This is a genomic window from uncultured Umboniibacter sp., from assembly GCF_947497555.1.
Taxonomy (GTDB): domain Bacteria; phylum Pseudomonadota; class Gammaproteobacteria; order Pseudomonadales; family DSM-25080; genus Umboniibacter.
This window is the reverse complement of the sequence record NZ_CANMGY010000007.1, coordinates 1-57,671: the sequence shown is the minus strand read 5'-3', so window position 1 is coordinate 57,671 and position 57,671 is coordinate 1. Positions and strand designations below refer to the sequence as shown.

Annotated in this window: 56 protein-coding genes (1 of these 56 running past the window's edge); 14 read left to right on the top strand and 42 right to left on the bottom strand. The window is 48.5% G+C overall.

All coding sequences use genetic code 11. The features are described from left to right. The 4 genes in view from rsxC to Q0698_RS09265 are tightly spaced (each overlapping or abutting the next) and all read left to right on the top strand, a layout consistent with a single transcriptional unit that may run on beyond the window. Positions 1 to 451, top strand: the end of a protein-coding gene (gene rsxC / locus Q0698_RS09280) for an electron transport complex subunit RsxC (protein ID WP_298636057.1). 1,916 nt of this gene lie to the left of the window's left edge; only the last 451 of its 2,367 coding nucleotides appear in the window; its start codon lies off the left edge, out of view; its stop codon occupies positions 449 to 451. Next, entirely contained in the window at positions 438 to 1,481 is a 1,044-nt protein-coding gene (locus Q0698_RS09275) for an RnfABCDGE type electron transport complex subunit D (RefSeq protein ID WP_298636055.1), read from the top strand. The genes rsxC and Q0698_RS09275 overlap by 14 nt, the downstream gene beginning before the upstream one ends. Then, on the top strand, positions 1,478 to 2,107 hold the full coding sequence (gene rsxG, locus Q0698_RS09270) for an electron transport complex subunit RsxG (protein ID WP_298636054.1): 630 nt from the start codon (positions 1,478 to 1,480) through the stop codon (positions 2,105 to 2,107). The genes Q0698_RS09275 and rsxG overlap by 4 nt, the downstream gene beginning before the upstream one ends. After that, a complete protein-coding gene (locus Q0698_RS09265; protein ID WP_298636052.1) occupies positions 2,100 to 2,813 on the top strand; it encodes an electron transport complex subunit E in 714 nt (237 codons plus the stop codon). The genes rsxG and Q0698_RS09265 overlap by 8 nt, the downstream gene beginning before the upstream one ends. 172 nt (positions 2,814 to 2,985) lie before the next feature. Here Q0698_RS09265 and Q0698_RS09260 read toward each other — a convergent pair whose 3' ends face one another. The 11 genes from Q0698_RS09260 to Q0698_RS09210 all read right to left on the bottom strand — a co-directional run bounded on the left by Q0698_RS09260 (position 2,986) and on the right by Q0698_RS09210 (position 13,566). Further along, the gene (locus Q0698_RS09260) at positions 2,986 to 3,600 is read right to left on the bottom strand and encodes a Yip1 family protein (protein WP_298636050.1); all 615 of its coding nucleotides are present in this window, start codon (positions 3,598 to 3,600) and stop codon (positions 2,986 to 2,988) included. Positions 3,601 to 3,731: 131 nt separating this feature from the next. Beyond that, complete coding sequence (locus Q0698_RS09255) at positions 3,732 to 4,427, bottom strand: sulfite exporter TauE/SafE family protein (protein WP_298636048.1); 696 nt, start codon at positions 4,425 to 4,427, stop codon at positions 3,732 to 3,734. Further along, positions 4,420 to 4,584 carry a cbb3-type cytochrome oxidase assembly protein CcoS gene (gene ccoS / locus Q0698_RS09250; RefSeq protein WP_298636046.1) on the bottom strand — a complete coding sequence of 55 codons (165 nt, stop codon included), beginning with the start codon at positions 4,582 to 4,584 and terminating at the stop codon, positions 4,420 to 4,422. The genes Q0698_RS09255 and ccoS overlap by 8 nt, the downstream gene beginning before the upstream one ends. Then, positions 4,585 to 6,945 (bottom strand): heavy metal translocating P-type ATPase, encoded by a 2,361-nt coding sequence (locus Q0698_RS09245; RefSeq protein ID WP_298636042.1) that lies wholly within the window; start codon positions 6,943 to 6,945, stop codon positions 4,585 to 4,587. Continuing rightward, entirely contained in the window at positions 6,935 to 7,468 is a 534-nt protein-coding gene (locus tag Q0698_RS09240) for a FixH family protein (RefSeq protein WP_298636040.1), read from the bottom strand. The genes Q0698_RS09245 and Q0698_RS09240 overlap by 11 nt, the downstream gene beginning before the upstream one ends. Then, positions 7,468 to 8,871: a cytochrome c oxidase accessory protein CcoG gene (ccoG, locus tag Q0698_RS09235; RefSeq protein ID WP_298636038.1), complete on the bottom strand. Its 1,404-nt coding sequence runs from the start codon at positions 8,869 to 8,871 to the stop codon at positions 7,468 to 7,470. The genes Q0698_RS09240 and ccoG overlap by 1 nt, the downstream gene beginning before the upstream one ends. 82 nt (positions 8,872 to 8,953) lie before the next feature. After that, on the bottom strand, positions 8,954 to 9,847 hold the full coding sequence (gene ccoP, locus Q0698_RS09230) for a cytochrome-c oxidase, cbb3-type subunit III (protein WP_366140318.1): 894 nt from the start codon (positions 9,845 to 9,847) through the stop codon (positions 8,954 to 8,956). Further along, complete coding sequence (locus tag Q0698_RS09225) at positions 9,844 to 10,008, bottom strand: cbb3-type cytochrome c oxidase subunit 3 (protein ID WP_298636034.1); 165 nt, start codon at positions 10,006 to 10,008, stop codon at positions 9,844 to 9,846. The genes ccoP and Q0698_RS09225 overlap by 4 nt, the downstream gene beginning before the upstream one ends. A 3-nt stretch (positions 10,009 to 10,011) precedes the next feature. After that, a complete protein-coding gene (gene ccoO / locus Q0698_RS09220) occupies positions 10,012 to 10,620 on the bottom strand; it encodes a cytochrome-c oxidase, cbb3-type subunit II (protein WP_121876546.1) in 609 nt (202 codons plus the stop codon). A 12-nt stretch (positions 10,621 to 10,632) separates the two neighbouring features. Beyond that, entirely contained in the window at positions 10,633 to 12,078 is a 1,446-nt protein-coding gene (gene ccoN / locus Q0698_RS09215; protein ID WP_298636030.1) for a cytochrome-c oxidase, cbb3-type subunit I, read from the bottom strand. A gap of 270 nt (positions 12,079 to 12,348) precedes the next feature. Beyond that, positions 12,349 to 13,566 carry an argininosuccinate synthase gene (locus tag Q0698_RS09210; protein ID WP_298636028.1) on the bottom strand — a complete coding sequence of 406 codons (1,218 nt, stop codon included), beginning with the start codon at positions 13,564 to 13,566 and terminating at the stop codon, positions 12,349 to 12,351. Between the two features lie 202 nt (positions 13,567 to 13,768). Between Q0698_RS09210 and pyrC the strand changes: the two genes are divergently transcribed. Both pyrC and rnt read left to right on the top strand, forming a co-directional pair. Continuing rightward, positions 13,769 to 14,797, top strand: coding sequence for a dihydroorotase (gene pyrC / locus Q0698_RS09205; protein WP_298636025.1), 1,029 nt, complete (start codon positions 13,769 to 13,771; stop codon positions 14,795 to 14,797). Continuing rightward, positions 14,798 to 15,436, top strand: a complete 639-nt coding sequence (gene rnt, locus Q0698_RS09200; protein ID WP_298636023.1) for a ribonuclease T — start codon at positions 14,798 to 14,800, stop codon at positions 15,434 to 15,436. On the opposite strand, the gene Q0698_RS09195 is transcribed toward rnt, so the two are convergent. From Q0698_RS09195 to grxD, 3 genes are all read right to left on the bottom strand, one after another. Continuing rightward, positions 15,433 to 16,374: a LysR family transcriptional regulator gene (locus tag Q0698_RS09195; RefSeq protein ID WP_298636019.1), complete on the bottom strand. Its 942-nt coding sequence runs from the start codon at positions 16,372 to 16,374 to the stop codon at positions 15,433 to 15,435. The genes rnt and Q0698_RS09195 overlap by 4 nt on opposite strands. A gap of 103 nt (positions 16,375 to 16,477) precedes the next feature. After that, positions 16,478 to 17,080, bottom strand: coding sequence for a peroxiredoxin (locus Q0698_RS09190; protein ID WP_298636015.1), 603 nt, complete (start codon positions 17,078 to 17,080; stop codon positions 16,478 to 16,480). Between the two features lie 149 nt (positions 17,081 to 17,229). Continuing rightward, positions 17,230 to 17,547: a Grx4 family monothiol glutaredoxin gene (grxD, locus tag Q0698_RS09185; RefSeq protein WP_298636013.1), complete on the bottom strand. Its 318-nt coding sequence runs from the start codon at positions 17,545 to 17,547 to the stop codon at positions 17,230 to 17,232. Positions 17,548 to 17,627: 80 nt separating this feature from the next. Here grxD and Q0698_RS09180 point away from each other — a divergent pair, with 80 nt between their 5' ends. The 3 genes from Q0698_RS09180 (at position 17,628) to csrA (ending at position 20,096) form a co-directional block, all read left to right on the top strand. Next, complete coding sequence (locus Q0698_RS09180; RefSeq protein WP_298636011.1) at positions 17,628 to 18,812, top strand: acetylornithine/succinylornithine family transaminase; 1,185 nt, start codon at positions 17,628 to 17,630, stop codon at positions 18,810 to 18,812. A gap of 4 nt (positions 18,813 to 18,816) precedes the next feature. Then, positions 18,817 to 19,806, top strand: a complete 990-nt coding sequence (locus Q0698_RS09175; protein WP_298636009.1) for an ABC transporter ATP-binding protein — start codon at positions 18,817 to 18,819, stop codon at positions 19,804 to 19,806. A gap of 92 nt (positions 19,807 to 19,898) precedes the next feature. Continuing rightward, entirely contained in the window at positions 19,899 to 20,096 is a 198-nt protein-coding gene (gene csrA, locus Q0698_RS09170) for a carbon storage regulator CsrA (protein ID WP_298636006.1), read from the top strand. A 43-nt stretch (positions 20,097 to 20,139) separates the two neighbouring features. Here csrA and Q0698_RS09165 read toward each other — a convergent pair whose 3' ends face one another. The 3 genes from Q0698_RS09165 to Q0698_RS09155 form a co-directional block, all read right to left on the bottom strand. Then, positions 20,140 to 20,484, bottom strand: coding sequence for a 4a-hydroxytetrahydrobiopterin dehydratase (locus Q0698_RS09165; RefSeq protein ID WP_298636277.1), 345 nt, complete (start codon positions 20,482 to 20,484; stop codon positions 20,140 to 20,142). An 86-nt stretch (positions 20,485 to 20,570) separates the two neighbouring features. After that, entirely contained in the window at positions 20,571 to 22,088 is a 1,518-nt protein-coding gene (locus tag Q0698_RS09160; RefSeq protein ID WP_298636005.1) for a fumarate hydratase, read from the bottom strand. 52 nt (positions 22,089 to 22,140) lie between these two features. Beyond that, complete coding sequence (locus Q0698_RS09155; protein WP_298636003.1) at positions 22,141 to 22,902, bottom strand: hypothetical protein; 762 nt, start codon at positions 22,900 to 22,902, stop codon at positions 22,141 to 22,143. Between the two features lie 289 nt (positions 22,903 to 23,191). Here Q0698_RS09155 and Q0698_RS09150 point away from each other — a divergent pair, with 289 nt between their 5' ends. Continuing rightward, positions 23,192 to 23,770 carry a Fe-Mn family superoxide dismutase gene (locus tag Q0698_RS09150; RefSeq protein WP_298636000.1) on the top strand — a complete coding sequence of 193 codons (579 nt, stop codon included), beginning with the start codon at positions 23,192 to 23,194 and terminating at the stop codon, positions 23,768 to 23,770. 129 nt (positions 23,771 to 23,899) lie between these two features. Here Q0698_RS09150 and purL read toward each other — a convergent pair whose 3' ends face one another. After that, positions 23,900 to 27,733, bottom strand: coding sequence for a phosphoribosylformylglycinamidine synthase (purL, locus tag Q0698_RS09145; RefSeq protein WP_298635997.1), 3,834 nt, complete (start codon positions 27,731 to 27,733; stop codon positions 23,900 to 23,902). 265 nt (positions 27,734 to 27,998) lie between these two features. Here purL and Q0698_RS09140 point away from each other — a divergent pair, with 265 nt between their 5' ends. After that, positions 27,999 to 29,459 carry a transglycosylase SLT domain-containing protein gene (locus tag Q0698_RS09140; RefSeq protein ID WP_298635995.1) on the top strand — a complete coding sequence of 487 codons (1,461 nt, stop codon included), beginning with the start codon at positions 27,999 to 28,001 and terminating at the stop codon, positions 29,457 to 29,459. Between the two features lie 63 nt (positions 29,460 to 29,522). Continuing rightward, a complete protein-coding gene (locus Q0698_RS09135) occupies positions 29,523 to 30,782 on the top strand; it encodes an HlyC/CorC family transporter (RefSeq protein WP_298635993.1) in 1,260 nt (419 codons plus the stop codon). A gap of 16 nt (positions 30,783 to 30,798) precedes the next feature. On the opposite strand, the gene Q0698_RS09130 is transcribed toward Q0698_RS09135, so the two are convergent. From Q0698_RS09130 to Q0698_RS09120, 3 genes are read right to left on the bottom strand one after another with little or no spacing between them, the layout of a single operon-like run. Then, entirely contained in the window at positions 30,799 to 30,975 is a 177-nt protein-coding gene (locus tag Q0698_RS09130; protein WP_298635992.1) for a DUF1289 domain-containing protein, read from the bottom strand. Beyond that, on the bottom strand, positions 30,972 to 31,496 hold the full coding sequence (locus Q0698_RS09125) for a gamma carbonic anhydrase family protein (protein ID WP_298635990.1): 525 nt from the start codon (positions 31,494 to 31,496) through the stop codon (positions 30,972 to 30,974). The genes Q0698_RS09130 and Q0698_RS09125 overlap by 4 nt, the downstream gene beginning before the upstream one ends. Further along, the gene (locus tag Q0698_RS09120; RefSeq protein WP_298635988.1) at positions 31,497 to 32,081 is read right to left on the bottom strand and encodes a CoA pyrophosphatase; all 585 of its coding nucleotides are present in this window, start codon (positions 32,079 to 32,081) and stop codon (positions 31,497 to 31,499) included. A gap of 81 nt (positions 32,082 to 32,162) precedes the next feature. Here Q0698_RS09120 and Q0698_RS09115 point away from each other — a divergent pair, with 81 nt between their 5' ends. After that, on the top strand, positions 32,163 to 32,705 hold the full coding sequence (locus Q0698_RS09115) for an NUDIX hydrolase (RefSeq protein WP_298635986.1): 543 nt from the start codon (positions 32,163 to 32,165) through the stop codon (positions 32,703 to 32,705). Further along, positions 32,705 to 33,124 carry a YchJ family metal-binding protein gene (locus tag Q0698_RS09110; RefSeq protein ID WP_298635984.1) on the top strand — a complete coding sequence of 140 codons (420 nt, stop codon included), beginning with the start codon at positions 32,705 to 32,707 and terminating at the stop codon, positions 33,122 to 33,124. The genes Q0698_RS09115 and Q0698_RS09110 overlap by 1 nt, the downstream gene beginning before the upstream one ends. Here the strand turns inward: Q0698_RS09110 and Q0698_RS09105 are convergent. From Q0698_RS09105 to Q0698_RS09005, 21 genes are all read right to left on the bottom strand, one after another. Then, positions 33,121 to 33,462, bottom strand: coding sequence for a stress response translation initiation inhibitor YciH (locus tag Q0698_RS09105; RefSeq protein WP_298635982.1), 342 nt, complete (start codon positions 33,460 to 33,462; stop codon positions 33,121 to 33,123). The genes Q0698_RS09110 and Q0698_RS09105 overlap by 4 nt on opposite strands. Beyond that, a complete protein-coding gene (mutT, locus tag Q0698_RS09100) occupies positions 33,443 to 33,871 on the bottom strand; it encodes an 8-oxo-dGTP diphosphatase MutT (protein ID WP_298635979.1) in 429 nt (142 codons plus the stop codon). Before mutT ends, Q0698_RS09105 begins: the two co-directional genes overlap by 20 nt. A 2-nt stretch (positions 33,872 to 33,873) precedes the next feature. Next, entirely contained in the window at positions 33,874 to 35,088 is a 1,215-nt protein-coding gene (gene argJ, locus Q0698_RS09095; protein WP_298635977.1) for a bifunctional glutamate N-acetyltransferase/amino-acid acetyltransferase ArgJ, read from the bottom strand. A 41-nt stretch (positions 35,089 to 35,129) separates the two neighbouring features. Continuing rightward, positions 35,130 to 37,814 carry a preprotein translocase subunit SecA gene (gene secA, locus Q0698_RS09090; RefSeq protein WP_298635975.1) on the bottom strand — a complete coding sequence of 895 codons (2,685 nt, stop codon included), beginning with the start codon at positions 37,812 to 37,814 and terminating at the stop codon, positions 35,130 to 35,132. A gap of 65 nt (positions 37,815 to 37,879) precedes the next feature. Then, the gene (locus tag Q0698_RS09085; RefSeq protein WP_298635973.1) at positions 37,880 to 38,824 is read right to left on the bottom strand and encodes a M23 family metallopeptidase; all 945 of its coding nucleotides are present in this window, start codon (positions 38,822 to 38,824) and stop codon (positions 37,880 to 37,882) included. A 153-nt stretch (positions 38,825 to 38,977) separates the two neighbouring features. After that, positions 38,978 to 39,892, bottom strand: a complete 915-nt coding sequence (lpxC, locus tag Q0698_RS09080; RefSeq protein ID WP_298635971.1) for a UDP-3-O-acyl-N-acetylglucosamine deacetylase — start codon at positions 39,890 to 39,892, stop codon at positions 38,978 to 38,980. A gap of 109 nt (positions 39,893 to 40,001) precedes the next feature. Continuing rightward, positions 40,002 to 41,276, bottom strand: coding sequence for a cell division protein FtsZ (ftsZ, locus tag Q0698_RS09075; RefSeq protein ID WP_298635968.1), 1,275 nt, complete (start codon positions 41,274 to 41,276; stop codon positions 40,002 to 40,004). A 36-nt stretch (positions 41,277 to 41,312) separates the two neighbouring features. Next, positions 41,313 to 42,542 carry a cell division protein FtsA gene (gene ftsA / locus Q0698_RS09070; RefSeq protein WP_121876574.1) on the bottom strand — a complete coding sequence of 410 codons (1,230 nt, stop codon included), beginning with the start codon at positions 42,540 to 42,542 and terminating at the stop codon, positions 41,313 to 41,315. 34 nt (positions 42,543 to 42,576) lie between these two features. Then, the gene (locus Q0698_RS09065; protein WP_298635964.1) at positions 42,577 to 43,278 is read right to left on the bottom strand and encodes a cell division protein FtsQ/DivIB; all 702 of its coding nucleotides are present in this window, start codon (positions 43,276 to 43,278) and stop codon (positions 42,577 to 42,579) included. Further along, on the bottom strand, positions 43,278 to 44,195 hold the full coding sequence (locus Q0698_RS09060) for a D-alanine--D-alanine ligase (RefSeq protein ID WP_298635962.1): 918 nt from the start codon (positions 44,193 to 44,195) through the stop codon (positions 43,278 to 43,280). Before Q0698_RS09060 ends, Q0698_RS09065 begins: the two co-directional genes overlap by 1 nt. Further along, positions 44,192 to 45,580 (bottom strand): UDP-N-acetylmuramate--L-alanine ligase, encoded by a 1,389-nt coding sequence (gene murC, locus Q0698_RS09055; RefSeq protein ID WP_298635960.1) that lies wholly within the window; start codon positions 45,578 to 45,580, stop codon positions 44,192 to 44,194. Before murC ends, Q0698_RS09060 begins: the two co-directional genes overlap by 4 nt. A 14-nt stretch (positions 45,581 to 45,594) precedes the next feature. Beyond that, positions 45,595 to 46,665 carry an undecaprenyldiphospho-muramoylpentapeptide beta-N-acetylglucosaminyltransferase gene (gene murG / locus Q0698_RS09050; RefSeq protein WP_298635957.1) on the bottom strand — a complete coding sequence of 357 codons (1,071 nt, stop codon included), beginning with the start codon at positions 46,663 to 46,665 and terminating at the stop codon, positions 45,595 to 45,597. Next, a complete protein-coding gene (ftsW, locus tag Q0698_RS09045; RefSeq protein ID WP_298635954.1) occupies positions 46,662 to 47,840 on the bottom strand; it encodes a putative lipid II flippase FtsW in 1,179 nt (392 codons plus the stop codon). The genes murG and ftsW overlap by 4 nt, the downstream gene beginning before the upstream one ends. Beyond that, positions 47,824 to 49,221, bottom strand: coding sequence for a UDP-N-acetylmuramoyl-L-alanine--D-glutamate ligase (murD, locus tag Q0698_RS09040; RefSeq protein ID WP_298635951.1), 1,398 nt, complete (start codon positions 49,219 to 49,221; stop codon positions 47,824 to 47,826). The genes ftsW and murD overlap by 17 nt, the downstream gene beginning before the upstream one ends. Beyond that, positions 49,164 to 50,246 (bottom strand): phospho-N-acetylmuramoyl-pentapeptide-transferase, encoded by a 1,083-nt coding sequence (gene mraY / locus Q0698_RS09035; protein WP_298635949.1) that lies wholly within the window; start codon positions 50,244 to 50,246, stop codon positions 49,164 to 49,166. The genes murD and mraY overlap by 58 nt, the downstream gene beginning before the upstream one ends. Positions 50,247 to 50,249: 3 nt before the next feature. Then, a complete protein-coding gene (gene murF, locus Q0698_RS09030; RefSeq protein WP_298635947.1) occupies positions 50,250 to 51,608 on the bottom strand; it encodes a UDP-N-acetylmuramoyl-tripeptide--D-alanyl-D-alanine ligase in 1,359 nt (452 codons plus the stop codon). After that, complete coding sequence (locus Q0698_RS09025) at positions 51,605 to 53,038, bottom strand: UDP-N-acetylmuramoyl-L-alanyl-D-glutamate--2,6-diaminopimelate ligase (protein ID WP_298635944.1); 1,434 nt, start codon at positions 53,036 to 53,038, stop codon at positions 51,605 to 51,607. Before Q0698_RS09025 ends, murF begins: the two co-directional genes overlap by 4 nt. Before the next feature lie 8 nt (positions 53,039 to 53,046). Continuing rightward, complete coding sequence (locus Q0698_RS09020) at positions 53,047 to 54,801, bottom strand: penicillin-binding protein 2 (protein ID WP_298635942.1); 1,755 nt, start codon at positions 54,799 to 54,801, stop codon at positions 53,047 to 53,049. After that, positions 54,798 to 55,064, bottom strand: coding sequence for a cell division protein FtsL (gene ftsL / locus Q0698_RS09015; protein ID WP_298635939.1), 267 nt, complete (start codon positions 55,062 to 55,064; stop codon positions 54,798 to 54,800). The genes Q0698_RS09020 and ftsL overlap by 4 nt, the downstream gene beginning before the upstream one ends. Continuing rightward, positions 55,061 to 55,990 (bottom strand): 16S rRNA (cytosine(1402)-N(4))-methyltransferase RsmH, encoded by a 930-nt coding sequence (gene rsmH / locus Q0698_RS09010; RefSeq protein WP_298635936.1) that lies wholly within the window; start codon positions 55,988 to 55,990, stop codon positions 55,061 to 55,063. The genes ftsL and rsmH overlap by 4 nt, the downstream gene beginning before the upstream one ends. Positions 55,991 to 56,142: 152 nt before the next feature. After that, entirely contained in the window at positions 56,143 to 57,288 is a 1,146-nt protein-coding gene (locus Q0698_RS09005) for a hypothetical protein (protein WP_298635934.1), read from the bottom strand. Between the last annotated feature and the right edge of the window lie 383 nt (positions 57,289 to 57,671).

The following is a 57,671-nucleotide window of genomic DNA, read 5'->3' as shown; positions in this document are numbered from 1 at the left end:
AGCACGAGCCGAAAAGAGTCTCGATGAACGGCAGCGCGAAGCCCTGAAACGTATAGATGACAATATCACTCGTTGCCAACAGCAACTTGTGGACAACGATGATCAGCAGCTTCGCGATAAGCTTCAACTTCGCATTAGCAAGTTAGAGGCTAAGCGCGCAGAAACACAGAGCAGTGAAGTGTTTACGCCATCAGTACAAGAAGCCAGCACGGACAAGGCACTTCAAGCCATTGAGCGTGCTAAACAGGTTGCTGCCGCCCAAGCACAGCTGTCGCCCGAAGAAAAGCTTCAGCAACAGTACCTTGGCTTACAGGCAAGACTGGAAAAGGCCAAGGCACGCCTCAGTAAGGCTGAAGCCGAGGATAGCGAGCATATCGATGCGTTCCGAACTGCCGTCAATAAAATTGCAGCCAAGCTATCAGAATGGACCCGTGATCATGACGCAAACTAGCCCCCACCTACAGTCGTCATTATCGACGGCACAACTCATGCGGCTGGTGATTTTTGCCTGTATTCCGGCAACGGTCGCGATGACGATGCTTTACGGTGTTGGCACACTCATTAATCTCGCGCTAGCCGCCGCAGGTGCTGTAGTCGCCGAAGCTGTAATCCTAGCATTGAGAGGCCGCAAGGTACGAAGCGCACTACTCGATAGTTCGGCATTGCTGACTGCAGTATTGTTGGCGTTAGCGATTCCTCCCTACGCGGCTTGGTGGCTGCCATTTGTTGGCGCGATAATTGCCATTGTATTTGCCAAACAACTTTTTGGCGGCTTAGGAATGAATCCGTTTAATCCAGCAATGGTCGCGTATGTGGTGCTATTGATTTCTTTTCCACTCGCCATGTCAAGCTGGCCGGAAGCACAACAACTTTCGGCGCCTATTCCTAATGAGGTGGCAGTGGCTGCCATATTCGGAGGTGAGTCGATAGACGGTTATACCGCGGCCACCCCACTCGACATTGTCAGAAATCTTCAAGGGCAGACCTATACCGAAGCCGTTGCAGCCAACCAAGAGTTAGCGAAGGGCAAAGTTGCCGGTTACGCGAGCGAGATTATCAACGTAGCATTTCTGATTGGCGGCCTCTACTTACTGAAGCGTCGCTTGTTTAGCTGGCACGCACCGGTGGCAATGCTACTCGCTCTGGGAATTATGTCACTACTGTTTTGGACCGGAGATGGCTCGGATAGCCGTGGTTCACCGCTATTTCACTGGTTCAGTGGCGCTACCATGATGGGCGCATTCTTTATTATTACGGATCCGGTAAGTGGTGCAACGAGTAATCGTGGCCGCTTAATATTTGGCGCCTTGGTAGGGGTAATGATCTATTTAATTCGCGCCTTTGGTAACTACCCGGATGGCGTCGCCTTCGCGGTATTAATAGCCAATCTCGCGGCGCCGTTTATTGATTACTATACGGTGCCCCGTTCATACGGACGCGAAAATGCTATCTCGGTGATTGCCAAGGATTCGGATCAATGAAAACGTCACGCTCAATCTTCGACGCGGTCGCGAGATTGCTTACCTTCGGTATCGCAACGGCACTGTTACTCGGCGGAACCTATTCGTTCACCAAGGATAAAATCGCGACGCAACAGGAACTGGCCGCGCAGCGCCTTTACGGCCAGCTTATTGCTGCTGATAGCTACACCAATAATTTGAATGAAACCGCGATTGAGATGCCCGAATTTTTAGCGAGCGTCACTCATAATGAATCACCGGTTTTGCTCGCAACGAAGGACAATGAGCTCGTTGCCGCCCTAATCCCGAGTGACGCCTTAGATGGGTATTCTGGCCGAATTAAGCTGTTAATCGCTATTAATAAAGGGGGTCACCTTCTCGCAGTCCGAGTTTTGGCACATAGGGAAACTCCCGGGCTAGGCGATGCCATTGAAGTAAGTAAGAGTGATTGGATCTTTAGCTTCGATGACCTCGCCTATTCGCTTGAGGATAGAGATAGCTGGGATGTTGCCAAGTACGGTGGGAACTTCGATCAGTTCACCGGAGCCACCGTTACCCCTCGTGCTGTGGTTCGTCAAGTTGAACGGACATTAAATGCCATCGCAACAGAGGCTAATTGGCTAGAGGAGCTACAGAATTATGAGTAAGCCCGCATTGAGCGATATTAGCCTTGATGGCCTTTGGCGAAATAACCCAGCGCTAGTGCAGCTACTGGGTCTCTGCCCGCTTCTCGCAGTAACAGGCTCCGTGGTCAACGCGTTAGGACTTGGTCTCGCCACACTGTTTGTATTATGTGGATCCAATATTGCGGTAAGTCTATTTCGCCGCCAAGCAACCGAAGCCATCCGTTTACCGGCATTCGTTATGATTATCGCTAGTTTCACCACCTGCATTCAGCTGTTAATGCAAGCCTACACCTATGAACTTTATGAGATTCTTGGCATCTTCATTCCATTGATTGTGACTAACTGCGCTATCCTCGGCAGAGCGGATGCCTTTGCAAGTAAGCACGGTGTGGTGCGAAGCGCGGTCGATGGATTAGCTATGGGCATCGGCTTTCTGATCGTTTTGGTCATTCTAGGCGGCCTAAGAGAACTTTTAGCCTATGGGACCCTTTTCCATAATATGCATCTACTGCTGGGCGACATAGCACTAAACTCAACGGTCAATGTCTTCCCTGAAAGTTACCCCGGTTTCCTACTTGCAGCCCTACCCCCGGGCGCATTCATCATTACTGGATTACTGATCGCTACCAAGAACTTTATCGATCTGCGCTTAAACGCACGTCGATTTGCGAATACCACCACTGAAAAAGGCAGTAAGCGGGTTCGTACAACCGGTGTTATTCATTAACCAGAAAGCGCTCATAATTATTCGGACCTAAGCTTGGCTAATGCTAACGTGTATTATGAGTGACGTCACCAACGCCCTATCAGTTCCGAATGTCAACACCAAACGTCAGACACAAAAAAGCCCAGTAGTCACTGGGCTTTTTTTAGATACGTTGTAAATCAATCAGTAGCGATTAACGAATACTCAGACGTTGGAAGTCAGGCATTGCGAACATATCCCAGAGGATAACGGTTGCACCCATAGTAGCGACCACAGCTACTAATCCTACTGCTACGATAGCCGTTGCATACATAAAGCCGCGATCCTCATCGATGCGAAGAACCCGCGGGATACCCAAATATAGAAGGTAGACGGTGTGTGCCGCAGCAAAGGTTGCAGCAAGCAGTGCAATCCAAATTACTGGATAAATAGCAACTACACCAAGGATAAACAATGGTGTGGCAGAGAACGCTGCAATCATTACGCCTTTTGAGATGATAGTGGTGGCGCCATAGGTTTTTGACATCCAATGAATCATATAACCCACACCTACCACTGCTGCGACGAGCGCTGCATAGTAAAGTACGCCGATTTGTAGCGCGCTATCAACGGTCATCAGAAAGAGATCACCACCACGCGTAATCTGCCAACCCGTTTGGGTGACGCCGTAGACGAACGCAATGGGTGGAAGCATAGCGAGCAAAATCACATAGGGAAGACAACGCTTTAAGGCATTCTCATCCAGATTAGCAATCTTGTTCCAAGTAGATTCTGGGTTGGTATAGAAACCCCAAATATAAGCAAACATAAAACACCTCGACTTCTTATTTTTATATAGGTATTGCTGATGTGCATACCCAATATAAATCTAAGAAATCAAGGATACAACCTTTTTTTGGTTGATTTCCAATCGATGTGTTTAGTTTTCAATCAAAATGACTAGTGATGCTGATGGTGATGTGAATTGTCAATCGGATCGACCGTTAATCTGGCCATCTGCTGAAAGGCATTGAAGGTTCCAAAAAGAATAAGTAGGACACCCAAAACGCTCCGCACCACGGGGCTTTTAAACCAACTACCTAAGCCACCCAGAAGCGCGACACCTAGCATTGCCGGAAAGGTTCCCAACCCGAAGGCGAGCATAGTCAACGCGCCTGTTAATGGTGAGGCACTTGCAGTAGACCAGGCCAGTGCGGTGTACACCATGCCACAGGGTAATAATCCCCAGATTGCGCCAGCAACGAGGCTACCGCGATGGTTACGGATTGGTAGGAATTTACTTGCTATCGGGCGTAGAGGTTGCCAAATCGCCTTGGCGCCAAGTCTTTCTAGCCAACCTAAAACTTGCTTGAAGCCAAGTAAATAGACGCCCATTGCAACAAGCAGCGCGGCGGCGATGAAACGTAAGACAATTCCGGTCTCGGCGCTGAAGGCAATTAATTCACCTAAAAACCCAACGAGAAAGCCTAGCAATAGATAGCAAGCTAATCGGCCTAGATTATAACTTAGCGCCAGCAAACGATTAGCTTGATTACCGCCCACTGTCACGGCCATCGCGATGCCGCCACACATTGACAAACAGTGAGTGGAGCCAGCTAAACCGAAAATAAAGGCAGCAAGAATTGCCTCAATCATCACGCTTGCTTTCCTCTAGGTCGTCATCAAATAGAATTCGTCCGCCTTCCCGCTCTAGATCGTCGAACTGGCCTGAGCGGACAGCCCAAAACAGCAACGCTATAATGAGTGCAAAGATGACCAGTGCGATGGGTATTAACAGGTACAGACTTTCCATTTATCTACTCAACTTCAAAGCATTTAACACCACAATCAAACTCGACAGGCTCATGCCAATGGCTGCCGCCCACGGTGGGACAAAGCCCATCACTGCAAGCGGTAATGCTACCAGATTATAGAGCAACGCCCAGCCTAGGTTCTGTTTAATGGTCAGATTTAGACGCTTCGCACTCTTAAATAGATTTGCCAAGCCAACGCCTTGGTCTGCGTTCAATACGACATCGGCATGACAGCGAGCTAGCGCAGCGCCGGAACTCATCGCCACCGATACATCCGCGCCACCTATCACTGGGACATCATTCAACCCATCGCCTACCATCAAGACCCTTCGCCCCTGCCCTCGGTAGCGTTGTAGTAAACGGTACTTATCCTCGGGTTTTTGTGCCGCATAGAAGAAGTCAATGCCCGCTGCTTTCGCGACACTCGCCACGGTATCTTGATGATCACCAGAAACTAGTACAACTTCCATACCCTGCGCCTTGAGCGCCGCTATCTCATTAAAAATGTCCTCGCGAAGCGTATCAGCAATGACAAACTTGGCGATTAATGTTCCGTTGACACTCATCGCGACCACCGCTTCGGGCTGCGCCTGAGGATCACAAAAGCCAGGCTGGCCAATGCGCCACTCCTGGTCGTCAATCACAGCCTTCACACCTTCTCCCACGACGACCTCTAGGCCAGTTGGGATAATAGTAGTATCGCGACCGTTAAACGCTGACGCAATGGGATGCGAGGATTCACGCTCTAATGCCGAAGCAATATCCAACACCCTGTCCACGGAGTACGATGTGTTTAAAATCTCGTGAGACTCTACCCTTAACTCGCCCGTCGTTAACGTTCCCGTTTTATCCAAGAAGAGCGTATCAACACGATCAATGACCTGTAGAGAGCGAGCTTGAGTAACCAGTATCCCCTGCTTCTTGAACCCTAAGATTGACGACGTTATCGCTACAGGAGTGGCCAAACTCAGAGCACAGGGACAGGTCACAACCAATACTGAGAGCGCAATCCAGAATGCATCCTGGGGTGCGCTAGCGGACCAATACCAATAGCTACCGGCAGCAATAACGAGCACACTCGCAACGAAAGCCCCAGCGATCCTATCTACAAGCTGGGTAATAGGTGGCTTATCATTTGCCGCGGCACCAAGTAGCTCATTGATCTTGGCCGCTTGAGATTGTTCGGTAGGCGTATCCATGCGATAGCAAAAACTTTCGCCGGTGTTAATAGTCCCCGCAAAAATTCGGTCACCCGTGAGCTTCTTTAGCGCAAGGTGTTCACCCGTGAGCAATGACTCATCCAGGTATGCAGTATCAGATTCCAACACCCCATCCGCTGGCGCGGTTTCGCCCTTAAGAACCTGGATGAGATCGCCTTGGCGAATCGCCATCGATGGCACCCACTGGAATCCGCCATCAACAAAGCGTAATGCTGAACTGGGCAGCCAGGCCGCCAAGGAAAAGAGTGTTTGTCGCTCACGATGCTGCGCTCGGTGTTCCAAATACCTTCCCGAGAGAAGGAAGAATACGAACATCACCACCGAGTCGAAATACACTTCACCGGAATTGCTGATGGTGGCCACGATACTGGAACCCCACGCTAAGCTAATGGCAATAGCGACAGGCACCTCCATAGTTAGGGATCGACCTTTAAGCGCCCGGAATGCGCCGCTAAAAAACGGCTCTGCGGAATAGAATACTACGGGTATTGAGATCGCTAAACTAAACCAGCGCATGAGCGATCGGTGCGATTCGTCAATACCACTCATTTCCCCGGCATATAGCGCTACCGCGAACATCATCACTTGAAGAAAAGCGATACCTGCAAGCCCGACCTTAAACAGCAACGAACGAAGTTCTGTAGCGAAGTGTTCCGCCGCATTTTCCTCATTCCAAGGTCGAACTCGATAGCCCAGTGCGCTCAGCGCCTGCAAAATCGTACTGAGCTTGGCGCGACTAGGGTCCCAACTAAAACGCAGGCGATGGCTTGCGGTCACAACCTGCGGCTCAATGGCGCCCGGTGTTTGCTCTAGGCGTTTTTCTATAAGCCAGGCACACGCTGAACACGTAATCCCTTCGACTAACAGGTCTACGCGATAGGATCCGGTCTCGAGTTGGCGACAAAAATCCTTTTGGAACGCTGAGTCATCGAAAATTTCCCAATCGAAACGATGTTCGTCTGGGCGAATGGCAGGTTCGTCGCGATGCTTGTAATAGGCGCCGAAACCATCACTTAGAATCATCTCAGCAACCGCTTGGCACCCAGCACAACAGACGGGATGGGACGAGCTATCGAAGCTCACGAAAAGGTTAGTGCCTTTGGGAACAGGCTCGTTACAGTGAAAGCAACTAGTTGTCATTTGCCTCGAGCCGCACAGTATTTCTGACGGAAAGGTCTAACTCGCCGTTCAGCAGCCAGGAGGTGCGAGAAAGTGGCTCAATTTGAATGTACCAACGGTGAGATAAATCACCTTCGCCAAGTCCTTCAAAATGCAAATTACCGTCTGCACGCTGGAGAATAAACTGTTGATCGAGATCCTCGGATACAGGGTGAATCAAACGCAGGATCACGGTGTCTTCGAGCTCTGAGAGCTTATTGAAATCGATGGAGACCTCCACCACCTCACCTGCTTGTTCAAAGGCTACCGCAGCCTTTAGATCTAGCTCCTGCGCACGATCTTGCTTGGCTATACGTTCGTTGATGGCAAGACCCTGTTTGTAGTAGTCACTCGCTACCACGTCGTCGGCGCCACTAATCGAACGACCGACAAAGATTAGCGCAAATACCACATCAACGAGCAATATCCCCAAAACAAAGAGTGCCCAAGGCTGTTTAAACCAACGGGTATCTTCAGGAATGTCGTCTACCTTAGAATCTTTCATTACCGTACCTGTGGCGCCATAAAGCGCGTCTCTATGATCTTCACTAAGCTAGGGTCATCGATTGCTCTGACTTCAACCTCGATGTCGTAGCGAAGACGATTGATATCAGCTGGATCAACAGTAATCAGAATGATACCTTCTTTTACTTCTCCGCCTTCAACCTCAATTGAGGTGTCACCAGATAAGACAAACTGCTCATTACCGATTATACGTAATTCATAGCGGTGCGTATCACTCAACATGTTGACGATTTTCACCCGATACGGATTCTCGATAAAGCCGGAGTTGTTGATCCGGTGCATGACGTTTCGATCGCGTTCGATATCCGCTTCCATCGGAACTCGCTGCACTAACGTGGTTACCAGAGCGCCTGTCATCAGCAGAATAAAGAATACATAACCAATTAATCGCGGACGAATGAACTTAGTTTTACCGCCCGCAATATTGTTCTCGGTGGTAAAGCTAATCAGCCCTCGCTCATAGCCCATCTTATCCATGATCGAATCACAGGCATCGACGCATAAACCACAGTTGATACATTCGTACTGTAAACCGTCACGGATATCGATATCTACCGGGCAAACCTGAACACACCAGGTGCAGTCAATACAGTCTCCAAGCCCTTGCTCCTTATAATCGACCTTCGGCTTACGTGGCCCACGATTTTCACCGCGTTTCTCGTCATAGGTAACCACTAAGGTATTGGCGTCATACATCACCGACTGAAAACGGGCGTAAGGACACATGTACTTACACACCTGCTCACGGAGAAAACCGGCGTTGGCATAGGTAGCAATCAAAAAGAACATGACCCAGAACACCGCAGAGGGTGCTGCGCTAAAGGTGAAAAGATCTACCACAAGCTCACGAATAGGGGTGAAATAGCCCACGAAGGTTAAACCAGTAAGGAAGCCGACCAATATCCACGAGCCATGCTTGGCGCCTTTTCTGGTAATTTTCTCCACATTCCAAGGCGTCTTATCGAGCTTCATCCGCTTACCGCGATCTCCCTCTGTCTTGTACTCAAGCCACATGAAGATCTGGGTCCAGACGGTCTGCGGACAGGTAAAGCCGCACCAAACGCGCCCAAAAACATTGGTCACAGCGAAAAGAGTGAAAGCTGAAATAATGAGAAGGAATGCCAGCAAGATACCATCCTGCGGATAAAACGTTACCCAAAAAATGTGAAACTTACGCTCTGGCAGATCAAACAAAACAGACTGACGTTCCATTAAGTTCAACCACGGGGTGAGGAAATAGGCTAATAAGAGAGGCCAAACAAATAAACGGCGAAGCTTGAGAAACTTACCATTCGATAAGTGACGGTTGTACACCTTATCGTGATCACCCGCCAGGTCAACGTAGAGAGTCTCTTCATTCTTGGCTGGAATACGTTCGCCCATAATAGTTCACCTCTAAATCATTCACACAATAAAAAGCGGTAGCCTTGGCCACCGCTTTTGCACAGAGCCAACGAAGCGCTAGCTAGTCGTTAGATAGCCCGTAAACGTAGGCAGCAAGAAGGTGGATTTGCTCCTCACTAAGACTATGGCCAAACTTAGGCATTACACCGTTACGCCCGCTACGGAGCGTATGCTTAATCATACCCTCTGAACCACCGTACAACCAGATATCATCAGTTAGATTCGGTGCACCTAACATCTGATTACCCTTTGCATCAGCGTTATGACATGCGGCACAGAACATTCCAAACTTCTGCTCACCCGCCGCTACTGCAGCGTCGTTCGTCGAGCGATCTGTAAAGGCGAGAAGGTACTGAGTCACTTCATCAATACCGTCTTCACCTAGCGCCGCGCTCCAAGCCGGCATCGCTGCAACGCGACCGTAGTTAAGTGTAGCGACGATATCATCCGGCTCACCGCCGTATAACCAGTCATTATCCGTAAGATTTGGGAAGCCGAAGTTACCTCTTGCATCTGAACCGTGACAAACAGAACAGTTATTGGCAAATAAGCGACTACCGGTTTGTTGAGCACGCTCATTATCAACTAACTCTTCAACTGAATACTGCATGTATTCCGCTAACACTGCACCATAACGCTCGTCGGCCGCCTGTTGACGCTCTTCGAGCTGGCCAACCTGCGTCCACCCAAATACACCTTTGTAATTACCCATTCCGGGGTAAACAATGAGATAGGCAATACCGAAGATAAATGTGGCAACGAACAGGCCAAACCACCAGCGTGGCATCTCGTTTTCAAGTTCGTAAATGCCGTCAAACTCATGCCCAGTAGTCGGGTCATCAGGATCTTGATTAATCCGTGGGGTCTTGCGATTGGCGAATAAGATCCAAGCTTGGATGACCAAGAAGACACTCGTCAGAATAATGATCCACCAACTCCAAAAACTATCCATCATTTCTTCCCTTCTTCATTCTCTGGTAACTCATCGGCGAACGGTAGGTTCGCCGCCTCGTCAAAGTCACGTTTGCGATTCTTGCTAAATGCCCATGCAAAGATGAGGATCATAGCGAGGAAAGCCAAAACGGTGCCAATTGCCTCTAAAGTACCCGTAGACATAATTTAACGCCTCTCGGTAATTGAAAGTCCAAGACCCTGCAAATAGGCAACTAAGGCGTCAATTTCCGTCTTGCCAGCAACATCCTCTTGAGCTGAAGCAATCTGCTCATCTGTATAGGGCACGCCTAGCGTACGCATTGCTGCTAATTTCTTCGGCGTCAATTCACCCGTAAGCACATTCTCGAACAACCACGGGAATGCAGGCATATTTGACTCAGGAACTACATCACGCGGGTTGTATAAATGCGCGCGATGCCATTCATCTGAGTACTTAGCACCTACTCGAGCCAAATCCGGTCCAGTACGCTTAGATCCCCAAAGAAATGGGAATTCATAAACGTGCTCGCCGGCTACACTGTAGTGGCCGTAACGCTCCACTTCGCCACGCAGCGGACGAATCATCTGGGAGTGACAGGTATTACAACCCTCGCGGATGTAGATATCACGCCCTTCAAGCTGAAGTGCAGTCCAGGGCTTTAACCCCTCAACGGGCGTTGTTGTTTCTTCTTGGAAGAACAATGGCACGATTTGCACCAAGCCACCGAAGCTGATCATGACAGTAACAAGAACTACCATCAGCCCGATATTTTTTTCGATAACTGAATGATTCATTTCTCTAAATCCTTACGCTGCTGCCGACTGAAGAACGGGTCGACCATTATCAGCAGGTGTACCAATCTTAGCGGTTCGATAAACGTTGTAGAGCATGATTAACATACCGGTTAGGAACAGTGCGCCGCCAACGAAGCGAACAAAGTAACCCGGACCACTTGCTACAACCGAATCAACAAAGCTATAGGTCAATGTGCCGTCGTCGTTAAACGCACGCCACATCAGGCCTTGTGTAATACCGTTCACCCACATTGAAGCAATGTAGAGCACCGTACCGATAGTTGCTAACCAGAAGTGGCTGTTAATCAAAGCAACCGAATACATCTCAGTACGACTGTAAAGGCGCGGAATCAGGTGATAAAGCGCACCAATTGAAACCATGGCTACCCAACCGAGTGCACCCGAGTGAACATGGCCGATTGTCCAGTCCGTGTAATGAGATAGTGCGTTAACCGTTTTAATGGCCATCATCGGGCCTTCGAACGTTGACATACCGTAGAATGACAGCGATACCACTAGGAAGCGAAGGGTTGGATCCGTACGAAGCTTGTGCCAGGCACCGGACAGTGTCATCACACCGTTAATCATACCGCCCCAGCTAGGCGCAAGTAGAATTAGCGACATCACCATCCCAAGCGACTGAGCCCAATCTGGAAGCGCTGTGTAGTGAAGATGGTGTGGACCCGCCCAAATATAAATACCAACTAACGCCCAAAAGTGCACAACGGACAGACGATAGGAGAATACTGGACGCTCTGCCTGCTTCGGAACGAAGTAATACATAATCCCTAGGAAGCCAGCAGTCAGGAAGAAGCCTACTGCGTTATGACCGTACCACCACTGAATCATCGCGTCGGTTGCGCCGCTATAAATGGAATAGGATTTGAAGAGCGAGACCGGCAATTCAAGGTTATTCACGATATGTAGGACAGCAACAGTTAAAATGAAGCCACCGAAGAACCAGTTGGCCACATAAATATGCGTGACTTTTCGCTTTACAATCGTGCCAAAGAAGACGATGGCATAAGCAACCCAAACAATCGCGATGAGAATATCGATTGGCCACTCAAGCTCTGCATACTCTTTCGATGATGTGAAGCCCATGGGTAATGTAATCGCGGCAGCGATGATAACCAGCTGCCAACCCCAAAATACAAACCACGCCAACTTCTCAGCAAACAACTTAACTTGGCTAGTTCGTTGAACAACATACAAAGACGTTGCCATCAACGCACAACCACCAAATGCAAAAATCACCGCATTGGTATGAAGTGGACGAAGACGACCAAAGTGGAAATAAGGTCCAGCGTTTAATTCAGGCCAATACAGCTGTGCTGCAATCAACACCCCTACTGCCATCCCAACGATACCCCAGACCACCGTCATGATGGAGAAGTAGCGTACAATCTTAAAGCTGTAGTCTACCGCGAGGTTCGATGTTGCTTGAGAAGTACTCATAAAATTTATCCGATCTCAGTAACATTTTGATTAGTTGAAAAACCCTAGAGGTTTTCCGTAATTTCCATCTTAAATAGTAGAAGATAAATCGAATTTAGCCTCCACTAAATAACCACAATATTTATATGGTTTAATTCAAATCCATAATGCCATAAATAGCATGCAAAAAAAATGCCTTTAGTGACACGAAGTAAAAAAATTTATCTAGCAACCAAAGAAACGAAAAAGCCCAGCATGGCTGGGCTTCCAATGATTAAAAAATCAACAAAATTAACTGTTCGATCGGCCCTTTGCAGCGCTAATCTTTAAGCGCAATGCATTCAGTTTAATAAACCCTTCAGCGTCCTTTTGATCATAGGCCCCTTCGTCCGCTTCAAACGTCGCTATTTTCTCATCAAACAGTGACTGCTCGCTGCGACGCCCCACTACGGCAACAGTACCTTTATAAAGCTTCAAACGAACATCACCATTCACATACTGCTGAGTTGAATCGATGGCTGCCTGAAGTGCTTCGCGCTCTGGCGACCACCAGTAACCGTTGTAGATGAGCTTCGCATAGCGTGGCATCAACTCATCCTTTAGGTGGGCCGCTTCGCGATCTAATGTTAACGATTCAATTGCTCGGTGCGCTTTGAGCATGATGGTCCCCGCCGGTGTTTCATAACACCCTCGTGACTTCATCCCTACGTAGCGGTTTTCAACGATATCAAGGCGGCCAATACCGTTGGCTCCGCCGAGTTCATTCAAACGCTCCATCACGGTCGCTGCGGAACACGCTTCCCCGTCAATCGCAATGACATCACCTTTTTCATAGCTCAGTGTCACGTAGGTTGCTTCATTCGGCGCATTTTCTGGTGCAACGCTCCAACGCCAGATATCTTCTTCAGGCTCCCACCAAGGATCTTCTAAATTACCACCTTCATAGGATATATGCAGAAGGTTAGCATCCATTGAGTAGGGAGACTTTTTACCGCGCTTCATCTCAACTGGAATATTGTGTTCCGCGCAATACTCCATCAGTAGTTCGCGAGAGTTCAAATCCCATTCACGCCATGGAGCAACCACCTTGAGGCCTGGCATCAACGCATACGCCCCGAGTTCAAACCTTACTTGATCGTTGCCTTTGCCCGTCGCGCCATGAGAAATCGCCCCTGCGCCAACCTTTGCGGCAATTTCAACCATACGCTTAGCAATCAACGGTCGTGCAATAGACGTACCTAAAAGGTATTCGCCCTCATAAATTGCATTAGCTCGAAACATCGGGAAAACATAGTCTTTGGCAAACTCTTCACGTAAATCTTCAATGAAGATTTCCTTCACACCTAGAGCCTCAGCTTTTGCACGTGCGGGCTCAACCTCTTCACCCTGACCGATATCGGCAGTAAACGTTACCACTTCATAGTCATAGGTTTCCTGGAGCCATTTAACAATCACAGAGGTGTCTAAACCACCGGAGTATGCTAAAACGATCTTTTGCTTCTCTGACATATTCATACCTAAATAAAATTGACGAGTAATCTGGACAATTTAGCGTCAAGATTGAAATAAAGCGAATGAAAAATAGCTGAGGTTACTATAACCATAAGTTGCAAGTCGGCATCTGAGCATTTTTTGATGCGTGGAATTAATAATGAACATCTTCATGGCAATACGCTAAAATACTGCCAAACAAACTACGGAGCTTGCTCGAATGGAACTTACTATTACCCGCCCGGATGATTGGCACCTTCATTTTCGTGATCACGAGGCTTTGGCACTAACTGTTCCGGACAGTGCGCGATATATGGCACGTGCTATCGTAATGCCAAATTTAACTCCTCCGGTGGTAAATGCTGAACAGGCACAAGCTTACTTTGCGCGTATTATTGACGCTACACCAGCTCACAATCATTTTAAGCCGCTGATGGTGCTTTATTTAACCAACGCGACCACGGTACAGGATATTATTGATGCCAAGGATAGCGGCGTAGTCGTTGCGGCCAAGCTCTATCCCGCCGGCGCCACCACCAATTCAGACTCCGGCGTGACTGACATTAAGGCCATGTATCCGGTATTCGAAGAAATGGCCAAGCAAGGCCTTCGCCTATTGGTCCATGGCGAAGTCACCCATGCTGATATCGATATCTTTGATAGAGAAAGCGAGTTTCTAAAAACCTACTTAGCCGATATTGTTGCTACCTTCCCAACACTTAAGGTAGTGCTTGAACATATCACTACTGAAGAGTCGGTAAACTTTGTAGAACAGGGGCCGGATAACTTAGCGGCAACCATCACAGCACATCACCTACTCTATAACCGTAATGACATGCTAGCCGGAGGTATTCGACCGCACCTCTATTGCCTACCCATCCTTAAGCGTAACACCCACCAGAGAGCTTTGCTCCGCGCAGCCACGAGTGGCAACCCAAAATTCTTCTTGGGAACGGATAGCGCTCCGCACGCAAAGGGCGCCAAGGAAGCTGCCTGTGGCTGTGCAGGATCATATACCAGCTTTGCAGCGATTGAACTCTACGCTATGGCGTTTGAGCGTGAAGGCGCGCTGGACAAGCTCGAAGCTTTCGCTAGTCACTTTGGGCCCGATTATTACGGTATGCCGCGAAACAGCGACACGATTACCTTAACGAAGAGGTCCTGGACTGCTCCAGCGTCACTCCATTTCGGGGACAGTGAGTTGGTGCCACTCATGGCGAACGAAGAAATTGAATGGAGCGTCAGCTAAATGGCCATCGCAGACCGATTTCGCGGATTTCTCCCGGTGGTCATGGATCTTGAAACTGGGGGCTTTGAGGCCTCCACCGACGCTATTTTAGAAATGGCGTTAGTCACGCTTAAGATGGAAGACGGACAGTTAGTCCGTGATAAATCCTACGAGTATCATATTAAGCCGTTCGCCGGCGGCCGACTTGACCCTAAGGCACTGGAATTTACGGGGATTGATGTCACCGACCCAAACCGTGAAGCGATCCGGGAAATTGAGGCATTTAAAGCAGCCTTTGAGATAATTCGCCAAGATGTTAAAGCAAAGGGATGTAACCGCGCGGTGCTAGTCGCCCACAACGCTCACTTTGACCTAGGGTTTATTAACCAAGCCATTTCACGCAATAACATCAAGCGTTCACCGCTACACCCGTTCTCTTGTATGGATACGGCAACCTTAGCTGGCTTAGCCTACGGCCATACGGTACTGGCAAAGGCGTGCAAATTATCGGGAATGGAGTTTGATGGCAAACTTGCGCACAGTGCCCTCTATGACACCGAAAAGACAGCCGAACTATTTTGCCGAATTGTTAACCGCTGGCATGAACTAGGTGGCTGGCCACTACCAACCATTGACGAAGTAAGCACAGCGGAGGCTTAGACCTCTGCTGCAATCATATCCGCATAGGTTGCTTTCAAAAAGTCACTCAACCACTGCATCTCGGCGCTATAACGTCTATCTGGCGCCATATACAACCAAAACTTAAGCTCTGGCACCACTAAGCCTGGTGGCATGCCAACATTAACAATGTCATTCAGGTTTGAACCGGGTAACTGCATTAAATCCACGCCGGAATAAACGCAATCAGTCCGACGGATAATCTCAACGATCGAGCCTACGTCCGGGGTATCGTAAACCACTTTGCGGCGGAGATTCTGTGCCGCAAGCCACTCGTCAACAAGACCTCCCGTATAGCGAGTCATCGCAGGCACGAGATATCTAACATGCGGATAGCTCAAAAAGTTATCCATCGTAATTTCAGAAGTCGTTAGCGGGTGCCCCTTCTTTACCAACGTAGCGAACGGCACCGGACCAAGTGCTTCCCCAGCAGTGGGACGTGCGCCAATTCGCGGAGGAAAAGCGATAATCATATCCAACTCGCCCTGATCCATTCGCCGCCAACTATTATCCGTAACACCTTCCGAAATGACGCGAATACCTGGCGCTGCACGTTGTAATCGCGCGAGAAATTCAGGCATAAGCTGTTGACCTAAATACGACAGTACCGCAAGGCGCAATTCGAGATCTGCAGTACTGGGATCAAAAGATCTTAGATCAACAAAATCTTCAATAGACTGCAATAGTTGGGGCAGTTCCTTAGATAGGTTTGCGGCGAGTGGCGTAAGCTGCATCTTGGTACCAACGCGCATTAACAAAGTATCGTCAAAGAGTTCACGGAGGTTGGCCAAGGTTTTAGACATGGCCGACTGGGTAACGAACAGCTGTTTAGCCGCTTGGCTAACTGAGCAGGTTGTCAGTAACACCTGAAGTGCAACGAGCTGGTTGAGGTTAATTCGAGATAACTCTACGCGTTTCATACTTTACTCATTGATATTTTTGCCAATCATAGCCTACTGGTAACGCTTAACGCAAAAAGGCCTCGCATGAGCGAGGCCTTTTTGCGTTGATTCAGACAGAACTTTATAGTTTGTCAGAATTACCCGCTAGGAATGCCGCTACACCTGTTGGCGACGCATCCATACCTTCATCACCTTCAGTCCAACCCGCTGGGCAAACTTCACCGTGCTCTTCGTGGAATGCTAAAGCGTCAACAAGGCGGATAAGCTCATCCATGTTACGACCAAGCGGAAGGTCATTAATAATCTGCGAACGAACGACGCCGTGCTTGTCGATTAGGAACGCGCCGCGGAATGCCATGCCGCCTTCAGACTCTACGTCGTAGTCTTTCGCAATCTGGTGAGTCATGTCTGCGGCTAGTGTATAGCGAACCTGACCAATACCACCCTGATCGATTGGGGTGTTACGCCATGCATTGTGAGTGAAGTGTGAATCGATTGATACACCAACAACTTCTACGCCTTTCGCAGTGAACTGATCCATACGGTGATCAAGCGCGATTAGCTCTGAAGGGCATACGAAAGTGAAGTCTAATGGGTAGAAAAATACTAGACCGTACTTACCTTTGATTGCTTCAGAAAGTGTAAAAGAATCTACGATTTCGCCGTTGCCAAGTACCGCTGGTACGGTGAAATCTGGTGCTTGCTTACCTACTAAAACTGCCATGAAAAAGCCTCCATTGGAAAAATGATACAACTCACTTTGAGTTGCTTGATAACTTGAGAGCTATTCTCTCTCAGAAAATACCATAGCGATATTAAAATAAAACTATGATCAGCTATAGCAAATAACTATCAACCAATCACCGGTGTTAACTACTCTGCCGTTGCTGTGTCCAACAAAGTTTTTAATTCACCGCTGTCCGCCATTTCAGCAACGATGTCGCAACCGCCAACGAGTTCGCCGTTTACCCAAAGTTGAGGGAAAGTCGGCCAATTAGCAAAACCAGGCAAAGTCTGACGAATTTCTGGATGCGATAAAATATCAACATAGGCGAAACGCTGCCCGCACGCCATGACATTTTGAACAGTTCTTGCAGAAAAACCACACTGAGGAGCCGTTGGCGAGCCCTTCATGTATAAAAGAATGTTATTGGTGCTAATCTGATCTTTGATGGTATCTAATATATCCATTGTTACAACGTCCAGTTAAAATGCGATGAGCTATTTTAGCCCGTTTTTATCCCAGTGTGTACCAACAAAGAGGCAACTAAGTGATAACCACAGAGAATTCTCCTATCATCCAATCGGCCGCTGTCGCGAATTCCTATGGTCGCCCGAGCCTAAAGTTCGTGAGTGCTGATGGCATCCGCTTAACCGATGCTGAGGGGAAACGATGGTTTGATGCGCTCTGTGGGATCGGTGTCGCTAACTTAGGCCATTGCAATCCCCAAGTTAATGATGCGATTTACAAGCAAATGCAAACGCTTGACCATATCTCCAATCTCTATGCAAGCGAAGCACAAAACCGCGCGGCGGAAATGCTCTGTAATGCCGCCAATATGGAAGAGGTCTTCTTTTGTAACTCCGGTACGGAAGCCAACGAGGCCGCTATTAAGCTGGCACGTATTCACGGAATGAACAAGCGCGGCAGCGCTGGTCGAATCATTTGTTTTAGCGGCGCATTCCACGGTCGCTCCTTGGGTGCATTATCAGCTACCGCCAAGGAGGCTATCCGAGCACCCTTCTACCCGCTCCTCGCCAATATCGAGCACTTATCATTCGGCGACATCAACGCGGTTCGCGCGGCATTAGTATCCGCCGATGAGTACGACGCTATTTTACTGGAGCCTATTCAGGGGGAAGCTGGCGTAATTTGCCCACCCAATACATTCATTCCCGAATTGGCAGCGCTTTGTGCCAAGCACAATTTGCTATTGATGGTAGATGAAGTGCAATCGGGTAATGGTCGAACAGGGAAATACTTTGCCTTCCAACACAGCGGCATACAACCCGATGTTGTGACGACGGCCAAAGGACTGGCTAATGGTTTTCCCGCTGGCGCCACACTATTAGGCGGTAAGGCTACCGGTTTATTCACCCCTGGAACGCACGGCTCCACCTACGGAGGCAACCCTATGGCTTGTGCCGCCATCGAAAGCGTTTACAGTGTTTTGAGTGAGCCTGGGTTCTTAGAAGGCGTAACAGAGTTGTCGAGGCACTTTCAAGCTCAGTTAGCTAAGTATCTCGGCTCGCGGCTAGAACGAATTGATGGCTTAGGTTTAATGCTTGGCCTCCAGTTGAGCGACGGTATTGAGAATCTTGCTCAGCGTATGCTCGACCAAGGTATCCTCGTCAATGTCATCAACGCTGAACGAATCCGCTTACTTCCCCCATTGATCATGACTCACGAAGAAGCTACGGAACTTGCAGTAGCTATTGGACAAGCTTTAGACTGAGAGAATGATTGAACTAAACAGCATAACCAAGCGCTACGAATCTCTGAAGGTTTTAGAGCAAATAAATCTGACTATTGATTCAGGCGAGATTCTCGCGCTTGTCGGCTCAAGCGGGAGTGGCAAGAGCACGCTTTTGCGAGTCATCGCCGGGCTTTGTGAAATCGATTCTGGCTCAGTGTCGATTGATAATCAGATAGTCCTAGATAAGCAGGTGAACGTGCGGCCTGAAGTAAGAAAGGTAGGTTTGATTTTTCAGGACCATGCGCTATTCCCCCATTTGAATGTCTTCCATAATATTGACTTTAGCGGCGTTAGCTCTCCTCGAGAAATCGAAAGCTTGGCACAGCAGTTACAAATCCAAGATCTACTCGAACGATTCCCCCATGAGCTTAGTGGCGGTCAGCAGCAGCGCGTTGCTATTGCGCGTAGCATTGCTGCAAAACCTCGTGTTTTACTCTTTGACGAGCCCTTCGCAAGCCTTGATGAGTCACTTAAACACAGTCTGCTGAGCGAACTTCAACAGCTGATCAAAGCTCGGCACATGACCGCAATTTTCGTTACTCATAACCATAGAGAAGCTTTTGCTTTAGCAGATAGAGTAGCCTTCTTACATCAGGGGTCCTTAGCTCAAGTAGACAGCCCTGAAAACATATTTATGCTACCCGCCACCGAGGCTTGTGCTGAATTCTTTTCGCTTGGCTACTGGTTTACTGAAGCTGAGTTAATGAAGCTGTGCACTGAGTCTCACCCAGCAGGACGTTATTTTGTGCGCCCTGACTCGCTAAACCTATCTGCTGAGATCGAAAACACGAACGAGTTCACTGCAGCGAAGATTAAAAGCAAAATCTATCTAGCACCTGGTTTTCAATATGAAATCGAGTTGAAGAAGTTGGGCGTTTCTAGCTTGCGGGTTAACAGCCCTGAGAATTTAAAGATTGGACAAACCGCTACTGTTTCTCTAGTTTCGCAAAAAGTATTACCGTTTATCGACTAATCATTGCGTTCATCCGTAATATTTGATTAACTGCACGAGCTCGTAGAGCAGGCCATCAGGCCTTGATCACTTAATAATAAATCGGAATTACTATGCTAATCATTAGTCGCCGCTGTGGCGAATCCTTCATCATTGGTGACGACGTTAAAATCACTGTGCTTAGTGTTAAGGGCAACCAAATACGCATTGGGATTGATGCCCCGAAAGAGACTACAATTCTACGAGAAGAGGTCGCTGATCGCAGAAGATCTCCAATGTCTGAAACAGAAGAAGCCAGTTCAAATTCTTAATGAACTGGCCTCAAATCTTCAGTACTTTAGTCAGCGTATCGATCTAACCTTCGGATAATACTGCATCAGTTCGCGCAGCCATGATGAAATCATTTCGGTGAAGACCACCCATTTCATGACTCCACCAGGTCACCGTGACTTTTCCCCATTCAGTCAATAAAGCTGGGTGATGTCCTACTTCCTCTGCAATCTCACCTACTCGATTAGTAAATGCTAAGGCCTGCTTGAAGTTGCGAAATTTATACACCCGTTCGAGCTGCATGACTCCGTCACGAACCTCTGGGGTCCATTCTGGAATCTCGCCGATAAGCGAAGCTAACTCTTCATCGCTAACTTGTGGAGCGTCTGCTCGACAGGCTTCGCACTGTTGTTCTGCTAATGACATAATTCATTCTCCTACAAAAGTGTCTATAGTTTGCACCGAAGACATCTCTCATGTCCAGTAGTTACAAGTGTAACTACTTGTGTTCCTCATTATTTATTATTGAGCGCGGTCTGATTAATTTTTTCTGCCCAAATTTTTGGCCCAGTTTCGTGCACCGATTCACCATTAACGTCTACGGCAACGGTCACTGGCATGTCCTCAACTTCGAACTCGTAAATAGCTTCCATACCGAGTTCAGGAAAACCAACTACTGTTGATTTCTTAACAGCCTGTGAGACCAAATAGGCCGACCCACCAACCGCCATTAGATACACCGCTTTGTGACGCTTAATTGTCTCGATAGCAACGGGACCACGTTCCGCTTTACCAACCATGCCTATCAGTCCGGTCTCTTCAAGCATCGTGTCGGTGAATTTATCCATCCGCGTAGCCGTAGTGGGTCCCGCTGGGCCAACTACCTCGTCGCGGACTGGATCTACGGGTCCCACGTAATAAATGAAACGGCCACGCATATCCACTGGGAGTTCCTCTCCGCGCGCGAGCATATCTACCATCTTCTTATGAGCCGCATCACGGCCTGTCAGAAGTTTACCTGAGAGTAAGACCGTCTCACCCGGCTCCCACGTTAGTAAATCTTCAGGTTTAACCGTATCAAGATTCACCCGTCGAACCGATTCACCTAGCTCCCAAGAAATCTCCGGCCAGTCTTCCAGTTTTGGCGCTTTAAGCTCAGCCGGACCGCTGCCATCAAGCGTGAAGTGGGTATGACGCGTTGCCGCACAGTTAGGAATGATGGCTACTGCTTTGTTCGCTGCATGAGTTGGATAATCGCTAACTTTGACATCCAAAACCGTAGTCAGCCCGCCCAATCCCTGTGCACCAATTCCCAGTTTATTGACCTTATCAAACAGCTCAAGGCGAAGTTCTTCGGCACGTGTTGAGGCGCCCTTTTCCTGGAGTTCATGAATATCGATACTCCCCATCAAAGATTCTTTTGCCAGCATCATGGCCTTCTCAGCAGTACCGCCGATACCAATTCCAAGCATCCCCGGCGGGCACCAACCTGCTCCCATTCGAGGAACCATATCCAACACCCAATCTACAACCGAATCCGACGGATTAAGCATCGCGAATTTGGTCTTGGCTTCGGAGCCACCGCCTTTCGCAGCAACATCGATCTCAACCTTATCGCCTGCGACGATCTCATAGTGAACAACGGCCGGAGTGTTATCCCCGGTATTCTTGCGAGCGCCGTCAGGATCAGCTAGCACTGAAGCACGCAACACGTTATCGGGATGTGCGTAGGCTCTACGAACGCCTTCATTGACCATATCGGTAACAGTCATTTCAGCATCCCACTGAACCTTCATTCCGACACGGACGAAAACGTTCACAATACCTGTATCCTGACAGATGGGGCGACGCCCCATGGCACACATCCGCGAGTTAATCAGAATCTGGGCCATGGCATCCTTTGCAGCCTTTGACTCTTCTCTCTCGTAGGCTTCATTGACCGCATCAATGAAATCCTTAGGATGATAATAGGAAATGTACTGTAATGCGCTTTCGATGCTCTCGATAAAATCGTCTTGACGGATAATCGTCACTGCTTACTCCTTAAGTAACTCGACTATTCACTAAATCAATACAAAGTGTAGCTTATTGGCCCACTGGAATTTGATTGCGAAGTTCATTCAGTTGTCTATTTACCGTTTGACGGTAGGCATCAAACCCCGTTGCTAATGCTTCGGTTTGTTCAATACGACGGCTCAATTCAGTGTTTGCTAGCGCATTCTGGCGCTCTAAGTCTGCAATACGATCCGATAATTGCTGCATACTAGTTTGCTGTTCTTGAATAACTTCACCTAATAAGAGTGCTCGCTGGTTAGCTTCATTAACCAAAACGTCCTTGCTAGCCAACTCGGATTGAAGACGCTCCACGGCTGAACCACTCTCACCTGCACTGCGTGCCGCTTGCTGAACCTGAGACGAAGTAGACGCGAGTGACGTCTCAAGTCGGACAATGGCCGTTGTGTTTGATGCAATAGCAGTACGGTTACGATCATAGGCAACCCCCCAAAGCTTGCGTATCTCGGAAGTAGCGAACTGATGAGCTTCCTCCGCCTCCTCGTTAAACGCCGTGGTCTCAACCGTTAAGCTTTGCATACCCAATGATAGTTCCGCTATCTGAGCTTGAAGCGCTTTATTCTGCAAAGACTGTTGGTAGAAAAAATAACTTGAAACTGCGGCAATGATTATCGCAGGCACTATGGAGATTACGGCAAACTTAGCCATTGAAACGCTGCCAACGGTTGCCGGTTTCGAGGTCGGCGCTTGTGTGCTACTCGACGCGGGACGTTTAATGGCGGAACGCTGGGGCTTAGCTTGCCCCGAACGAATATCATCTTTATCTAATTTCATACTCGGAACCACTATTGGTTCATCAATATTGCGATTTGACATTGTTATTATCACCCTGTAACGACATCGTCTTAATGTACGGCAATTTTACCCTCTTTAACGCCTGCGAACCAAGCGATTGCACACACTCTTGTGGAAATTCATTAACCCAAACCAGCAATCCGGGAAATTACCCTAGTAGATACCGTAGAAAACCACTAGATTGACGCGCGGCCAGTGCCATTTTGCTTCACTTTGTTCTACAATCGCGGAAACATTTTATTCAATAAATACTGCAAGGAGTCGCCACATGTCACATGTACTTCCAGAATTACCGTACGCAATGGATGCGCTTGAGCCACATATCTCAAAGGAAACCCTTGAGTTTCACTATGGCAAGCACCATGCAACTTACGTCACTAAGCTAAATGGCCTCATCGATGGCACCGATTTCGCGGGCAAAGACCTTGAAACTATTGTTAAAAGCTCTTCTGCGGGCGTATTCAACAACGCTGCACAAATTTGGAATCATACTTTCTACTGGAACAGCATGAGCCCAAATGGCGGCGGCGAGCCTACTGGCGCCCTTGCTGATGCTATCAGCGCTAAATGGGGTTCTTTCGAAGACTTCAAAGTCGCTTTCAACGATATGGCTGTTAACAACTTCGGTTCATCTTGGACTTGGTTGGTCAAGAACACTGATGGTTCACTTGAGATCGTCAACACGAGTAACGCAGCAACGCCGATTACTGGCGACGCTAAGCCGTTGTTCACTGTCGATCTTTGGGAACACGCCTACTACATTGACTTCCGCAATGTTCGCCCTAACTACCTGGCAGCGTTCTGGTCATTGATCAACTGGGAATTTGCTAGCGCAAACTTTGCTTAATCGCCAGTTGTAGAGCACTTCGCTCTAATAAAAAAGCCGCTCAACATTCGTTGCGCGGCTTTTTTTTTACTCCAACAAATATCGCCGTTGGAAGGCAGCCATTCACTCTAAAGTAAATGGCGAACAACGCTAACCCACGAACTTACGCGCATTTAAGAACATCTTCATCCACGCGCCATTTTCCTCCCAGCCAGCAGGTTTATGAGAGTTAGTGATGGTGCGGAATACACGTTCCGGATGCGGCATCATAATTGTTGCACGACCGTCCAATGATGTGACCCCCGTCACCCCCTCAGGCGAGCCATTAGGGTTTAGTGGGTACTGCTGTGTCGCCGCGTCATTATCGTCAATATACTGAAGACTTCGAGTAACATTCTGCAACGCTACTGGCGATGCAAATTTAGCCTGTCCCTCACCGTGAGCAACGGCAACTGGGATACGAGACCCGGCCATACCGTTCAACAGCACACTTGGCGAGTCCATCACTTCAACCATGGCTACTCGTGCCTCAAACTGTTCACTCGCGTTACGATGGAAGGTAGGCCAGTGTGCGGACCCCGGAATCAATTCCTGTAACTGCGCCATCATCTGACAACCGTTACAGACACCCAGCGAGAAGGTTTGCTGATTTTGGAAGAATGCACTGAACTCATCATAGGCTCGCGGATTATTCAAAATAGTGCTTGCCCAACCACGCCCCGCTCCTAATACATCTCCGTACGAGAAACCACCACACGCGGCCAGCCCCGACATGTCAGCCAAGCTCAAACGCCCGGAGAGAATATCAGACATATGCACATCCACAGCTTGGAACCCTGCTCGGTCAAACGCCGCTGCCATTTCATTCTGACCATTCACACCCTGTTCACGTAGAATTGCGACTTTGGGCTTATTCGTTCCAATCACTGCTGGTGCTGCAAGCTCCGAAAGATCGAAACTTAGTTCAGCACGAATCCCACGAGATGGATGCTTAAGCGCTTCAAACTCGGTCGTAGCGCACTCCGGGTTATCACGAAGCGCCTGCATCCGATAGGAGGTCTCGGCCCAAATGGTTTGCCATTCGTACAGTGAGACTTTAGTTACGACATCTCCCTGATGACACAACTCAAGCTGATCATCTGCGCGCGTTGTACCCAACACCACCAGCAAGTCGGTAGCGTCAGCCTGCTCTATCAGTGCTAACACTTTAGGAAGGTCCGCAGTGGCTACTTCCAATACCGCACCCGCCTCCTCACTAAACAATCCCGCCAGCAAGTCATCAGCGTCGATGTTTACGGACCAACCTAAGCGGCCAGCAAAGGCCATTTCTGCAAGGGTCGTCAATACACCACCGTCAGATCGGTCATGATAACTGCGAAGTAAGCCAGCTTTTAACAGCGCTTGGACACTATTAAATAAGGCTTTCACGTCAGTACTTGCGACATCGGGGACGATATCGCCCACCTGATTAAAGACCTGTGCCAACGCAGAAGCCGCTAGGCGATCTTTACCTCGTCCGAGATCGAGTAATAGCAGGGTTGAATCAGCCGCTTGCAATTGCGGCGTCACGGCAGAACGAACATCCTCGACGGGTGTGAAGCCGGAGACGACTAGCGATAACGGCGCTACAACCGCCTTATCCTCATCGCCGTCTTTCCATTGGGTACGCATTGATAAAGAGTCTTTACCAACCGGAACAGTGAGACCCAACTCAGGACAGAACTCCATACCTACCGTCTTTACCGCCTCGAAGAGCGCTTGATCTTCGCGGTTGTGGCCTGCGGCACACATCCAGTTGGCTGAGAGCTTAATATCCGACAACCGTTCAATCGCGGTCCCCGCCAAATTAGTAATAACTTCGGTAATACTTAAACGCGCTGCGGCAGCGCCGCTAATTAGCGCTACCGGCGCACGTTCACCCATCGCCATGGCTTCACCCGCAAAGGTGTTATAGCCTACGGTTGTCATGCCGTAATCCGCGACGGGAACCTGCCAAGGTCCCACCATTTGGTCGCGGACAACCTGACCGGTAATTGAGCGATCGCCAATGGTAATGAGGAATGACTTACTGGCGACTGTTGGCAGGCTGAGAACTCGTTTGATCGCCTCATCTAATGCCACGTTGCTAAAATCAAGCGCCGGCGTAGTGACCTGTTGAGTATTAACATCGCGGTGCAACTTAGGCGTTTTACCGAGCAGTACATCTAGCGGAAGGTCTACCGGAGATTCATTGAAGTGTGAGTCCGTCACCGTTAGATGCCGCTCCTCGATAGCGGTACCCACTGCACTGTACGGGCAACGTTCACGCTCACATATCGCTTCAAAACGTGCCATTCGCTCAGGATGAATCGCCATCACATAACGCTCCTGCGACTCGTTACACCATACCGCCAAAGGTGTCATCCCACGTTCATCCGAGGGTACTTTACGTAACTCAAAGTCACCGCCAACACCTAGATCATCGACTAACTCTGGGAATGCGTTAGATAGACCGCCCGCGCCAACATCGTGGATGAGGGCAATGGGGTTCGCTTCGCCTAACGCACAGCAACGATCGATAACTTCCTGAGCACGACGTTCCATCTCTGGGTTCTGACGTTGCACGGAAGCAAAATCAAGCGCCTCACTTTGTGCCCCGGAGTTGACACTCGACGCAGCACCACCGCCTAGGCCAATTTCCATAGCTGGGCCACCGATAACCACCAACTTCATGCCGGCCTTACCGGACTCCGAAAGAACATGTTCGTCACGAACATTACCGTAGCCACCCGCAATCATGATGGGTTTGTGATAGCCGCGAACTTCGCTATCCAAATCCGTATTTAAACGCTGTTCGTAGGTGCGGAAATAGCCATTAATATTCGGGCGACCAAACTCGTTGTTAAACGCCGCACCGCCAATAGGGCCTTCCTGCATAATTTCGAAAGCCGAGCAGATTCGCTCTGGCTTACCAAAATCGACTTCCCAAGGTTGGTTGAATCCAGGAATACGCAGATTACTGACAGAAAAGCCCGTTAAGCCAACCTTTGGCTTTGAGCCACGACCCACCGCTCCTTCATCTCGAATTTCACCACCTGAACCTGTACCCGCTCCAGGGTGCGGTGCAATAGCTGTTGGATGATTATGCGTCTCAACCTTCATTAGCATGTGCACTGACTCATTACTGTAACCATACTCATTGCTATCAGGTGATACCCACAGGCGATCAACCACAGGCCCTCTCGTTACCGAGGCATTGTCACTATAGGCTGACAACACATTATCACCCGATACTTTGTAGGTATTACGAATCATGGCAAAAAGTGATAACGGTTGATCTACGCCATCGATCGTCCAGCTTGCATTAAATATCTTGTGGCGACAGTGCTCAGAGTTTGCCTGTGCAAACATCATAAGTTCGGTATCTACTGGATCTCGGCCGAGCTCGCTATATTTGGTTAATAAGTACTCAATCTCATCTTCACCTAGCGCTAAACCTAACTCGCGATTCGCCTGCGCCAGAGCAGCTGCGCCATCCGTACCCAGTGTCACTCGCGTAAATGGCTTAGGTTCAGCATGGGAAAACACTTTTGAATAGTCGCTTAGGGAGGGCAGAACCTCCGAAGTCATTGGATCAAAGACTTCAGCTAAAAGGGCTGCAGTAGGTTCAATCACCGCTCCCGCTGCATCGAAGAACTGCCATGCTTCGCCACGCTCAACTCTAGCCAATCCTAATACCCCGCAATTGCGAAGAATATCCGTCGCTTTCGACGACCACGGTGAAATAGTGCCAATTCGTGGCACGATCAAAGCACCTTCAACCTGCCCGCCGGTTACCTGAAGCAGCCGATCAATTGTCGTTTGACTTGCCGCTAGATTATTTCCTTCAAGAAGTAGGACGAAATGAGCAGAGACAGACGCTACGTCCGAGTCTACTTGCTGTAAACGAGAAAGAATTTGCTGATTTCTAAAGTGTGATAAGCAGGACTGAGCAGCTAATAACATCGCGAAAATGATCTCTGTAGATAAAAAGTTAACTCATTGTACTGCATGGCAGCAGATCTGATAGTTCGAGCGTAATTTTCACATTATTCACAACCTTTGACCCTTGAGCCAAATCAACCGAACAGAGCGTATTAGGTAATGATGAGCGAATGAGCCGCTTACTTCGAATCTATTACGGTAGCTGAAACTAACTATGGTAAAGAAAAAAATTACAGCTACCATTGAGTGATCAACTTCTCACACTATACGAGACCTGACGCACACTATGAACTTCAAGTTTCTATTAAAAGTTGTAAGCATTTTGGCCGTTGCCTATTTTTGGACCGACAATTCGGCAGCTATCGAGCGGGCTACTAGCCTAAACTCTCCGCTGCGCTCACCAGTAGTCTCACCGTTACTGAGTTCCATCAACAACGACCACGAGCAAGTCAGCGACGCGATTGTTATTGGCAGTATTAATAAGCGAACTACCTGGTACGCCGACCATAATGAGTTTCGTGGAATTGAGTTCTTTTTAGCTAGTCAGTTCTCGCAGTTTGCCAATCGCCCTATCGAACTTGTGGCGTATCCGAGTCTCGACGAACTGAAGATAGCGTTGCAAAACGGTGATATCGACGTGATTGCCGCGGGCGTCAGCGATCATTGGATCGATACGACAACCTTCATAGCTGGACCAAAATACCGCTCAGTCTCCCCGGTACTCGTCACTAATGTTGATCCGATGAATACTTCAAACCGTTCTTCTTTAGCCCAAAATGGCTTGCCGAACGAAATCGTAGTTATTGACAACGGTTATTCTGAGCACATTGCTCGCCAGCAGTTTCTTACTCAAATCAGGATAGACAGCCACGCCACAATGCCAGCATTGGTTGACGCCGTTAGCACAGGAGAGATCGAAGCAGCCGTCATTGACCTACATTCCTTCCAGCAGGTTTCAATGCTGTATCCCGATCTCCAGGCGCACAAAATAGATGGATTGACCGCCGGCCACTCGTGGTTAACTAGCCACCGAAACCCGACGCTATCTGCGATGATTGAAGAATTCTTTCAAGATCATCTAAATTATTTAGCACTTGATAACATGATGGCGGCGGAGTTACCCAGGATCACCGAATTTTCTCTTGCGGACGCCCGCTCATTTCGATTCTTAATGCGCTCTCGTTTACCAACATTCTACGATACCATTGCGGAGGCTGCCGAAACGGTAGACCTGCCAACAACCCTCTTAGCAGCGGTGGGGTTTCAAGAGTCCCATTGGTCGGCGGACGCGACCAGCCCTACAGGGGTTAAAGGGTTTATGATGTTGACGCAAACTACGGCGGCGGAACTGGGTGTAGAAGATAGAACCAATGCTACCGCTTCTATTCACGGTGGTGCAAAGTATCTCCGTAAGCTCTATGACAATCTCCCTGAACGTATCCCACACGCCGATCGCATAGCCTTTTCGCTAGCGAGTTATAATATGGGACGCTCGCATGTTGAAGATGCGCGGATTCTTGCGCAAACTGCTGGCTTTAACCCCGATAGTTGGGATCACGTAAAGCCATTTGTCATCAAGCTTGAAGACCCAAGTATTTATCCCACGACAGAGCGCGGTTATGCTCGAGGCCGTGAGTGCGCAACCTACGTCGACAATGTTCTGCGCTATCAAGCGCTCCTAAACACCACACCTTATCTTTTAGCGGGCAACATCCAAAGTCACACTCGATACGCTGTAGCACCTTAAATATGGCGTGACAATTGAGCGAAATACGACTAAATTAGGCGTTTTAGACACTGGACCAACTACTTGAACGAGTTATCGGACAGCTTTCTGCTGGCGACCCTTGCAATGCTAATCCTTACTTCGGCCTTTTTTTCGGGTTCCGAAACCGGAATGATGGCACTCAATCCCTACAAGCTAAAGCACCGTGTAAATAGCGGTAACAAAGGCGCAAAGCGAGCAAGCCGCTTACTTGAAAAGCCCGAGAAGCTGATTGGCATTATTCTGATAGGGAATAATCTGGTTAATATTGGCGCGTCTGCCATTGCAACCGTCTTGGCTATGCGCTGGTTTGGTGATGCGGGTGTACTTATCGCAACCGGAGCCTTAACGATTATTATTCTTATTTTCGCGGAGGTGACACCGAAAACCTTGGCCGCTCACCGACCAGAATTGATCGCTATTCCCGCATCCAGTGTTCTTACTCCGCTGCTTGTCATTTTCTCACCCTTAGTTTGGCTAGTAAACCACGCCTCGAAGTTACTACTTCGCATCCTAGGTTTAAAGACATCCGATGGCCAGCGTCATATCCTCAGTACTGATGAATTGAAAACGGTAGTCGAAGAAGGCGGTAAACAAATTTCTCCTACTTACAAGGGAATGCTGCTAAACATCCTCGATCTCGATAAGATGACAGTCGAAGATATTATGGTGCCCCGAAATGAAGTCCAGACTATTGATGCCAATGATAGCTTTGCTGAGATCGAGCGACAAATTTCACAGAGCGAGTACACTCGCATCCCAATCGTAAATGGTGATATCAATGACGTCGTTGGTATTCTTCACCTTCGAAACGCTTTAAACCTATTCAAAAGCAGCGATTCCATTGAAAAGGACCAACTTATTGCGGCCGCCCACGACGCCTACTTCGTGCCGGAAAGTACTCCACTTTCAACCATGTTGGTTAACTTTCAGAAACAACAGCGTCGCATTGGTCTGGTGGTGGATGAATATGGTGATGTTCAGGGCCTAGTCACACTTGAGGATCTTCTTGAGGAGATCGTTGGCCGCTTTACTACTGATACTAAGGATGACGACGATATCGTTGTGATCGCGGACAACAACTTTTCCATTGATGCGACAGCACTCGTTAGGGATGTAAACAAAGCATTGGATTGGGAATTGCCTATTGATGGTCCAAAGACTATGAACGGGCTTATTGTTGAGACGCTTGAGCAAATTCCAGAGGCCCCGGTTGCCATTCGGGTTGGCCATTACATACTGGAAGCCCAGGTAATCGATACGCAGCGTATTAAGACGATTAGCGCGTACCGACTAGAAGATTAATAGTGGAAGATTAATATTACAGGCTCATACCCAGAGCCTGAGCACGCTCATTCGATTCTTTGATACAGGCAATCTGCTCTTCTTCGCTGTATAGCTGCCACTCGGTAATATCATCGGCGGTGCGAAAGCAACCGATACAGATATCGTCATTATCAAGCGCACAAACGCCGATACAAGGTGAAGCTACGCTCATAGGATTTCCTCTAATTGATCAAGATAGCGCTCTGCATTATCCACATAATGATCTGCTGAGGCTTTGAGCAGCTCATAGGTTGATGGGTCTAGCTGGCGGATAACCTTAGCTGGCGAACCCATAACCAGAGAGAAATCTGGAATATCGGCTCCCTCGGTGACTAATGAGTTCGCGCCGATAATACACGATTTACCAATCTTAGCGCCATTCAAAATAGTAGTATTGATGCCAATCAACGAGTAATCCCCTATCTCGCAACCATGCAACATGACCTGGTGACCAACCGTCACCCCACGACCCACCCGGAGCGGGATACCCGCATCGGTATGCAACACTGATCCATCCTGTATATTACTATCCTCACCCACTTCAATCAGTGCGTTGTCGGCACGAATAACAGCCGAAAACCACACCGAAGAACGGGGATGTAAAACCACCTCACCAATCAAGGCTGCAGTGGGTGCAATAAAGTGTTGTTCGCCGTATATCAGAGGAGACTTACCTCCAAGTTTAAATAACATTCAAATCTCCTTCATTCTAATATCGCTATCAAAGAGCTGCTTGGCAACGTCAGTGATGATATACGACGTCATACCCCATATCCGATGACCTTGGTAGTGATATTCAGGCACAGCTACTGCCCTCTCTTTATGTCGGCTTCGGGTTGTTCCGCTAATATTCTTCCTCACGAAGAAACTCATAGGCACACTAAATATCTGGTCAATTTCGTCGGGGTTTGCAGTGAGCGTAGGAAGCGAATCAATAACACCCAAGACCGAGGTCACGTGCACCCCCCACTTAGACACCAACGACGATAGCGGGCGAATCACCTCTACGTGTGCTGGAGGCAACGCAATCTCCTCCCAACTCTCTCGCAAAGCCGCTTCAATTGGTCCCTCCCCAGGTTCGATAATCCCTCCGGGAAAGGCAACTTCACCGCTGTGGTGCTTGAGCTGCTGGGAGCGAGTAGTTAGCACGACGTGCCAATCCTCATCATCTTGATGCAAACCAAATAATACCGAAGCCGAACGACTGTAGGGTAACGCGAAAAATGGCGTCGTCTGGTAAGCTGTCGCGCGGAGTTTTAGTGTTTGATAATCCAACAAAAGGTCATATCCCTTAGTATATTCACAGGTACCTTGGCACCCTGATGATGACTATAATACGGTAAATTACGAGGCGCCCCTATGAAATTTTGTAACTTTTGCGGGTCTGATTTGGCACAGCGAGTTCCAAATGGTGATAACCGCGAACGCCACCAGTGTACCAAGTGTGACGAAATACATTATCAGAACCCTAAAATGGTTGTCGGCACCCTTGTTAGTGACGGGCAGGGACGCATTCTTCTCTGTCGCCGAGCCATTGAGCCCCGTCATGGATTCTGGACCTTACCCGCAGGCTATATGGAAAATGGCGAAACAACGCTGGAAGGTGCGCTTCGAGAAACCTGGGAGGAGGCGGAAGCCAACGTTAACTCCCCCGCTCTATATCAAATTTTTAATGTACCGCGAATTAATCAGGTTTATTTCATCTATCGCGCATCGCTCGACGGCGCATTCGGCTGTGGCGAAGAATCACTGGAATGCAAACTCTTTCATCACGATGAGATTCCCTGGGAAGAGTTGGCGTTTAGCACGGTTTATCACTGTCTAAAACGCTGGTTCGAGAATCCTGACGATCATCAAGTGATGGAACGAACCATTGATTATCCGGCCAGAGCCTCAAGCTAATGATTTGTCCCTGTGATACCGGAAAGCCTTATCAAGCATGTTGTAAGCCTTTACACGAGGGAACGCTAGCAGCCAGCCCGCTCGCACTGATGCGTTCCCGCTTCAGTGCGTTTGCGTTGAACTTAATTCCCTACCTGAATAGCACCCAAACCGTTGAACCGATTGATACGCTCGATAGTTCGCGCTGGACAAGGCTACTCATCCACGGTGCCGGAGATAACTGGGTGCGTTTTTCGGCAAGATGGGAAGCGAGTGGTCAATTCGGGACCCTCTCCGAGCACTCACTCTTTGAACAACGAAATGATCAGTGGCTGTACACTCAGGGAGAGCAACTTGAGATGCCTGAGCTATCGTTGCCCACCCGAAACGCAAACTGTTGGTGCGCCTCAGGAAAGAAGTTTAAGCGTTGCCACGGTTAGCCACCGGCTAGTTTCACGGTGTAACCTTTCGCTTCGAGCAACGACTTTAATCGTTCACGGTGATCACCTTGTATTTCCACAACACCATCCTTTATCGCACCGCCGGTGGCACATTTTGCCTTCAGCTCCTTGGCAAGCTTCTTAAGCTCAGCACCAGCGATACCTAACCCTTCAATTTGGCTAACGCCGGCACCCTTTCGCTTACGATCTAAACGAAGCCTAACCACTCCATCGGTTAGCGAGACTGCTTCCACCGCCTTACATTGGCACTTGGCCTCAGGTTGCTCGCACTCGGGACACATCCGCCCCGAATCGGTACTATAAACTACTCGTGACATGACCTTCTCCCCGTTCAAGAAAGCGCTCTAGCATCACAATCATCTCCCTATTTGCCTTGGGAAATGTTCGCGACGTCAACAAATCAACTTCCAACCAATCTATCAACTGACCTTCTCTAGCCAATGCGTGTTGATTTTCCACGTTGAAAACAAAAAGGCTGAATCGAAGCGCTAACTCCGGATACTGATAAGCTAGCTCGCCAATACTAATTGCTTGATGTTCCGCAAGCACTAGCCCAACTTCCTCGGCCAGCTCACGCACCACTGCCTGACTTGCACTTTCACCGTCCTCGACTTTTCCGCCAGGAAACTCCCACTTTCCACCTTGATGTTTATCTATCGGGCGCTGGGCAATTAGCGCTTTGCCATGGCATATCACTAAGCCAATGGCAATATGTTGCTGAACCATCCTTAGCTCCGATAATCAGCGTTTATCGATACGTAATCGTGGGAGAAGTCACAGGTATACACCGTATCCGAATAACTACCTCGACCAAGTGAAATGTTGATAGTTATCTCACTTAGATCCATGACAGCCTGACCCGCCTCTTCCATGTAGTCTGGAGAAACTGCTCCATTTCGTACAATCTCAACCTCATTGAGATAGATGGACACTTTCTCGGTGTCAAGGTCATCGATACCCGCACGTCCTACTGCTGCGAGAATTCGACCCCAGTTAGGATCGCTGGCATATAGCGCGGTCTTCACTAACGGTGATTCGGCGACGGCATAGGCCACTAAACGCGCTTCCTCGGAGGTTGCTGTGGTATTAACCTTTACGGTAACGAACTTGGTAGCTCCCTCTGCATCGCGGACAATCGCCTGAGCGAGGAACAATAATACCTCACCCAACTCCCGTTCAAATTCTTCCCAGCCTGGCACGCTAGGAGACAACTCCACTCCACTCGCACCGGTAGCAATGAGCATGGCCGCATCATTCGTTGACGTATCGCCGTCTACGGTGATTCGGTTAAAACTCGGCTCAATCAACTTCGATGCTAGCGTATCGAGGTGTTCTCGCGCTATTTTAGCGTCGGTCGCAACGAAGCCCAGCATGGTCGCCATATTAGGCTTGATCATCCCAGCGCCTTTAGAAATACCAGCAATGGTTACCTGACTACCCGCGACATTAACGGTTCTAGCCGCGTATTTGGGTACCGTGTCCGTGGTCATGATACCGGTGGCAGCCTCCAACCAGGTGGCACCAAATGATTCGACTGAGGCCTTTTCAACACCCATTGCAAAACGTTTCATAGGCAGCGTCTCACCAATGACACCGGTAGAATAAGGTAATACCTGTTCCGCGGAATAACCAAGCTGGGTAGCAACAAGTTCGCAGCTTAACGCGGCATCATCCATACCCTGCTGTCCTGTTCCGGCATTGGCATTGCCGGTGTTGATGACTAGCGCTCGGATGTCGCCTTTGGCAAGATTTGCCTTCGCTACGTGAACCGGTGCGGCGCAAAATCGATTAGAGGTGAAAAGCCCAGCAACCGTCGCGCCTGCCTCCAGCCTCAATATCACAAGATCCTTACGATCAGGATAACGAATACCCGCCTCTAACACTGCGATCTCTAATCCCGCTACGGATAGATCTGGACCGTCTTGGGTCTTACCTACTGGCATAATTCTTCTCCATAAAAAAGGCTGCCATCGGCAGCCTTCACTTATTTATTCAACTGACCATGACACTGCTTGAACTTCTTACCCGAGCCACAGGGACACGGATCATTTCGTCCAACGCGCGGCCCCCGGGGTGCCGCTGGTTTTTGATTAAGCGCCGCATTAGCACGCTCTTTTTCAGCCGCCTCGGCACGCTGACGTTCTAACATTTCTGCCTCATCAGGACGCTTTACTTGCATGACCGACAGGAAGCGGATCATTTCGGTCTTAATATTGCTCAGCATTTCGGAGAACAACTCGAAACTCTCGCGTTTGTACTCCTGCTTTGGGTTTTTCTGTGCGTAGGCGCGAAGGTTAACACCTTGGCGAAGGTGATCCATATTGGAGAGATGATCCTTCCAATGCGTATCAACTACCTGCAACATAACTTGCTTCTCGATCAGGCGCATCGTCACACCTACCTCAGCAGATTTTTGCTCATAGTACTCAACGGCAGCGTTAAGCACACGCTCGGCAATGCGCTCTTCATCGATATCTTTTTCCGCGTCAATCCATTCTGAGATTGGCAATTTTAGCGCGAACTCAGCCTCGAGAACACGCTCCAAGCCCTCTACATCCCAGTTCTCTTCCAGTGACATTGCAGGAATGTAATCTGCTACCGTTTCAGCAAGAACATCTTCACGGATTCGAAGGATCATCTCCGAGAGATCAGTTGACTCTAAGATCTCGTTGCGGACCTGGTAAACCTCTTGGCGCTGCTCGTTAGCAATATCATCATACTCGAGCAAGGATTTACGAATATCGAAGTTACGACCTTCAACTTTACGTTGTGCTTTTTCAATTGCATTGGTCACCATACGGTGTTCAATGGCCTCACCCTTCTCCATCCCCAAAGCCTGCATCATGTTCTTGACGCGGTCAGAGGCGAAGATACGCATCAGGTCGTCATCCAGTGACAAATAGAAGCGAGATACACCTGGGTCACCCTGGCGCCCAGCACGACCTCTAAGCTGGTTATCAATACGACGCGACTCGTGTCTTACCGTACCGATAATATGAAGACCACCGGCCGCAATAACGGCGTCGTGACGCTTTTGCCATGCTTCTCGAAGCTTGATAACTTCCTCTTCCGAAGGCTTGTCTAACTTTGACAGCTCAACTTCGTAGTTACCACCCAACACAATATCTGTGCCTCGACCAGCCATATTCGTGGCGACTGTTACCGAACCTGGACGGCCTGCCTGAGCAATAATATCGGCTTCACGCTCATGCTGCTTAGCGTTAAGTACTTCGTGCTTGATGCCCGCTTTCTTCAAGGACTTAGAAACTAGCTCGGAATCTTCAATTGAGCCCGTACCCACGAGGATAGGTGAGTCAGTTTTTAGAAGCTCCTTAATATCCGCCACAATTGCCGTGTACTTATCTTCAATCGAAAGATAAATTAGATCATTCAAATCCTTACGCTGCACGGCAGTATGGGTAGGTACCACAATCACATCGAGCCCATAAATAGAACGGAATTCGAAGGCTTCGGTATCTGCGGTACCCGTCATGCCCGATAGTTTCGGGTAGAGACGGAAGTAATTCTGATAGGTAGTTGACGCCAGCGTTTGCGATTCCTGCTGAATCTTCATCCCTTCCTTTGCTTCAATCGCCTGATGAAGCCCTTCACTGAGACGACGTCCTTCCATTGTTCGGCCGGTATGCTCATCAATCAGAACAACCTGCCCTTCAGCCAAAATATACTGCTGCTCGCGGTGGAATAGGTGGTGAGCCTTTAAGCCGGCTAGAATGAAGTGAAGTAGCTGCAAATTCGTTGGCGAGTACAGTGAGTCTTCAGCCTTCAGAAGGCCCGCTCGAATAAACATTTGTTCGACTTTCTCGTGACCATCTTCGGTCAACTCAACCTGGCGATGCTTCTCGTCAATGACGAAATCACCATGCTCACTTTCGTCCAGTACCTCATCACCTTCAACAGCGCGTTGCGGCTTCAAAGCTGGAACCATCTTGTTAACTAACTGGTACATCTTTGATGAATCTTGCGCTGCACCGGAGATAATCAATGGGGTACGCGCTTCATCAATCAGAATGGAGTCAACTTCATCAACAATAGCAAAGTTGAGTGCCCGCTGAACGCGCTGCTCACTTGAATGCGCCATGTTATCGCGAAGATAATCAAAGCCAAATTCAGTATTCGTACCGTAAGTGATGTCCGCTTTATACGCGTTACTCTTCTCCTCATGGGAGAGACCTGGGACGTTGACACCTACCGTTAGACCTAGGGCTTCGTAGACGGGTCTCATCCATTCTGCATCACGAGCCGCAAGATATTCGTTAACCGTGATCACGTGCGCCCCGCGCTTGGCAATAGCATTCAGGTAGGTGGGTAGCGTAGCTACCAGCGTTTTACCTTCACCGGTGCGCATTTCGGCAATATTCGCGTTGTGAAGTGCAATACCGCCTAACATTTGGACATCATAGTGGCGCAGACCTAAGGCTCTATCTGCAGCTTCGCGAACCGCGGCAAATGCTTCCGGCAGAATATCTTCGAGTGACGTACCCGCTTCGATACGGTTTCTAAAATCAATCGTTAAATCTTTGAGCGCTTCATCGCTTAGCTCGCGATAAACTTCTTCATAGGAATTGATTTGCACAACGGTCTTGCGCATTTTTTTAATTTGGCGATCGTTCTTAGTACCAACGATCTTAGTAACGAATTTAGTAAACATGAGCCACTGACCCTGAAAGAGTTATATAAAAATGAAAAACGATTGGTTACAGCTGTGACTAGAGGTCAGCGGTGTGTGCGATTTACGTAGGAGGCAGGATCGACAGCGCGACCGTGCTTGTAAACTTCAAAATGAACATGTGGTCCAGTAGATCGACCCGTTGAGCCCATCGAGGCGATGACATCACCTCGTCGAACCACATCGCCAGCTTGGACCTTCAAATCTTTGTTATGACCATAGCGAGTAACTAGGCCATTGCCATGGTTAATCTCAATCAAATTTCCATAGCCGTGTCGCGAAGCCGACCAAGTGACGACTCCTGCTGCCACACTGATGACATCGGCGCCTTCAGCACCTGCAAAATCAACACCATTATGCCATGCTCGACGACCAGAGAATGGGTCAGTACGATAACCAAAGCGAGAAGACAGCCAGCCGGAGGTAATTGGGCGTCCGGCCAAACGTGTCGCACGCTGCTGGTTCTCATTAAGCAGTAGTGATTCGAGAACGTTTAGCTGGTCGCTGCGGTGGCTTAGCAGTGCTGAGAAGTTTGCAACCTCATCCTCTACTACAAAATCAACGTTCGGCGCATAATCATGATCGTTATTCGGAGTCGATAACGGCCCACCTAACGCGGGAGCCTGGCTGAAATCGAATTCATCACCGTCGATTCCGGCGATATCCGTTAAACGCTCACCGAGAGCATCAATACGAAGTAATTGGGACTGCATTGCGGCAAGTTGTACTTCAATCGCATGCTGATTTAGACCTTCTTGCTCGGCTAATTCATCCATTTGCCGACGTTGTTCAGCAACTTTTGATTGCCACGCCTGAATAGTCTCAGCATTTAAAAGCTCACTTTGTTCACCTTCGCTAAGGTACTGCCCTACCACGAAGCCGACACCTGCTGGCACACCTAAGAAACACGCAGACAGCACAAAGCTCGACCACATTCCGATGGAAAGGTGACGCGAGCGATTATGTTTACTGTTTACTACAATTAATTTCATGGTGTGTTATTCAACAACCTAACTAATAACTATCCGTAGACTAACCAAAGCTTCATGTAAAGAGAAGTACTTATTCACTCAATTTTTCGAATCTTTCATCGCAATGATAAAAAAGGCCGCTAATGCGACCTTCCCGTACCACGTAAATTTAGCTTACGCTATGTTAAGTGCCCCTGGCGCGTAGTGGATTGGTTCCGATGCACCCGTATCAAACGTAACGACTTCAAAGGCGTCTTCCTGAGCAAACAGCTCGCGGAGGATCAAGTTATTGAGATAGTGTCCTGATTTGTAAGCGCGGAAGTCTGCCAATAATGCAAAGCCTGCAGTATACAGGTCACCCACTGCGTCCAAAATCTTGTGGCGAACGAACTCATCATCATAACGCAGCCCTCCCTCATTAAGGATTCGAAACTCATCGACAACGATTGCGTTATCCACGGAACCACCTTGCACAAGGCCTTTAGAGCGGAGATATTCGATCTCATGAGTAAATCCGAAGGTTCGTGCTCGGCTAATCGCCTCAACGAACGACGTGTTGGAGAAATCTACTTCACAGTCCATTCGGGTATTTTTAAGAACAGGGTGATCGAAATCAATTTCAAAATTGATTTTAAATCCTTCGTAAGGGAGCAATGTTGCTTCTTTGCCATCAACCTTAACGGATACTTTCTTCTTCACGCGGATAAATTTCTTCGCTGCATTTTGCTCTTCAATTCCCGCATTTTGAATAAGAAAAACAAAGGGTGCCGAAGAGCCGTCCATAATAGGAACTTCTTCAGCCGATAATTCAACAATCAAGTTATCGATACCTAGCCCAGCAAACGCTGACATCATGTGCTCAATCGTGGAGACCTTAACGCCATCTTTAACTAGCGTTGTAGATAGGGTAGTTTCGCCAACGTAAAGCGCTGATGCAGGAATATCAATCGCTGGTTCTAGATCCACGCGGCGAAATACAATGCCAGAATCTGGGGCAGCAGGCACAAGGGTAAAAAATACTTTTTTCCCTGTGTGAAGGCCGATTCCCGATCCTTTAATAGCGCGTTGTATCGTGCGTTGTTTGATCATTATAAATTCCTATAAAACGAATAAAGCTCATCCAATATTAGGACAAGCTTATACGATTTCGATCACTCCAGTATATGGGGTATTCCCCTAATAGTCAAAAATGGACTAGTTAATCAGCCTGTCGACGCAGGAATGCTGGGATATCGAGATAATTATCCTCATCCGATTCTGTTGCTACTGCGGGCTCCTGAGCTACCGCTGCTGACCCCTGCTGGACTGTCGTTGACGATGGCCGAGCGGCCTCTCTTGTCGCGTCTGTAGCCATACCTGTCGGTGATTTAACTGGCGCTGCAGCACTACTTGTCGACGGTTCCGTTGCTGCAACGTTTGATTTAGCCCGAGTGTACGGTGGACGATCATAATCGACGGAGCGCTGAGGCGACGCTGGACGAGCTGCTTCGGCCGCAGGTGTTTCTTGGACTGGAGCTACCGAACCTAAGCCTGTCGCAACAACAGTAACACGAACCTCGTCACTCATATCCGGTTCCATGGCCGTACCGACTACCACTGTTGCATCTTCAGCAGCGAGTTCTTGAATCATCTCGCCTACTTCACCGAACTCACCCATCGTAAGATCAATGCCCGCCGTGATGTTTACTAAGATACCGCGGGCGCCGCGAAGATTAACATCTTCAAGAAGCGGTGAGCGAATAGCGGTTTCCGTAGCCTCAACAGCGCGATTTTCGCCTTTACCAGTACCTTGCCCCATCATTGCCATGCCCATTTCAGACATAACAGTACGAACATCCGCAAAATCCACGTTAATAAGACCTGGGCGGATAATCAGATCAGCAATACCTTGAGTAGCGCCTAACAGAACATTATTGGCCGCTTTAAATGCATCAAGAAGTGTAGTTTGACGCCCCAGAACACCAAGTAGCTTTTCATTTGGAATGGTAATTAGTGAATCCACTTGCTCACGAAGCTCTTTGATGCCCTGCATAGCCACTTGCATGCGCTTACGCCCCTCGAAGGGAAATGGCTTTGTGACTACCGCAACCGTTAGAATGCCTAACTCTCGAGCGATCTCAGCAACCACAGGTGATGCCCCTGTACCCGTACCACCACCCATACCAGCGGTGATGAAAAGCATATCAGCACCTTCAAGTGCTCGGGCAATATTCTCACGATCTTCCATCGCTGACTGGCGACCGACATCAGGATTTGCACCAGCTCCTAAGCCCTTGGTAATGTCGCCACCAAGTTGGATAGTTGTACTGGCAGGAACACGTTGAAGAGCCTGCGAATCCGTATTCGCAACGATGAACTCTACGTCTTCCAATTGACTGTCAATCATGTGCTGAACGGCATTACCGCCGCCGCCACCTACACCGATGACTTTGATTACTGCATTTTGGTGATCGTCATTAACGATGTCGAACATGTCATCACTCTCCTAACTGTTTCAACCACAACGCTGTTAAACGTTGCTGGCCATCCAATCCTTAATACGAGCCCAAACGCCAGGACCCGAAGTTTGCGTATCGGAAATTTCATTTAATCGATTTTCAACGCCAAACTGAATTAGTCCAACGCCAGTGCTATATATTGGATTATCCATAATATCGGTCATACCTTTCATGCCCGATGGACTGCCTAGGCGCACAGGCAGGTGGAAAATACTTTCAGCAAGCTCCACCACGCCTTCCATCTTCGCCGTACCGCCGGTCAGTACGATACCAGCGGGTAATAAATCTTCGTAACCAGCACGTCTTAATTCGCGCTGAATGAGCATAAACAGCTCTTCGTACCGAGGCTCCACCACTTCCGCAAGCGTAAGGCGTGACAGATCTCTTGGTTCACGATCGCCGACACTTGGAACTTTGATAGTCTCATCTTCACGAGCTAATTCCGTCAACGCGCATGCATACTTCATCTTGATTTCTTCGGCGTGCTTGGTTGGGGTCCGCAAGGCGTGAGCAATGTCACTCGTAACCTGATCGCCAGCAACCGGTATATTTGCCGTATATTGCACGCCACCTTGAGAGAAGACGGCGATATCACTGGTACCGCCACCGATATCTACCAAACAGACACCCAGATCTTTTTCATCTTGAGTAAGGACTGCGTAGCTGGACGCGAGTTGCTCGAGTACTAACTCTTCGACTTCGAGGTTGCATTTTTCGATACATTTGATGATATTTTGTGCGGCTGTTTGTGCGCCGGTTACCAAATGAACCTTCGCTTCCATTCGGACACCACTCATACCGAGAGGTTCACGAACGCCATCCTGAGAATCGATTAAATACTCTTGCGGTAGGGTATGAAGAATAAGTTGGTCCGCAGGAAGTGCCAAAGCCTTAGCCGATTCGATCACTCGATCGATATCCATCTGGCTAACTTCACGCTCTTTAATCGCGACAACGCCCTGAGAGTTATAGCTGCGGATATGGCTACCCGCTATACCGGCGTAAACACCATGAATAGAGCAGCCAGCCATGGTTTCAGCTTCACTAATCGCTCGACGAATTGAATCTACCGTGGCATTAATATCCACCACCACGCCCTTCTTTAGGCCGCGCGACTTATGGTAGCCGAAGCCAATGATATCGATCTCGCCCTCGTCATTATATTCGCCGACGATTGCCACAACTTTTGAAGTTCCGATGTCGAGACCAACTATGAGGTTGTCTTCTTGAGACGTCGCCATTCAATCACTCTTCTTATTACAAGCTAGTAAATTATTATGTATCGCTATTATGCCATGCGATTGCTGCCGCATTATCATACCGCATATCGATACGGTGCACATTGCTTTTTTGCTCATTAGATAGTGTGTTCCACAATGCTGCAAAGCGCAATATCTTGTCGTCAATATTATAAGTACCGAATAGCACCTGTACATCGTTATTTAGCTGAATTGTGCGCTGACCGTCTTCCGCTGCGGCAAGCACCTTTACCGTCACGCCTTCATCGCGCAAAGTATCATTAAACATTCGGTATTCACTCAACAGTTGATCTAATAACACCGCTGGTCCAGAAAGCCGAGGGAGTGACGAAAAGGTATCGAGTTGGCGCCCTTCATGCGAGAAGAGTTCACCATGACGGTTTAACAGCGCGTCATCGTTCCACCGAGCGATTGGACGTTGTTCAGTAAGATGCAAGTAGATAGTTCGATTAGCTCGGCGTTGAACGTTTGCCGACTCAATCCAGGAAAGACTCATGAGGGTTTGCGCAAAACTATCTAACGAAACCCCCCAAAAGGAATTCGTCTCTAGGATTGGGTTCACCAATTCCTGAATCTCAATTGGATTCACATATTGCAGGCTACCTACTACAACGACTTTACTAACGCGCTGTTGATATTCGATATACGCTAAACGTCCAATGCCAAATATAACTAACCCCAACCCGGTCAAAATAAGCCAGCGTCGCCAGTTAATCACTAAACAGCCTCAACAAGGTTCAATATACGTTCTACGATCGCGTCAAATTCAACCCCAACGCTTGCCAATGACATAGGCACCAAACTGTGATTCGTCATTCCAGGAACCGTATTTAGCTCTAAAAGATTTAACTCACCGTCGGCACTCTCGATAAAGTCCACTCGCCCCCATCCTTGGCAACCAATAGCTTCGAAGGCCTTTTTAGCCAGTTCTTGGATAAGCTGTTCTCGAGCAGCAGTCAAGCCACTGGGGATTAAATAGCTGGTATCATCGCGAAGATACTTTGATTCGTAATCATAGAATTCCTTTGTAGGAACCATAGAAATAGATGGGAAGGCATCACCACCAAGGATAGGAACGGTAAACTCTCGCCCCGACATAAAGGCCTCGGCCAACATGCCTCCTTTGAAGCGATCTGCGTCAGCTAGGGCCCGGCTAAAGCTTTGCGAGCAACTCACCTTCGTAACACCAATACTTGATCCTTCACATGCGGGTTTAACGAAAAATGGCAATCCTAGATCAGCCGATAGATCTTCAAAGCTTGATGAGGCGCTGAAGAGTTGGTAGTTCGCTGTGGGTAGATCTAAACCTCGCCAAATCAGCTTACATTTAACTTTGTCCATCGCGATAGCGGACGAGGCAACATCAGATCCGGTATAGGGAACCTCTAATGCCTCCAAGAGTGCCTGAATGCGTCCATCTTCTCCACCCGGCCCATGCAAGACGATAAACGCGACATCAGGTTTAAGCGCCGTTAACTGAGTTATCGCATCATATTGTGTATCCACGAGGTGAGCATCGTAGTTCAGGCGCTTTAACGCGTCAAAAACCGCCTGTCCGCTATTGAGAGAGACCTCTCGTTCTGAAGAGTTACCGCCATAGAGCACAGCGACTCGCTTAGATTGCCAATGAGTCATGATTGAAACTTCTTTTCCAGCAGCGTTGCTAGCTGGGTTACATTACCAGCGCCCTGCGTTAATACGATATCGCCCGGTCTAAGAATATCATCCAGGATTGCGGGTACCTGCTCCAGTTCTGAACAGAGTATCGGGTCTACTCGGCCTCGGGTCCGAATACTGCGCGCCAAGGACTTTGAATCAGCGCCAACGACCACCTCTTCACCAGCCGAATAGACATCGAGTAAAATCAGCTGATCTACGGCACTTAAGGCCTCGACAAATTCATCGAAGAGATCACGTGTTCTGGAGAAACGATGCGGTTGATAGGCCATAACAAGACGACGATCAGGCCAACCTTCACGCACCGCAGAGACAATAGCACTGACTTCAGTTGGGTGATGACCATAGTCATCAACTAACATGATCTCGCCATCGTTAAAGGGGAACTCTCCTTTAACGGTAAAACGCCGGCCTACTCCTTCGAAACCGGACAAGCCCTGCTCAATATCTTCGTCGCTAAGGCCCTCTTCAGAACTGACCGCAATCACTGCGAGCGCATTTAAAACGTTATGTCGGCCTGGGATGGTCAAACTGATATTAAGCGCTGAACGCTGATCTGGACGTTCGACTACGAAATGCGTGTTATGGCCGTCAAATTGCAGCTGGGTTGCACGATAGTCTGCCGGGTTATCAATGCTATAGGTAACGGTAGGACGGGGACAACGCGCTGCCAATTCGGCCGCTTCAACGTCATCAACACAAATAACAGCTAGACCATAAAATGGTAGATTTTGAATGAAATTATCGAAGGTAGCGCGAAGCTTATCAAAGTCGCCTTCGTAGGTATCCATGTGATCAGCTTCAATGTTCGTCACAATTGAAACCATAGGCTGCAGATGTAAGAACGAGGCGTCACTCTCATCCGCTTCCGCGATGATATAACGACTGCGCCCGAGTGCTGCATTCGTACCGGCATGATTTAGTTTGCCACCTATCACATAGGTTGGGTCGCAATTCGCGCGCTGAAAAACGGATGCTAACATACTTGTTGTGGTTGTCTTACCATGTGTCCCAGCTACTGCTATCCCATGGCGATTGCGCATCAACTCAGCCAACATTTCCGCTCGTTTAACGATTGGGGTACGGGCTTCTCTCGCCGCCAACACTTCAACATTCTTTTCATTAATCGCGGAGGAAACGACCACTACATCAACACCGTCGACATTAGTTTTATCGTGACCATAGAACACCTGAACACCCAATGTCTCAAGTCGTTGTGTAACTTCGGTTGCATTTTGATCGGAGCCAGAAACTTGGTAGCCTAAATTCTGAAAGACTTCGGCGATACCACACATCCCAACGCCACCAACGCCAATAAAATGCATCCGCTTTATTCGTCGCATAGGAGCTAACTCGTTCATTTGACATTCTCTATTATATCAACAGCTCGAACAGCTGCATCACGGATTGCGACCGACGTAGCCGCTGAGGAATACGCTGCGCGAAGAGTTGGATTATTCGTTAATTCATCCAGTAAACCAGAAACCTTAGCCTCACTCCAATCGCTTTGCTGAAGGATCTTCGCTGCTCCGACCGTTGCTAATACGTTTGCATTAGCGGTCTGATGGTCATCAACGGCAAACGGAAACGGTACGAGAATAGCGGGCAGGCCTGCACACGCAATCTCACTAACCGTCAATGCACCCGATCTACAAACAATAAAGTCCGAATGACGATAATGTTCCGCAACCGTATCGATGAATTCAACCACTTCAGCGTTAACACCCTGATCGTTATAGGCTGTTTGCGTTTCAGCAACCCGTCCCCGACCGCATTGATGAACAACCGTCGGGCGTCTGTCCTCAGGTAGCTTTCCTAAGGCCTTAGGCATCATCTCATTGAGCGCCTGCGCTCCGAGACTACCACCCATCACAAGCATTCGTGTATCGCTACCCACTCGGGAGCTAGGTACTGCCTTAATTTCGGCCACGGACTTTGGAACTGGATTACCAATAACAGTTGCTGGAAGCGCATTCTCAAATGCTGATAAAACTTTCGATGCAAGTCGCGCCAGCACACGATTAGTCGTTCCTGCCACGGCATTCTGCTCGTGGATTATTATCGGCACACCTCGAAGCTTCGCTGCCACAGCACCCGGGCCGGAGGCAAAGCCGCCCATTCCTACTACCGCCAAAGGTCGAATCCGCCCTAATAACTTAAATGCCGAAATGATAGAAATCATCAGCGCGAACAGCGCCTTCATCAGCAGCAGAGGATTCTTTCCTCGAATACCAACCACTGGGAATTTATGTAACGTTATGCCCTGCTTAGGCACTAGCGTTGACTCTATGCCACGCTCACTGCCTAACCACTCTACTTGATAGCCTCGGGCCACCAGCTCAGCTGCGACTGCAAGTGCTGGCACTACATGTCCGCCAGTGCCACCAGCCATCAATAAAATGGTTTTCTTCGATCGGTCTCGCTTCATAGTTCTTCAACACCCTCCATGGCTTTACCCTGTGGCTTTCGCACTCGGGTTGCCGACTGATTCATCGCCGCACACAAACGCATGACTATGCCAACCATGACTAACGAGACTAACAAACTACTACCGCCATAGGAAATGAACGGAAGCGTTAAACCTTTGGTGGGTAGCAGCCCGGATGCTACGCCCATGTTGATAAATGCTTGCCCCGAAATTAGAAAGGCAAATCCTGCGGCGGTCCACGCAATAAAGGGTTGATTACGTTTTAGCGCTTTACGAGAGATCATAAATAATCGAGTAACCAACAACGTGAACAACGCTATGATTAGCGCCGCACCGAAAAATCCGGTCTCTTCTGCCCAGATCGCAAAGACGAAATCAGTATGCGCTTCCGGTAAAAACATCAGTTTTTGAACACTGTTACCATACCCCACTCCCGTCAAGTGTCCCCGGCCAAAAGCAATCAACGACTGAGTGAGCTGATAACCCGAATCAAATTGGTTTGCCCACGGATCGGCAAAGCCTGTCAATCTAGCTAGGCGATAGGGAGAGGATATAGCTAAGAAATAGGCCGACCCAAGTACGCCAATCATCAGGGTGATAAAAGGTAACAGCGGCGCGCCCGAGAGGAACAGCATACCTATCACCGTTGCGGAAATGAGTACGGTAGCACCATAGTCGGGCTCAGCTAAGAGGAGAAGCGCTACTAGAGGCACCGCCAATAGCGGTCGAAAGAAATACAAAGTCCGAGTTGAGAGATCCTGCTGAAATTTTGTTATATATCTCGCGATGAATAGAACCATCCCAACCTTCATGAATTCAGAGGGCTGGAGGCTAAATCCTGCCAGACGAATCCACCGTTGGCTACCATTTACACTGGTGCCAAAGAACAGAACCGCGACGAGCAGTACTACGCCAGCTATGAAGAGTGGGAACGACAGTGCGTACCAATCTTTAAGTGGAATGAACGCGGCGAGGCTAAGGCCAACGAGCCCGATCAAAAGGTAGATGGCATGTCGAACTGAAAAATAATAAATAGTGCCATGATGATGAGCTGAGTAATCGGATGATGCGGATGCAACCATTGCAAAGCCCAGGGCTACTAACGTAACGACCGTCGCTAAAAACCAACGATCTTGCGCCTGCCAAAAACTTCCCCAGTTAGTCGTCCGAAACACCTAGCGCCTCCACGAGCTGTTTGAAGGCATCCCCTCGCTGTTGATAATTTTCAAATTGATCCAGGCTAGCGCAGGCAGGCGATAATAAAACGATGTCGCCTTCTTCGGCGGCTGAAACAGCAAGATTAAAGACGTCGGCAAGAGTTGGAGCTAAATTCTCTTCGGGAATACTAAGCGCTGCTTGCAACTTCGACTGGTCCGCACCATATGCATACCAGCACACTTCAGCTTGAGACTTGCTTAACGCTAATTCTTTAAAATCAGCCCCCTTGCCATCTCCCCCCACTAGAACGTGAAGATTGCTTGCATCGAGACCATTCAACGCTGCGCGAGTAGCGCCTACATTCGTGGCTTTAGAATCGTTAACAAAATGAATGCCGCGGAACTCGCCCACAAATTCCGTTCGATGAGCCAACCCGCGATACTCCAAAAGCACTTTGGCGACTGCCGACGATTCGAAACCTAAGGTCTTAAGCAAGCCTATAGACGCTAATAGGTTTGCCCAGTTATGGCGCCCATAAACCTTAAAATCCGAAACCAATGCTAGATTCTGAACACCATCTGCTAAGGCATATCCTTCATCTAGTCTCCGTAGCCCAAGTTCCTTTAGATCTGGATTAGAAAGCCTGAAGTGGAGTTGCTGGTTCTCGGGAACCGATAGAGGCGTACTGAGCGGGTCGTCTCGATTGACGACAGCCGCGGCGGCACCATAAAAGATACGCTGTTTGGATCGGTGATAAGCCAACATAGTATGATATCTATCCAAATGATCTTCACTAAGGTTGAGTAGCACCGCTACATCACTCGGAACTTTTGGCAGGAGATCAATTTGAAAGCTACTGAGTTCAATTACTGCATAATCTACCTGCTGCGAGAGGACATCTAACACTGGTATGCCAAAGTTGCCACACGCTACAGCCTTAACATTCATCTCCTGAAGGGCGAACGCGGTCATATCGGTAACACTCGATTTGCCATTCGAACCCGTTATGGTGATTACCCTACCGGAAAACTCGTCGAGAAAAAGCTCTACGTCACTGGTGATGACCCCACCCGCCCCTTGATATTCGCTCCAAGGTATTTGCGTTGCATCAACGCCCGGACTAATAACAACCTCATCATAATTTTTTAGCAATTCAAGATTAAGCGGCGCTTTAACACGACCTCTACAGTACTGAAGTGCTAATATCGACGCTTCGTTTGGCGGGTTAGGTCGCGTATCAAAAACGTCAAAGGGTAGCGTTTTGCGATCTAAGTAGCGTGCAACAGAGTAGCCGGTAACTCCCGTTCCAACGATCAATCGTCGTTTACTGGAAGCAATCATCATCGTAGCTTTAACGTCGCCAAGCCAGCTAGAACCAGCACGAGAGTAATAATCCAAAAACGCACAATCACCTTCGGTTCAGCCCACCCCTTCAGTTCAAAATGGTGGTGTAATGGTGCCATTCGAAATACTCGCTTCCCAGTCATTTTAAAGGATGCGACCTGAATAATGACCGACAACGTCTCCATAACAAAGATCCCACCCATTACGAAGAAGACGATTTCAGCACGAACAATGATAGCGACAACACCCAGTGCTGCTCCCAATGCGAGCGCGCCCACATCACCCATGAAAACCTGCGCCGGGTAGGTATTAAACCAGAGGAAGCCCAGTCCTGCACCAACCATAGCCGCGCAAAATACAATCAATTCTCCGGTTCCCGGAATAAACGGCATAAACAGATACTCAGCCATAACACTATTACCGGAAACGTACGCAAAGATACCCAAAGCCGCCGCGACCATTACGGTAGGCATAATGGCTAAGCCATCTAAGCCGTCCGTAAGGTTTACCGCATTGGAAGAGCCTACCAAGACGAAATAAGACAAGATAATAAAGAAGATGCCAAGATCAATGGCAACATCCTTGAAGAAGGGTATAAATAATTGCGTTGAAGCGGGTACTTCAGCAATAACGTACAGCGTAATCGCGGCCGCCAGTCCTACTACACTCTGCCAGAGGTATTTCCATCTCGCCGGGAGGCCCCGTGCATTCTTCTCAACAACCTTGCGATAGTCATCAACCCAGCCAATTGCTCCAAAACCGAGCGTCGTAAACACAACAATCCAGAGATAGGGATTATGTAAATCACCCCAGAGTAGTGCCGAACTGCCAACAGACAGTAAAATTAGTGCTCCACCCATTGTTGGCGTACCTGATTTCACCAGATGAGTTTGTGGCCCATCATTTCGAACGGCCTGACCAATTTGGAGCTTAACTAGATAGCGAATCAACGCTGGGCCTAATGCTAGAGATATGAACAAAGCAGTTCCTGCACCCAAAATCGCTCTTAGCGTCAAATACTTAAAAACGCCAAAAACTGCATAGTGTTCGGAGAGAAGCTCGGCAAGCCAAAACAGCATGTATTAATCCTTAGATAAAAGGTTAGTAATTATTTGATCCATTCTCGCACTTCTTGAACCTTTAACCAATATCACCGATTGATCTTGATCAAATTGGCGAAGAAATTCGGTCGCCTCATTGTGTGAGGAAAAAGCTTCTGCGCTGACCGGTGATTCCTCGGTAGCCAACCGTGCACTCTCGCCGACAGTTACCAATAAATCTAGTCGATCAGGCGTGCAGTAACGCCCAACATCTCGATGCATCGCATCGCTATCAATACCTAGCTCAGCCATGTTGCCCATCACAAAAATACGCTTGCCCTGTTGCACGGCCAGTGCGTCAAGTGCTGACTTCATTGAACCGGGATTAGCATTGTAACTATCGTCAATCAACCGTGCTCCCGCCGCAGTTCGCTTGGCTGACATTCGTCCAGCAACCGCTGTAACGTGCCTTAAGCCCGCTTCAATCGATTCAAGCGATGCTCCGACCGCGCTGCATAATGCCGCAGCTACTAGCGCATTGTGAACGTTATGTGTTCCCAATAGTTGCAAATTTATCGGCACAATCCCTTTGGGCGTATGGAGTAAAAAACTAGGCTGACCATCACAGTTAACCGAGACGGAGGTAACCCAGTAATCAGCAGTACTCTCCGCAGTATTAGCAATTCGAATCACCTCGCCGCTCGGATACGCTCGATTCCAATCACTGAAATAAGGGCTATCTACATCAAGTACACGAATTCCTCTTGAACCAATATTGTAGATCGCCCCTTTAGTTTCTGCTACGCCTTCTAATGAGCCAAAGCCTTCGATATGAGCGGGAAGGACATTATTGACTACGGTCACGTCAGGGGAAGCGATACCGCATAAATAGGCGATGTCGCCGCGCTTACCAGCGCCCATTTCCACCACGGCAAAGCGATGTTCATCCGTTAATTCAAACAGTGTTTTTGGGACACCAATTTCATTATTGAAATTACCTTGCGTAGCGTGAGTACTACCCTCTAATGATAAAATAGCTTCACACATTGCACGCAGGGTTGTCTTGCCCGCTGATCCCGTGATTGCGATAACGACCCCGTGAAAGCGACTACGAACCATCGCAGCCATCTGACCCAAGGCTATCAACGGCTCTTCGACTACCCACTGAGGAATGGTTAAACCATCCTGCGCTTCCGAAACCACCACCGCACAGGCTCCTTTCGACTGAGCCAACGATGCGAATTGATTACCATCGAAATGTTCGCCGCTAAGCGCCACAAAGAGCGAACCCGGCTGCTGCGTGCGAGTATCAGTACAAATAGAGTCAAACTCAACGCTTTCACCAATTAGCGCCCCACCGAACTCTTCATGTAAATCAGCAAGAACGAGCGATCCAATCACTGCGAAGCCTCCATTCTGAGTGCAATCGCCTTACGGATTTGTTCAAATTCGGACCAGGGCAGCTTTTTGCCATCAACATCAAGATAATCCTCGTGCCCTTTACCAGCTATCACCACTAGATCACTCTCTGCCGCCTGTTTAATGGCAAATTGGATAGCTTCCGAGCGACTCTCGATGACATAGTAATCGTCGGAGTCAAAACCTTGTTGTGCGTCATTGATGATTTGTCGCGGATCTTCAGTACGTGGATTATCAGAGGTCAAAATGGCAATAGCACCGCTCGCCTCAACGGCAGCGGCCATCTCGCTGCGTTTGCCACGATCACGATCACCACCACAACCAAACACACACCAGAGCTTGCCGTTGGTATGATAGGTTAACGACGCGAGAATTTGGGTCAGAGCATCAGGCGTATGTGCGTAATCCACAATTACCGATAAACCCGCTGACCCAGCCTGCTCCATTCTCCCCGAAACGGGCTTCAAAACGGATAGCGCCTCACCAATCTTCTCTATAGGGTAACCATCGCTATTGAGTTGAGCCGCAACCGCTAACAAATTTTGTACATTAAAGCGCCCCAAAATAGCGGTTTCAATTCGAATCGACTGCCCATCGATGATAAGCGAAAAGGCCATTCCCGCTGGGTGAAACTTTACATCATTCGCGACGACTCGATTTGTCGAAGCAAAACCGTAGCTAATCGCCTCGGGATAGCGTTGGAGCAGTCGCTGTCCATATTCGTCATCGCCGTTGATAATTCGAGTTTTTAGACTATCGGAAGTAAATAGTTTTGCTTTCGATTCAAAGTAGTCGTCCATCGTAAGATGATAATCAAGGTGATCTCTACTCAGATTTGCAAAGATTGCTGTCTTAAATGGGAGGTCGGCAACTCTGCCTTGATCAAGCGCGTGGGACGAGACCTCAAGGCTAACACAATCCGTTTTTAGCGATGACAACTGCGCTAATACCGACTGCATTTCCACTGCACCGGGTGTTGTCAAACCGGTTGAAAAGGTCGTTTTTGTGGGAAGATGAAGCACTCCCAACGTCCCAATCACTGCTGAGGGCAACCCAAGGTAATCCTGCGCCGTCGCGATCCAAGTGGATATCGTCGATTTGCCGTTAGTGCCCGTTACACCCACGAGTGACGGGTAATCGAAACCCAATATTCTATGTGCTACGCCACTCGCCTGATGACGAATGTCTGCCATCACTAGGGTGGGTAGCGCGCAGTCGACAAAGCTTTCCGTGACTAACGCAATTGCACCTCGACGTTTAGCATTCTCAATATAACTATGGCCATCTTCGACATGACCTCGAATGGCAAAAAATACGCTACCCGGGACAACTTTTCGGCTGTCACTCGTGATTGAGGTGATATCAATCCCCTGAAGCGCGACTTTGAATTCATCAATATCGGTGTAAAACATAATTCTCTCTAATCAATCGAAGTTGAAGTAGATGGCGCTACGTTGAGTAATCTCATAGCGTCGGCCACAACCTTACCAAAAGCAGGTGCCGCCACTTCGCCACCGAAATGCCCACCCGCGGTAGGCTCGTCTATCACAACCACTACAGCAAGCCGTGGCGTATCTACCGGCGCGACTCCTGCAAACAGCGAGCGATACGAAGCACCCATATATCCCTCCGCTCCTACCTTATGCGCTGTGCCAGTCTTGCCCGCTACATGATAACCAGGGACCCTAGCATTTCTTCCCGAGCCTTCAAGCGTTGTGACCGTGGCCATCATTTCCACAATCTGTTGGCTAATTTCTGGAGAAAGAACACGGCTGCTCATTGCCCGATAATCAAAGTCATTGCGTTCTAAATGCACCGGCACATGAATACCACCATTACCTATCGTGGCATAGGCACTTGCTAGCTGTGTAGCCGTGACGCTCAAACCATAGCCAAAGGCTACATTCGCGCGACCGATATCCGACCAAACCATTTGGCTTGGAAGTGTTCCAGCCGATTCGCCGGGAAACTCTGTCGCTGTCTTCTGACCTAAGCCATATTGATAGAGACGATCACGAAGCTCATTAGGATCGAGTTGCAGCGCTATCTTGGTCGTTCCCACTTGACTAGACTTCGTAATAATTCTAGTCAAAGACATCTCACCATAGTTCACCGGATCCAAAAGCGTTTTCGAACCAACGCGAATCCATCCGGGAGACGTATCGATGATTGAATCGGGGGTAAATAAACCCGTTTCCAGTGCATAACCAATTGAAAGCGGTTTAACAGTTGAACCCGGTTCGAAGACATCCGTTAATGCTCGATTTCGGGTAGTCCCGGGAATGAAGCTAGCGCGATTATTTGGGTTATAGCTGGGTTGATTGGCCATCGCCAAAACCTCACCCGTTGCAACATCCACTACAACAATGGAGCCACCCTCCGCTTGATGACGAATGACGGCGGCTTTGAGCTCACGATAGGCAATATATTGAAGACGCATATCGATACTTAACTGAATGTCCTGCCCCATCTGTGGGGAGCTCACCACACCTAAGTCGCGAACAACCTTACCGAGTAGGTCTCGAGCGACCCTTCGGCTGCCGTTAGTACCCGTTAACTCATTGTCGCGGAGTAACTCAATACCCTCTTGACCACGATCATCAGCACCAGTAAAGCCAACTATATGGGCTGCTACCTCTCCCGCTGGGTAATAGCGCTGATATTCGGTCGTAGCACTAACGCCTCGAATATCTAGCTCGAGGACACGCTGACCTTCACTCGGAGGCATCCGTCGTTTAAGGTAGAAGAATTGACGATTACTCGCAGATTTGAGACTTCGGAGTAACGCTTGGGAATCGAGGTCAAGGGCCACTGCCAGCTGCCGTACCAGAGCAATTTCTTCCTCTGTCTCTCCACCTGAGGGAATCAATAGACGGGGATTAGCGATAATTGTCGTCATGGGTGTTGATATCGCTAATGGCTCGCCGTTACGATCAGTGATCATTCCGCGATGGGCAGGAATAGCCACTTCACGAATACTACGAGCGTCACCTTGGTCCTGTAAGAATTCGAAACCTTGATCGCCCTCCGGCACAACCTGCAAGATGCCTAGTCGAACTATTAGTGCTAATGGGAGCAGCAGCAGCACTAATACCGCAAAGGCGAAGCGACCGCTATACAACCGCTGTTCGGCTGAATTAGTAGCGCGCTTTACCGACTTAAGCTTACTGCTCACGGATTAATTACTCTAACTTCATCTACAGTTGGCACCCGCATCTGTAGCTCGTCCCGAGCTTTAGCTTCGATCTTCGCGGGCGTGGTTAAGCTTGAACGCTCGATAAGTAATCGCCCACGCTCTACAATTAATGCACGATAGCCTTGCTCTAACTCATGAAGTTGACTAAACATTTGGCGCGAACTATAGCTACCAGCAACGACCTTTACACTCGAAAGGATGATGGCAATTAACAAACCAAATACTAGTAAGTAGGACTTCATTCTACCCTCTTAGATGCAACTCTCATGACCGCACTTCTGCTGCGAGCATTCTCTGAAATCTCCGCTGCAGACGCCTTTATAGCCTTTGACTCAATGGCCAATGGCCCAAGTTCGGCATCACCCATGACTGGAACGCCTTTAGGAATTTTCTTACCCTTAGATTTGTCGCGAATAAAGTGCTTCGCAATTCTATCCTCAAGTGAGTGGAATGAAATAACAACTAACCGTCCTCCGAAGCACAAAAGACCTACCGACTGCTCTAGGACATCCTCGACATCTCCGAGTTCATTATTTACGAAAATTCTAATTGCCTGGAAAACACGGGTAGCTGGATGTTTATTTCGGTCCTTCTTGGGTGTTGAATCTTCAATGACTTTAGCCAGCTGCGCTGTAGTAGTAATTGCTTCCTTCTCACGCGCTCGAAGTATCCCCGATGCGATGGGACCGGAAAACTTTTCCTCACCATAACGCCTAAACACCGATGCCATTTCTCCGTGCTCTGCTTTAGCAATCCAATCCGCTGCAGACTGCCCCTTCGAGGTGTCCATTCGCATATCAAGCGGCCCGTCTTTCATAAAACTAAAGCCACGATCAGCTTGATCCAACTGCGGTGAAGAAACACCTAAATCTAATAGTATTCCATCGACTGAATCGATTCCAAGGCCATTGAGAACCGATGTCATATCGGTAAACGAGCCGTGATGGATAACGAAACGGTGATCATCAAAATGCGCTTCGGCATAATCTATGGCTTGCGGATCCTTGTCAAAAGAGATCAAGCGACCATCCTTCCCAAGTGCCGCAAGTATCTTCTCTGAGTGCCCGCCTCGGCCAAAGGTACCATCAATATAAATACCATCTGCCTTGATATCTAACGCTTCGATAGATTCGCTTAGCAACACCGAGTAATGCTTAATTTGACTCATAACTACCTCTCTTATAGTGACATTATCAGCGTTAGGACACACAGGCTCAAGTAAAGAATTATGATGAATTATTGCAACACTAGCTTAACTTATACCCCTTCCACGGGCCGATAGATAGAGAGAAAATAGACAATCAGTTAACATTATATTAATTAGTCTAGCAGGCCTTGAGAATTAAGGCTCGCTGCAATCTGTTTATGCTCAGGCGACTGCGAAACCAGGCCCTTACGAAGCTGAGTCTTTGACCAAGTACCGTCGGAATGAGCTAAGCAGAAGTCGAGTACAACGTCACCAAAGATCTGCGGGTTAGAATAAGTACCAATCAGGGTAATTGCTGTAGGAAGATCTACCACAACAGGCTCAGCGAAGTGAACACTATTATCAAACGTTAAATGCTTATACTGTGAAGCCATAAAGTCTGACTCAGTCTTTAACGCTCGCTCTGTGCGATTATACTCCTCCTTGGTAAGCTGGAATTTAACACCTCCGATATTCGTCTGAGACAGCTTTCGCCGAAATTTAGATCGTCTGAGGGGGTCGTCGTCCTTAAGACTAGAGTTAATCGCAGCAATGACGCGTGTAGACAAATTACTCAGACCATCATTGATCCTTACGATATTAAAGCTCTCAGCTGAAATACCTATTCGAGCGAATAATGAACTTACCGGCCCTTCGCTGTGTCGGCAATCGTTATCAAATGAGAAAAACGAAACGTCATCATCGAAGACCGCTAAAAGCGTTGTCATTAACATTGATTTGCGCGGAACGCGTCCATCTGAGAAAGAACTTCTACGCCCACTTTTGACTTGCTGCTGAAAGGCCGAGCAGGTTGAGCTATATGGTGATCTTACGCCACAAACCACCTTTAGCTGATGGCCAAACCTAGTTAAGTATGCTTTTAACGCCTCTAGCTCATCCTTGCTAAGAATACTAACCCCCTCGCCGGAGAGTAATATTCTTGAATTTCCTTTAAGGATACGTGTTAAGTGCTCGCGAGTTTGTTGGTTAAACTGTTCTATCTCTGCCTGCGAGTACCCTGCTGTGACATTTTTATAGTACTCGAGCGGATTGTTACAAAAGGCCGAGTAGATCGGTACGGAATGATTAGCAAACTTCTCTCCCTTGAAGCCAAATATTGGGTAGTGCCAAGACTGTGAAGCTAATGCCCTTCGATTCTTTCTGCAGGTCATCTGAAAAGAGGTCGTTGCCGTCTTATGAAACCCACAATGTAAAACAACCACTTTCGTTTGCGCCTGATGCGCCTTTGAAAAGATCCCTTTAAACCAAGCTAGAGTCACACGCTCTCCTATATACTAATTTTCTATTACTCGACTATGGTACCTCGTACCCTAGCGTAATCACGGTGTTTTCACTATTCGCCATCTAAGTTCATAGTGATTTAACTGTCAAAGTCCAATATTTACTTAGCTAATAGTCTACATTCCTCAAAGCCTTAGGCATACCCAAACGTTACGAACTCTCAGTTAAACGTGGCGCCAATATGAGACGTCTACGCAAGCTCTCTCCGTCCATCTATGATCATTGATGGCAACTGATCTTCAACATCAAAACGTTTTCTACAGGCAATAAAAAAGGCCCAACCAAACGGTTGAGCCTTCTTCATTGTATTAAGTGCCTGGCGGTGACCTACTCTCACATGGGGAAACCCCACACTACCATC

Excerpts from the sequence above, each read along its gene's own strand:
- Q0698_RS09105 (WP_298635982.1), bottom strand. The coding sequence starts at position 33,462 with ATGTCACGAGTAGTTTATAGTACCGATTCGGGGCGGATGTGTCCCGAG.
- rsmH (WP_298635936.1), bottom strand. The coding sequence starts at position 55,990 with ATGAGTCAAATTAAGCATTACTCGGTGTTGCTAAGCGAATCTATCGAA.
- mraY (WP_298635949.1), bottom strand. The coding sequence starts at position 50,246 with ATGCTGTTTTGGCTTGCCGAGCTTCTCTCCGAACACTATGCAGTTTTT.
- Q0698_RS09115 (WP_298635986.1), top strand. The coding sequence starts at position 32,163 with ATGAAATTTTGTAACTTTTGCGGGTCTGATTTGGCACAGCGAGTTCCA.
- secA (WP_298635975.1), bottom strand. The coding sequence starts at position 37,814 with ATGTTTACTAAATTCGTTACTAAGATCGTTGGTACTAAGAACGATCGC.
- Q0698_RS09130 (WP_298635992.1), bottom strand. The coding sequence starts at position 30,975 with ATGAGCGTAGCTTCACCTTGTATCGGCGTTTGTGCGCTTGATAATGAC.
- murG (WP_298635957.1), bottom strand. The coding sequence starts at position 46,665 with ATGAAGCGAGACCGATCGAAGAAAACCATTTTATTGATGGCTGGTGGC.
- ccoN (WP_298636030.1), bottom strand. The coding sequence starts at position 12,078 with ATGAGTACTTCTCAAGCAACATCGAACCTCGCGGTAGACTACAGCTTT.
- rnt (WP_298636023.1), top strand. The coding sequence starts at position 14,798 with ATGGCCATCGCAGACCGATTTCGCGGATTTCTCCCGGTGGTCATGGAT.
- Q0698_RS09195 (WP_298636019.1), bottom strand. The coding sequence starts at position 16,374 with ATGAAACGCGTAGAGTTATCTCGAATTAACCTCAACCAGCTCGTTGCA.
- Q0698_RS09265 (WP_298636052.1), top strand. The coding sequence starts at position 2,100 with ATGAGTAAGCCCGCATTGAGCGATATTAGCCTTGATGGCCTTTGGCGA.
- rsxG (WP_298636054.1), top strand. The coding sequence starts at position 1,478 with ATGAAAACGTCACGCTCAATCTTCGACGCGGTCGCGAGATTGCTTACC.
- Q0698_RS09225 (WP_298636034.1), bottom strand. The coding sequence starts at position 10,008 with ATGTCTACGGGTACTTTAGAGGCAATTGGCACCGTTTTGGCTTTCCTC.
- purL (WP_298635997.1), bottom strand. The coding sequence starts at position 27,733 with ATGTTATTAGCTGCTCAGTCCTGCTTATCACACTTTAGAAATCAGCAA.
- ccoP (WP_366140318.1), bottom strand. The coding sequence starts at position 9,847 with ATGATGGATAGTTTTTGGAGTTGGTGGATCATTATTCTGACGAGTGTC.
- argJ (WP_298635977.1), bottom strand. The coding sequence starts at position 35,088 with ATGCCAGTAGGTAAGACCCAAGACGGTCCAGATCTATCCGTAGCGGGA.
- Q0698_RS09240 (WP_298636040.1), bottom strand. The coding sequence starts at position 7,468 with ATGAAAGATTCTAAGGTAGACGACATTCCTGAAGATACCCGTTGGTTT.
- ccoO (WP_121876546.1), bottom strand. The coding sequence starts at position 10,620 with ATGAATCATTCAGTTATCGAAAAAAATATCGGGCTGATGGTAGTTCTT.
- Q0698_RS09245 (WP_298636042.1), bottom strand. The coding sequence starts at position 6,945 with ATGACAACTAGTTGCTTTCACTGTAACGAGCCTGTTCCCAAAGGCACT.
- Q0698_RS09110 (WP_298635984.1), top strand. The coding sequence starts at position 32,705 with ATGATTTGTCCCTGTGATACCGGAAAGCCTTATCAAGCATGTTGTAAG.
- ccoG (WP_298636038.1), bottom strand. The coding sequence starts at position 8,871 with ATGGGCGAACGTATTCCAGCCAAGAATGAAGAGACTCTCTACGTTGAC.
- Q0698_RS09150 (WP_298636000.1), top strand. The coding sequence starts at position 23,192 with ATGTCACATGTACTTCCAGAATTACCGTACGCAATGGATGCGCTTGAG.
- pyrC (WP_298636025.1), top strand. The coding sequence starts at position 13,769 with ATGGAACTTACTATTACCCGCCCGGATGATTGGCACCTTCATTTTCGT.
- Q0698_RS09275 (WP_298636055.1), top strand. The coding sequence starts at position 438 with ATGACGCAAACTAGCCCCCACCTACAGTCGTCATTATCGACGGCACAA.
- Q0698_RS09255 (WP_298636048.1), bottom strand. The coding sequence starts at position 4,427 with ATGATTGAGGCAATTCTTGCTGCCTTTATTTTCGGTTTAGCTGGCTCC.
- Q0698_RS09025 (WP_298635944.1), bottom strand. The coding sequence starts at position 53,038 with ATGTTTTACACCGATATTGATGAATTCAAAGTCGCGCTTCAGGGGATT.
- Q0698_RS09125 (WP_298635990.1), bottom strand. The coding sequence starts at position 31,496 with ATGTTATTTAAACTTGGAGGTAAGTCTCCTCTGATATACGGCGAACAA.
- Q0698_RS09155 (WP_298636003.1), bottom strand. The coding sequence starts at position 22,902 with ATGAAATTAGATAAAGATGATATTCGTTCGGGGCAAGCTAAGCCCCAG.
- Q0698_RS09140 (WP_298635995.1), top strand. The coding sequence starts at position 27,999 with ATGAACTTCAAGTTTCTATTAAAAGTTGTAAGCATTTTGGCCGTTGCC.
- mutT (WP_298635979.1), bottom strand. The coding sequence starts at position 33,871 with ATGGTTCAGCAACATATTGCCATTGGCTTAGTGATATGCCATGGCAAA.
- ftsA (WP_121876574.1), bottom strand. The coding sequence starts at position 42,542 with ATGGCGACGTCTCAAGAAGACAACCTCATAGTTGGTCTCGACATCGGA.
- murC (WP_298635960.1), bottom strand. The coding sequence starts at position 45,580 with ATGCGACGAATAAAGCGGATGCATTTTATTGGCGTTGGTGGCGTTGGG.
- Q0698_RS09175 (WP_298636009.1), top strand. The coding sequence starts at position 18,817 with ATGATTGAACTAAACAGCATAACCAAGCGCTACGAATCTCTGAAGGTT.
- Q0698_RS09085 (WP_298635973.1), bottom strand. The coding sequence starts at position 38,824 with ATGAAATTAATTGTAGTAAACAGTAAACATAATCGCTCGCGTCACCTT.
- ccoS (WP_298636046.1), bottom strand. The coding sequence starts at position 4,584 with ATGGAAAGTCTGTACCTGTTAATACCCATCGCACTGGTCATCTTTGCA.
- ftsL (WP_298635939.1), bottom strand. The coding sequence starts at position 55,064 with ATGAAGTCCTACTTACTAGTATTTGGTTTGTTAATTGCCATCATCCTT.
- csrA (WP_298636006.1), top strand. The coding sequence starts at position 19,899 with ATGCTAATCATTAGTCGCCGCTGTGGCGAATCCTTCATCATTGGTGAC.
- ftsZ (WP_298635968.1), bottom strand. The coding sequence starts at position 41,276 with ATGTTCGACATCGTTAATGACGATCACCAAAATGCAGTAATCAAAGTC.
- Q0698_RS09190 (WP_298636015.1), bottom strand. The coding sequence starts at position 17,080 with ATGGCAGTTTTAGTAGGTAAGCAAGCACCAGATTTCACCGTACCAGCG.
- Q0698_RS09060 (WP_298635962.1), bottom strand. The coding sequence starts at position 44,195 with ATGACTCATTGGCAATCTAAGCGAGTCGCTGTGCTCTATGGCGGTAAC.
- grxD (WP_298636013.1), bottom strand. The coding sequence starts at position 17,547 with ATGGATATATTAGATACCATCAAAGATCAGATTAGCACCAATAACATT.
- Q0698_RS09260 (WP_298636050.1), bottom strand. The coding sequence starts at position 3,600 with ATGTTTGCTTATATTTGGGGTTTCTATACCAACCCAGAATCTACTTGG.
- lpxC (WP_298635971.1), bottom strand. The coding sequence starts at position 39,892 with ATGATCAAACAACGCACGATACAACGCGCTATTAAAGGATCGGGAATC.
- Q0698_RS09210 (WP_298636028.1), bottom strand. The coding sequence starts at position 13,566 with ATGTCAGAGAAGCAAAAGATCGTTTTAGCATACTCCGGTGGTTTAGAC.